A 49,099-nucleotide genomic window follows, 5' to 3' on the forward strand; every position below is an offset into this window, starting at 1 on the left:
AGTGAGCGTGCAGGGGCTCGAACCCTGAACCAATGGCTTAAAAGACTGCCTCTTCCTTTTACTGGAAGAGGCAGATTGCTGAAATCAGTTAGTTCATGATCTTATCGTAGATTTCCTGAAGTTCATCGTGAGAAAAACGTCCGTAGAAGTCAATCGTAACCTGAACATTAGAATGTCCCATGAGATGACTCACTATACCGATACTGACACCCTCTGCAAGTAATTTGCGGGCATAGGCATGGCGAAAGGAATGTGGGTTCCATTTTCCGGTTATTTCTGATTTGCGAGCCAATCGTTTGAACAACTGGTAAATTCCGTTTGGCTTCAACAAGAAGACACGTTGATCTTCCGTTTCCCCTCTCTTTTCTAACCAGTTCTCCAGGGCAATCGCAGTGCGAGAAGAAAAGAAAACCACACGCTCTTTTTGCCCTCCCCTCCCTTTTTCTAACACGATAGCACGCCGCTTATTTATATCCAAGCGATCTACGGTGAGACCGGCTACACCGCCTAATCTTACACCCGTGTCTGCTACAAATAAAACCAGCGCCAAGTCTCTTTCTGGCGTTCCTGTTTTTGATGCCGCATCTAACATTTTTGATAAATCCTCTGCTTGAATTCCTGCCGGGGATTTCTGGGGAAGAGGCGGACGCCTCAATTTTTTTGCTGGATTCATAGCAATGTATCCCTCATCAACTGCCCAGCGAAACAGCCTTTTCCATCCTCTAATAAAATTAAAAAGGGTATAAGGCTCACGATCATCTGTTCTCATCAAATGAAACAGATTGATAAGGTCGCTTGTAGTTATAGAATTTGTTTCTCTGTCTCCAAGATGAGCCACAAGGGGACGCAGATAGAAGACATACCATCTCAGCGTAGAATCTGAAATAAAACCCTTTTGTGACTCCAAAAATACGTCAACCAATTCTTTGACAGTGGGGGTTTTGTTTGTAATCATATTTACCTCCTCGACGATGTAAGTTTTGGTATCGAGGAGCGATTCTCCCACCTCAAAACGGCTCTGAAAGTTAAAAAATTTGCTATACTAATACCCAAAGACAAATCAGCCCCGCCGGTCTCCGCGGCGAGGCTGAGAAGGCAACGCGGTGAAGGCGCGTTGCGGCAAAACCTAGCATAGCAAATTTTTGCCGCCCGCGCAAGTGAACCGCAACTGCGCGGGCGATCATACTTAACAGGTAAGGACTTAATCAAATTTTTTTGATTTTGGAGTAACCGATGAGCGAGCCGTTGCAAAAATTTCAAAGCCTGCTCCGTGAATTGTTTGAGTTCGACAGCGCCGACCTGGATTTCGGCATCTACCGCATTATGAACCGCAAGCGGCAGGTCATTGAGCGCTTTATCACCGAAGACCTGCCAAAAGCCGTTGCCGAAGAATTGCGCAGCGGCGCGCTGGCCGAACAAGAGCAGGCGCGCAAGGCTCTGGAGGAGGCCCGCCGAAAAGTGCTGGACGCCTTGGGTGAAGATGCGCTGGACGCAAACGGTAACCTAGCCGAAAAGTATCGTGAGACCAAAACCGGCAAGGAGTACCTGGAAGCCCAAACAAAAGCTGCGGATACTCATCCCATCGAGGCGCTGGAAGCCGCCATTTACAATCACCTCTACACCTTCTTTAGTCGCTACTGGCAGGACGGCGACTTTATCTCCAAACGCCGCTACTCCAAGAAAGAACGCTACGCCATCCCCTACAACGGCGAGGAGGTGTATCTCTACTGGGCCAATCACGACCAGTACTACGTCAAAACCGGCGAGTACTTCACCGATTACACCTACAAAGCCCCCAACGGCGTGACCATACACTTCAAACTCCGGCAGGCCGATGTGGAGCAGAACAACGTCAAGGGTGATAAACGCTTCTTCCAGCCCGTACTTGCGGGCGGCTTCGGAAAGTGGTATAAATACAGGTAAGGTAGCCATGATCAATCCTCAGGTATTACAGGCACGGCAAGGGTATGAACGAGATTACCGTTGAAATAAAACTCGAACTGGTAATTTCCTGCGGTAGGGACATCAATGTCAAAGTGAAAAGTATTGGGGGCGGTGTGAGAAAAAGGGTCGAAAATGGCGCTAACGCGGTTGGTCTCAGCCACAATGCGCCGGTCTCCTTCGCTTCCAGTGACGGCAGTTACCTTTACAGAGAAATCCCCCTCGCTCTCTCCCTCGTCAGCCTCCCAGCCGCAGACAATATCGAACCGAATTCTGGCGGGGAAATTTCCGGCGCTGAAGTAATCGAAAATTCCAATAGCTGAATGCCGCTTACGCCAGTGGTCGTATATCCCATAATCGCAAACAATGACGTATTTCGGTCGAATCATCCTGAACCTTGACAATTCCTCATGAGGTATTCCCGACACGGGGCGCAACGACCCTTCCTGCAGGCCAGGGTCACCGGTCGGCGGGTTAGCCACCGGTCTATCTGCGCGCTCGCTCGCCGGGTAGGCGAGCGTGGATCCTGGACAGGTCACGCCCCGTGTCGGGGGTATCTCCCCGTCTGAGTCGGAGACTGGAGAGGGAAAGGCAAGAAGCAAGAATGTTTATGACATTCTCACTCCCCTGTGACAGGGCTTGTGCGAAGAAGGGATCGTGTCCACCTCTTGCACTCGCTCACCCATCCCTTTCCATCTCCGACTGCATTTTTGTCTGGTAAAGTACACAAAACGCACCCAGGGATCCATCGGGTGCGTTGTGGGGACAGACAGGGATGGCATCCCTGTGAAAGTCGCGGGGAGTGGATTCGAACCACTGACCTCCGGGTTATGAGGATTAAAGCCCCCAGACTTTTACAGGTGAGGCACGCTGATGTACACCATTTATATCTGTTTGAGCAATTGCCAGGTATCTACGAACCATATCCAAGGTTTCATGCCCTAAAATTGCTTGCAGTGTAAAAACGTCTCCACCGTTTCTCAAGAAATTTATTGCGAAAGTATGTCGGAATCGGTGAGGATGAGCATCGTTTACACCAGCCCGGTCGCCAATTCGCCGAATAATCAATCTGAGTGCGTCTCGGCTAAGAACATTCCCTTGCTCTGTTTTGAATACATATATATAATAAATTATAGTGCATCAAAAAATCCTAGGTATTCATTGCAAAACATGAAAGCAGCAAATAATTGTGCGGTGGTAGATCTGTTTGCGGGAGCAGGTGGGCTTACTCACGGATTCATCCTTGAGGGTTTCAATGTTGTTGCTGGCATAGAAGCCGATGAAACTTATCGCTATGCCTATGAACATAACAATCCCGGAGCAAGGTTTGTTCATTCTAGGGTCGAACACGTAACATCGGAATATCTTTGTTCTCTATATCCAAAAGGCAGCATCAAAATACTGGCCGGATGTGCACCATGTCAACCTTTCTCTTCTTACACGCGTACCCATCAGAAACATACTAGTTGGCAGTTGTTATACGAGTTCATTCGCCTAATAAAGGGAGTTCAACCAGAAATAGTTACGATGGAAAACGTCCCAAGGCTCAAAACCTACGAAAATGGTAAGGTCTTCGGGGATTTTTTGTCCGTCCTGCGAGAAAACGGCTACTTCGTCACATGGAACGACAGAATTTATGCTCCCGATTATGGAGTTCCTCAAAGTCGCTATCGTCTGATCCTTATTGCTTCCAAGTTTGGGGAAATTACATTCCTGCCTCCCACGCACACTCCGTCAAATTATCCAACGGTACGGGATGCTATCGGAAATTTAGAGCCCATTCCAGCTGGCGGGGTGAGTCCAAACGACCCACTTCATCGTTCGATGAATTTGTCCCTTTTGAACCTTGAAAGGATTAGATTTTCCAAACCTGAAGGAACTTGGCGAGATTGGCCCGAGGAACTGAGAGCGAATTGTCACAGGAAACTTAGTGGAAAGTCCTATCACAATGTGTACGGCAGGATGTCTTGGGACAAGCCTGCACCAACCATCACTACTCAATGTTATGGTTTCGGAAATGGACGTTTCGGGCACCCGGAACAAGACAGGGCAATTTCCATGAGAGAGGCTGCTCTTTTGCAAACCTTTCCCCCAAATTATCAATTCTTCGATCCTACGATCCAGAAAGTATCCATCAGTCGTTTGGCTATGATGATCGGAAACGCGGTACCTGTTGCCTTGGCACGGATGATTGCTCAGAGCATTAGCAATCACCTCTCTGAACATTTCGTAGGAAGTTGAACGATGCCATCCAAGATCAATTTCAGTGTGGATGCCCGTCTCCTTCAAGAATTGGGAGAAGGACTGGTTGGAAAACCTTCCACTGCACTAGCGGAATTGATAAAGAACGCCTATGATGCTGACGCAACATTGGTAAAGGTAAATGGTTTGAAGCAAAAAATATTAGAACTCCTTCAATCCCAGTCGGATATACTAACTATTCACTATGAACTACTGAATCAAAATCCTGATTTATTTGGAACTTTTCGTAGAAAACACCTTACAAAAGCTCTAAGTGAGTTACAAGAGGAAGGTTGCATTGAACTCGATGGTGCACCAAGCAAAGAGATTACAAAAGTCTATCGCCTAAAATAGAATATTAGTGCTATGATTTTATATGTAATAAGATTCTTAGGGAAAATATGTCTGCTAAGTCTTTGATTGAATGGACCGAATCCACTTGGAATCCTCTCACAGGTTGCAATAAGGTTAGTCCGGGTTGCAAACACTGTTATGCTGAACGGATGGCAAAACGCTTGAAAGCAATGGGTCAGGAAAAGTACAGGGATGGATTTCGATTAACATTGCATCCAGAAGTTCTCGAAGAACCCCTATCCTGGCATAAACCTCAGATAATCTTCGTCAACTCGATGAGCGATTTATTCCACGAGAACGTTCCTGTTGAGTTCATTCAAAGCGTTTTTGATGTCATGCGCCGCGCTTACTGGCACACTTTCCAGGTTCTTACTAAACGCGCCGAACGATTGCTTGAACTTGATCCAATTCTTGAATGGTCTGCAAATGTCTGGATGGGGGTTAGCGTTGAAAATCAGAATTACACCATCCGTATTGACCGTTTGAGGAACACTCATGCAAAAGTAAAGTTTCTATCGCTAGAACCTCTCTTAGGTCCAATTTCAAATTTGAATCTAGAAGGGATAAACTGGGTTATTGTCGGCGGCGAATCTGGACCGCATGCCCGTCCCATCAAGCCTGAATGGGTGCGTGAAATTCGTGATCAATGCCTTGCGAATCATGTTCCCTTCTTTTTCAAGCAATGGGGCGGAACGAATAAGAAAAAATCGGGGCGGTTGTTGGATGGTGAGAGATGGGATCAAATGCCGATACTTGTCCCTTCGGGGGACTAAACTAAAACAATCACCCAATCAATTTTGAAATAACATAAAAACGCAAGAGAGGGCTTTTCTGCCCTCTCTTGTGTTCCGTAGTTCGCGGATGCTCTGTCGAAGCGCTTTTATCATAGCAGTTATCTCGGAAAAATTCAAGTTTTGCAACAAAAAAGAGGGCTGGGTAAGCCCTCTTTTTCGGCAAGTGGGTGCCCCCGGCGGGATTCGAACCCGCATCTTACGCTTCGACAGAGCGCTATTCTATCCCTTGAACTACGGAGGCACGACCATTTGCCAAGGTCACCCTGGGCGGAGTTGCGCCGCCCCAAGACACTACGCAGGGTGAGGAAAAAGCCGGACGGGGTCGTCCGGCTCAGTTCCCGCAGGGGGGTTAGCCCGCATAGGCGGCTTGCAGACTGAGAAACGCCCGCGCCATGCGCTGCAAGCGGATGTTTTCGGGCTTGCCCTGGGGGTCAAATCCCTTGCCATCCGTGTTCGCAGCCCAGCGGATCCAGCCTTTTCCCGCCGCGCCGCTTGCCCACACCTCGGCAAGCGTTTTGTCTTTCATCTTGCCGAAGTGGATCACGGTCTGACCGGGGTCAGCCAATTCACCTTCCGCAGCCGGTTCAGCGGCAGGCGCAGGCTGTGGCGCATTCACTTTGCCGTTGCCGTTCGGGACGTTCTGGAAGTCCTTGTGAGACCGCAGCCCGAGGTACACGCTTTCCTGGAAGCCAATGTTGGATACGGCGTTCCCCAAAGCGTTGGTGATCGCTCCCTTCATGGCGTAGGCAATGTTGGCGTTTTCGCTGGCCCCGGTGGCATGGACGGAGCAGTTGTACTGGGTGTTCCCGTCAACAAGCTTGTACCAGAAGCGCAGGTGGGTGAGAACGGCCACATAAACGCCGTATTCATTGCCCCTCGCATTGGTGCGGGACTCGTAGCGGTGTTCCAGATCGCCGGGGGAAAATTCGTACCCCCAGCCGTAACCGCACAACCCGAAAATGTGATTCAGGACTTTCCGCATCCAGTTCGGGTCAATGTCGGTCAGGTCAACCGCTCCCGGTACCGCCTTGTACGCTCCGGCGGGCAACTCTTGGTCTAATTGCTGAACGGCTTGCTCCAGCGTCAGACCGGTCAAAGTGAAGATGGAAGAAAGAGTGGACATGGTAAAAACCTCCTTTTGCGCCCCCGTCCGCAGCCGGGAGCAATAACTAGTGTATTGCCCTGCTGCGTCAGGGGAGAGCCTCACGGCCTCGCTCCACCGCCTACCTTGGGTAAGCGGCAGAGGGAGACCGTGAGACCGGGAGATTTACCCGTCCCTTCCGCCTATGCGGTTGTTAAAGTTCTGCCCCTTGCGGGAAATCACCCCGGCGGACTTGCACCGCCTTATGCACTGTGCGGGGTGGAATTTTCATTGGGGCAGGGCTGGGTAGCCCTGCCGGTGTTACTCGCTCGCCTAAAATGGGATTTTGGTAGGTGATCCCATGACCCATCCACGTTGGGTTTCTATGAAAACCGCAAGGTGGATTTTTTGTCCTTTAGGACGGGTCAGGTAAACAATGACCCTGCCGTTGTCCTGGATGCGGATGATCTTTTGGATGATCCATTTCGTCCGTCTAGAGACCACCAGGCTGCCGGGCCGCCACTCGCCCCGGTCTGGTGTGGGAAGGGATTGGATTTCCACGACTGCCGAGGACGCCGAGGACATTGTTAACCTCCCTGCTGCACGAACAGAATATGCTTGCAGGGGAACCACTGCCCGTTAGATTCAAAGTCCGGGCAGGTGCAGCCAAAAGCAATACGCCCCTGCGCTTCTACCCGTGAAACCACATACAGCCGGGGATACCGCCGGTGGGTATGGCTCGACCATACCTCCCAGAGGGTGATGGTTTTGCCCTCACCGCGATAAAACTGCCGAGACTGAATTTGAAAGCAGTCTTTTTTGACAGCATCAAGCATTCGCTCTCGGCGTTTTGCAGCTTCGCTGCCGATAAAACCTCTTACGTTCATGGTCATCCTCCTTTGGGTCAGTGCCGCACCACTGACCCGGTGAAATGAATGGGTCAGTGGGCTGGAGCGGCAGCCCAAATTCGGACTAGATCGGACTAGAACGGGACTTCTTCGGCTTTGGCAGGTGGCACGTTGTAGTAGCGCATGACGCGGTACTTCCAACTCCACCACCCGCGCTCGATCACCTTGAAGCAGTCGAGACAAATCACGTACTCTTTGATGTCGTCCCAAACCCCAGCGGAGTAAGAGTAGTGATACCCGCCGGTACTAGCCACAATTGTGCGCCGATGAGGGCAGCGTTTCATAGCAATCCTCCTTCGGGTCGGCTCCGCGCCGCCGACCCAGGGGTATGAGTCGGCGGGTTGGCGCGGCAACCCGAAAGAGAGACAGGCGAGCGATATAACCTTGTTAAGGTGCGGGGGTTGACATTTGCAGCCATCTGTTATAACATCGTTATAACAAATGACCGCTCGGAGACATCTTGATGAAGATCAAAGGCTTTCGGCTTTCTGACGAAACTCAGACCCAGATTGCCTGGCTGGCTAAACGAAAGGGGGTGACAGCCACCGACATCGTCCGCATGGCCGTTGCTGAAATGTTCCAGCAGGAGATTGCACGCCTGCCCCGCTTCCGGTTGCGTGAACAGGTCTTGTATCTCAACGACCAACCTGTGGTGTTCTGCACCGACCGCTTGCTGACCGAACTCCCCGAAACGTTTCTGCTCCAGCTGGAGCACGGTACGGCTGACCCGATGGAGACGATGATCTATCTCATCTTCACTATCGCCCGCATCGGGGAGCCTGTCCAGATTGATGAACAGGCTCTGAATGACTTGATCGGCTGGTCACTCCCGTCCCTAAAAGGCGATCAGGATGAGGGGCGCGGGTAGCGCCCCTCAGGGGGCAAGAGTCACATCTTGGGGCGCATCATCGCGATGGACACCAGGATAAGGCGGAGGGTCTCCAGGGCTTCAGGCGAAATCTCGACCTGCCGACCTGCAAGAAACTCTTCCACTTCCTTCCTGACTTTCGGGTCTCGAATGCGCTTGCGAATCTCACACACGAGTTCCTGCGCTTCTTTCTCCGAAAGAACACGCCCACCGATGCGCACCCCACGCTCTTGCCAGTCACGGTTTCTTGGCATACCGCACCTCCAGAAGGAATTGGGGCGGCAACCGTCCTGGCGGGTGACCTTCCCCCGTCTTTTCGAAATAAGACGGCGGAACATCACGCTTCCGAAAACCTTTGTGGGTTGTTAAGGTGCAGTCCGGGTTTATCCGCCCGGTCGGGAATTTGGCATGGCGGGCAGGATGGGTATCCTGCCCGGCGGGGGATTGGACGCCGCAACCCGTTCCCGGCTGTGCCGGAGTTTGCGCCCGCTCCCCCAATCAAATTTGGGTATTGCAGGCTCTCACCTCCTTTCGGGTGGATTTTGGCGTCCGGCGGGCAGAGCCGGAATTGTGGAATGTGCGGCTTCCGTTTTGCCGCACACATCTCCCGGTCTTGAAGGGAATGTTTGTGACATTCCCTATCTTGCAGGAGACGCCTGTTTATTCCGCCCCGCCAAAACCGCCCTGCCGGAGTTGCACCGGCGGAACTACGAGGGCGGATGGCAGACTTGTTGCGTTTGTAAGGTTCTGCGCCCCTTGCGGGCAGGTCACTCCTGCGGGACTTGCACCCACACACAGCACTCTGCGGAGTGAAGAGAGAGATGAGCGGGTAGCCCATCTCGTGGAACAAACTATCTGCGCTTCAGCGCCCCGGTCAACACGCTCACCAGCGCCGCTCTGCGCTCTTCGTTATCCCGGCTCAGTGCCAGGATGAGCAGCACCTTGAGCGCCAGCAAGCCGCCCAGGAACAGTATCGGCGTGACGACCAGCAACAGCGCCGCAAGCGCAAACGCCATTTGGGGATTCACGGTTCACCTCCTGTCTTTGGGATCCCCGTCCGCCGTCCCCCCTCACCGCAGGCGGGGATCCCAAAGCGGAGCGCCCGCGTCACCCGTTGTTAACGTTCCACGTCCTCACAGGGCTTGTGGCCACCGGGAGAAGTTGACCCGTGCGGACTTGCACCGCATTCCGGCACTGTGCCGGGTCATAACAAAAAAGCCAGAACCTGCCGCATCTGCGGGAAAGGCTCTGGCGGGTAGCCATCGCATCGGGGAGGCTTGTGGCCGTCCCTGAATTGTTGTTGTTCTGGTTGTATTATAACAATTTTTTGGTCGTGTGCAAGTAAAAAAAATACGCAGGCGGGTAGCCTGCGTATTGGCGTCAGCGCCGGACATACCGTTGCAATCTCTCTTCGATTGGGTAGTCGCGCTTCAGGTAGATCAACATCCAAATCCACCAGCCAACCATGCCACCGATGAGAAAAACAGCCAGAATGGTTTCCATCTCTGCCTCCCTGTGTAGTCTGAAATTGGTGTTTCAGACCGCCCGCGGCGGTCTCCACCCGGCGGGGAACACAACTCTCCTCACCCGGCGGAGAAACCGCCGGGACGGGGAGACAGAGATTGTGAAGATTCTGCTTTTTGGCGCTTCCGCCAGTCGCACCGTAGGGACTTGCACCCTGCTCCGCACTATGCCGGTGCGCTCACCATTCCTCCGCCCACAGCGGATCTTCCTCGTTCACCTCCGCAAACTTGCCCGCAATCAGCGTCTCCACGTCCGTGGCACAGCCGTGCGCCGCTACGTGACGGCAGTCCGCCGCCAGCACCCCGCGCTCCTCCACGTTGCGCGCTACAAGCATCACCCGTCCGCCGTTGAGTTCTGCATTCATGCGCCACTTGGCATTCCCCTCATGCAGGCGCGTGCCGGTTTCCACTTCGACGTACCCTCTCTGCCCGTCCTTTGAGATGCACAGATCCGGGCGCGCGTTGCCCTGCACCTCGGGCAGAATCTCCACCGTCCATCCCCGCAGTCTTGCAGCGGTGGCAAACAGCAATACTGCCAGGGTATGCCCTTCCTGCTTCTCGCCTTCGTGGTCCTTCAGCAGGCGCTCCCACTCGCCCTCCACCACCTGCCAGCCCAATGCACGGCAGAACTGCCTGCCTTCCTCGCTCAGCCGCGCCACCGCCAGCCGGGTGGGCATATTCCCGGTGACGCTCATCGAAAGCGTCTGCCGCACAATCAGCCCGCTCTCTTCCAGCGCCTCGAACACCCGCCGGATGGCGCCGCTGCGGTACTGCGCACCGGTGGCATCTCCCACGTACCGCCCAATCTCGACCTGCACGTTCAAGCCCTCCGCCAGGCACTTCAGCACCATCCCCCGCCGCTTCAGGTGCAGTTCCTCATCCGCCCTGCTCATCTGCCCGCGCACCTGCCAGCGGTATTCATACGCTCTGGGGATTTTCGGCATCACAAACCCCGCCAGCCGCCCCTCCGACGCAACCGGGACCGGAGGGGGTGCAGCGGGCAGCAGCGGATTGTCCACATCCACCCTGCGCTGGTAGGGTGACGCCTTTGCCAGCGCCAGTTCCCGCTCCAGCGCGGCAATCTTCGCCTGTAAGGCGGCGATTTCCGCCGCATGACCGTTGCCGTTCCCGTTACCGTTGGACTTGCCCCAGCCTGCCTGCGGTGTCAGCGAGACTGCCAGAAAGAAACTGCGCCAGTCCTCCGGCTTCCACGTCCCCGGCGCGCCCGGGTCCAGTTGCCGCATCCGCTCCAGACGCTCCCCGTCCAGCCGGTACGCCAGTTCGGTCAGCACCCCCACCAGCGCGCGCACCTTGCGCTCCGCCATGTCGCGGAAGCCGCGCTCCGCCGTCAGCAGGTCATCCAGCATCTTCAACCGCAGATCATCCGCCGCCATCCAGCGCCTCCAGCGCCGCCTGTACCGCCGCCACTGCGGCGTTGTACTCCCCGATTCCGCTCGCCCATTCCAGCACCGCCTGCGCCGCCGCATCCACCTCTGCCCGTGCCGCAGCCAGGCTCTCCACCTTCTGCGTGGACAACCGCCGCCGCACAGCGCCCACCTCAACCTGCACCCGTGCCGGGTCGGGACGCTCCCCCGCCAGCAGTTCTGCCAGCCGGTTGGTATCCTCCAGCAGCTGCAGGCGCTCCGCCCGATACGCCTGCTGGAGCTTGCGCACCTGCCACTCCTGCCAGGTGAGCAGCCGCCCGCCTTCCGGGGTAAACACCCGTCCCAGCGCCATCAGCCCCAGCAGCGCCAGAAGTGTCATCACCGCGTACCATCCGCTCTCTTTCTTCACACCGCTCAAATCAATCTCCACCTGCACCTCCTCTTGAGAAAACGGCTGTGGTCGAGGGGTGCGCCCCCAGTGAGCGCCTGCCCTCCCTTGCCGGTCACTGCATCAGGCGCAGCAGGGTGCGGGTCAGCCCCGCGTAGTATCCCGCCAGCGCCTCGGTCAATAACCGTCCCACAAATGCCGTAAGAGCCACTCGAATCAGCATCGCCCACATGGCGCCTGCCAGACTTCTGGTCATCGCTCACCTCCAGTATGGGATGATGAGCGTCCACGCCCCAGTGACGTCGGACTGCCCCGGGGGTTCCTTCCGACGTCACTGCAATCCGGCAAAGCGCATTCGGGCGTTTACAGCCGTCCGAATGGTCACCTCCTGTCCGAATGTAACCATGAGAGGCACACGGGCCTGTGCCCGGCACTCCGCCTGTCCGTTCTCCCAGTCCAGCCGCAGGGAAAGGCTGGGGGAATACTTCACCGCGCTCTTCTCCTCCAGCATCTGGTAGAACGTGTTCTGCGCCCGTCCTACCAGATACCAGTTCTGAAGGTAGCGGTCGTCCCTGATCCGCTGCCACGTTGTCCGGTCGGAAATGCTCCAGGACACATCCTCACAGGCGGCATCCGTCGCCTGCGCCAGCCGTCCGCGCACGTACAGCAGTCGTGCGCCGTCTCCAACCAGCATCAGCAGCGGAATGAGCACCAGTCCCAGAAACGCCGCCGTCCATGCCAGGCTGGAGCCGCGCTCCCGTTCTCGCCGGGTTTTGGGAATCATCTCACCAGCCCTCCTGCCGGAATATAGCGTTCGCCCGTCCCTGAAACTCTGCCGGGGTGGATACCCCGAACAGCCTGCCCAGCCCGCCGAAGTAGTTCGGCACCCGGTAGGTCACCGATACGGTGATCGGGCTGCCGGGCTGTCCGCCGCCCGTCACGGATACGGTGTAGTTGCCCACCCGCACCGCTGAGAGTTTGTTCTGCGCCGCAGCGTAGGCGGCGCTGACCGGCGCAGTCTGCGCCATGCTTCCCATGCGCGCTCCGTACTCGGCGGCGTTCGCGGCGTTGATCGCCGCAAAGCCCAGCAATGCCAGGTTCACCAGTCCCAGCGAGACCAGCAGCAGGACGGGCAGGGCGAAGGCGGCTTCGTCCAGTTCCGCGCGGCGCGATCCCAACCGTTGTATCCACCGTCTCATCCCTGCCCTCCTTGCGCCTAACTGCCCAGCGTGGTTGCTAGCTGCTGGAACTTGGCAGCAATCGCCTGACCCAGCGGGGACAGACCCACAATTGCCGCGATGACGAACAGGGCGATGAGCAGGGCTTTTTCGTCCAGCTCAGCCCGCGCAGATTGAAGACGAACGTACAGTTTAGCAAACATACAACAACCTCCTTGAAATGAAATGGATTTAAAGCAAAACGAGCACCACCCCGGGGCAGGGGCTTTTGGTGCACGTCTGCCTGTATCATACCGAAAACGAACCGTTCGCGCAAGTTGCGCAGTTGTACTGCGTGTTTTTTACATCCCTCGTATAATAAAGATATGAATCCGTCAGGCAGAATTTCATCTTCTCCTCGTTTAAAAATCACCCCATCCCTGTTGAAATGGGCCCGAGAACGCTCGCTGCTGGATTTCAATACCCTTGCTCGAAAAACAGGGGTAAAACCAGAAGTGCTCCAGTCGTGGGAACAGGGTGAGACAGCGCCTACCTACCGTCAGGCTGAGAAACTGGCGCATGCTCTTCACATTCCTTTTGGATATCTTTTCCTCTCCCAACCCCCCTTTGCGCCTTCTGCCGTCCCTGACTTCCGCAGATTACCCGAATCCCAGATTGGACGTTTCAGCCCCGAACTGGAATCCGTGCTGAATGATGCAAAGCGTAAACAAGCCTGGCTGCATGAATGGCGGGTTGAGGAAGGCTTTTCGCCTTTGCCTTTTATCGGAAAATTTTCTCCGGAAGATAGCCCTCAAACGGTTGCAGAACAGATTCGTTCCGTCCTGGATCTGCCTTCCCCAACCGCTAAAGGGTTATATTCCTGGAACGAGCATTTACAAAAGCTGGTGAAACATGCCGAAAAAGCCGGTATAGCGGTAATTCGCAACGGCGTTGTCCTTTCCGATAACCGCCGTCCGTTGAGTGTGGAAGAGTTTCGCGGTTTTAATTTACCTGACAATTATGCGCCGGTCATTTTCATCAACGCTCAGGATAGTATTGCAGGGCAGATCTTTACTCTTGCCCATGAACTGGCCCATCTTTGGATTGGGGCAGGGGGCATCTCCAACCCTTTGACCGCCGATAACCCACTGGATACTTCCGAAACCGAACGGTTTTGTAATCGCGTTGCCGCAGAACTTCTGCTCCCTCAGAACCCTTTTCTAGAACACTGGCCATCTGGAACAACAACGCTCCCTGAAATCCTGAATGCGGCTCAACAGCTTGCCAGAGAGTTCAAAGTCAGCGCACCCGCTGTTTTGCTCCGGGCCTGTGAATTGAACAGACTGGATGCCCCTCTTTTTCGTGCTGCATACGAAGAAATATACCGGCAGGTAATTCCACTTAGAAAGAAAACAGGCGGTGGAAGTTTCTATGCTACCTGGCAGGCCCGCAACAGCCAGACCGTTGTCACCGAAGTTCTTCAGGCGTTGAGACAGGGAAAGGTCCTTTATCGTGACGCGGCTCGCCTGCTCAATACCAACCTCGCTACCCTTGAGAAAGCCCTGAACAGGATGAAAACAGGTCGACTATGAAGTATTGCCTGGATGCCAATGTATTCATTGAGCCCAGCAAAGGGTGGTATGCTTTTGACATCGCTCCTGCATTCTGGGATGCCTTACTGGAATGGAGGCAAAAGCAAATCCTGTGCAGTATTTTGCCCATTTATGATGAGATTGTGGAGCACAAAGAGCAAAACGCCCTGGTGAGGTGGGTAAAAGAACATGGGAAGGATTTCTTTCTCCCCCTTGACGAAGATGCCTGGATTGAATTCGGAAACATCGCCGATTTGGTAAGGCGCCGCTATGAAGATCACATCGCAGAGGATTTTCTCGACTGTTCAGATCCCATGGTGATCGCATATGCCAGAGCGCACGGCCTGATCGTTGTGACTGAAGAGAAGTGGAAGAACGAGGACCAAAAATCTAATGGTAAGGTGGGCGGAAAGAAAATTCATATTCCCAACGTTTGCCAGCTTGTTGAGGTGCAGTGGATCAGCACCGTGGAAATGCTCAGAGATTTGAAGTTCCAGTTAGGTGAAATTTTAGCCGGTCAGAAAGTATTGCGCAGTTGTACTGCGTGTTTTTTGCCCCTTACGGGGGCAAAAACGGGCAGTTTTACCGCGTTTTCGGGCGTTTTACGCAGTACAACTGTAGTTGTACGGAATGTTTTGCGTTATAATCTCAACTGGAAAGTTCATCTGAGCCCATGCCTACCGTTCTGGTTATTGGCCCTTATCGCTTCTTTTTCGTTTCTCTGGATTACGGTGAACCGCCTCATATCCATGTGCAACGGGAAAAGTTTGTCGCTAAATTCTGGCTGGATCCGGTCCAACTGGAAAAATCCGGTGGGTTCAAAGCACAGGAACTTAACCAGATTGGTAAACTGGTTCAGGAAAACCAGACGTATCTCTTGGAGCGTTGGTATGAGCACTTTGGTCAATGAAATCCAGCAGGCACGTGCCCAGTCCGTTCGGATTACTGAAGATATGCTCGTCGTGGAACTGACCGACGGACGTGTTATCAGCGTCCCGCTCGCCTGGTACCCCAGACTGTGGTATGGTAGCGAGAGCGAGCGCGCTCATTTCGAGATTATCGGCGAAGGGGAGTACATCCATTGGCCAGAACTGGACGAGGATTTGAGTGTAAGCGGAATTCTTAAGGGACGCCGTTCCCTTGAAAACCCAGAATCCCTCAAGAAATGGCTGGCAAAACGCCAGAAATAATCATCCACCCCACCACCCCCACCAGAAAGCCCACATAGCCCGGCATGCTGCGTTCGCGGCGCACCAGCCACCACAGCAGGTACACTCCAACCGTCCCCAGCCACGCCGCCAGGTACAGGCGCGGGTCAACCAGCGCCAGCGCCGCCAGCCCCTTCATGTCCCCGCCCGGCAGGACGCCCAGCAGGGTCAGCGCCACCGTCACCCCAGCCAGCGCCCACGCAAGCCACCCGTCCGGATGGAGCACCCGCCATACCAGCCCTGCCGCCACCGCGGGCAGGGTCAGCCAGTCGGGTACTTCCCGCCGCCGCAGGTCAAAGACGGCGCAAACCAGCAGCCAGAGGAATATGAAAACATCTCTTCCTTCGATTGTCACCTGCATGCTCCTTGACGGTTGTACGCCAATGACGTACAATCACTTTGCAGCAAAACCAGACTGAAACAGCCGCCGCCTCCGCCTTATGCACTTCATCGAGACTTCCGTCTTCACCCGCCGCATTATCGAACTGCTCAGTGATGAGGAATACCGTCAACTTCAGCTCTACCTCGCTGAAAGACCCGATGCGGGTAAGATCATCCCGGGAAGCGGCGGACTGCGTAAACTTCGCTGGGGTGTGGATCAGACAGGGAAGCGCGGCGGCATCCGTCTAATTTATTACTGGGTCATTCGTCAGGACACCATCCTGTTATTGTTCGCTTTCCGAAAGAACGAGCGTTCCGACCTGACACCGGAACAACTCCACATCCTGCGCCGGATTGTCGAGGAGGAGTACCATGAATAACGAAACCTTTACCGAACTATTGAGCAGCATCCAGGAAGGGGCAGAAATTCTTCAAGGGCGGAAGCCCCCTTCCCGTGCTTTCGAGATCAATGCTGGAGATGTGAAAGCCATTCGTGAACGGCTGGGGCTTTCCCAGCGCCAGTTTGCCGCCCTGATGGGTGTCAGCGTTGACACCCTGCAGAACTGGGAGCAAAACCGCCGTAAACCGCGCGGCGCAGCCAGAACCCTTCTGCTCATTGCCGCCAGACATCCCGAAGTGATACTGGATGTCCTGCACTCCTCTTGATGATTGGTCGAATCTTTGAGATGCCACGAGACCTTTCTCCTGTCCATCCCGGTGAAATTCTCCTCGAGGAATTCCTCAAGCCTTTGGGGATCAGCCAGAATGCCCTGGCTCGCGCTCTGCGCGTTCCGCCCGACCGCATCAACGCCATCGTGCAGGGCAAGCGCAGCATTACCGCCGATACTGCCCTGCGCCTGGCACGCGCTTTCGGCACTACTCCCCAGTTCTGGCTCAACCTTCAGACCCGCTACGACCTGGAAATCGCCCGTGAAGGTCTGGAAGGTCAGATCGAACGTGAAGTCCTGCCCCTGGTCTAACGTCCCCATATCGCCCTTCCCCGCGGATTGCCGTTGCGCTCCCAGAAGAGATTGAGCGCCGGACCCGGGTCGCGCTTGCCCTGCACGCGGTAGTGTCCCAACACATGGTCAGGGTCAACCGCAATGCCCCAGCGCACGGCAATATCCTCCACCAGCCGTTTCAGCGCATCCCGCTGCGCCTGCGGGTACTCCTCCCACCAGCGCCAGCCGAACGCCATCCCGTAGTCCTCGTACACCGCTCCCCGCCAGTCCTGCGGCACTTTGCCGCGGTTCACCAGTTCAATCCCGATACTGCGGCTCTCCGGTCTACCGTCCCCGCACAGAAACGCCGGGCAGGACGATACACAGCCTTCCACCCCGCAGGCGACATGGTACGCCACCGCCCGCTCCGGGACTAACTGATACACCGTCCCGTCCCGATCTACCACGTAATGCGCGCTCACCCGGCTCTGCGGGTCGCGCAGGTGCGCCAGGGCTGCGGGCAATTCGCCCTCCGTGGCATGCACCACCACCGCCTGCGGACGGTTCTCCCCGCCGTGATTGCAGGACGCCGCCACCACCGCCCCGGCGTAGTCCGGCGTGAAAGCCGCCGCCCCACCCTTTCGACATCCCTCCAGATAGGTCTGGAGGTTGTCCGGCACAGCAGTGGGTGTGGGCATGGGTGTCGCCGTTGGCACAGCCATCGGGGTGGCGGTCGGTTCAAACACCGCCGCCGTCAGCAGGGGTGTGGGGGTCGGAGAGGGCAGGGCTTGCGCCGCTGCCACTCTCGCCCTGGGGACGTGCACCAGTGCCCCCCACACCCCGCCCACCACCAGTCCGATCATCATCAGACCGGTGAGCAACTTTCTCGGCGAGACAATCTCAATCTCCATGCGGTAACAGCACCCGCAACGGCAGAATATCCAGCGGTTCGGTCGCCGTGGTGAACGTCCAGCGCACCTCCTGACTGCCCGCCCAGGTCACCCTCATCGTGTAGGTCTTTCCTGCCTGCAGCGGCAGACGGGGTATGATCATCAGTGCGCCTCGCTCCGCCAGCGCGCTGCGTCCCTGCAGTTCCAGATCGCGGTTCGGATTGTGGTACGACCAGCCGTGAATCACGCAGTGCTCCAGCAGGGTACTGCCCTGCTGCAGGGTGGTGGACGCAATCGTCCCCGGCGGGTAGGGCAGGTACATTGCCAGCAGCGCTGCACCCGTCGGCGCCGTGTAGCCCGGGCAGGCCGTCAGCGGGTCGGGCTGCGCCAGCCCGTTGTACGAGAGCACCGGCAGCGTCCCGTTGTCCTTCGGGAAGGTGGTCGGCGCGGGAACCAGGCTCCAGTCCTGCCCGTGGAACACATCCAGCGCCGCGGCGCTGTAAGAACCGCTCCACACCGTTTCCAGCCGCGCGCTGCCAAAGCCCACTTCCACCAGCCGCCCGTCCAGCGCGTTCAGCGCATGGAACGGCGACGCCATCATCGCATCCACCGCCTGCTCATCGCCCGGGAACACATCCACCCCAAATGCAAGATTTGCCGCCTGCCCGCACGCATCGCCTTCAATCGTGTACCCCGGCAGTTCAGGGTCTTCCGTGTGCGCCGCAATCCCGTTGTTCACCATCCAGCGGGCATGCGCCCGGCAGGCGGAATGCAGTTCCAGATTGCCGCTCACCGCAGGCAGTCCCGCCAGCGAACGCCACCAGTTCAACCGTCCCACCGCCGCGACCGGGTCGTACACCGGTGGCGGTAACGGCGTGCCGCTACTCATAATCAGCGGCAGGTACACCCGGAAGGTCGCGCCTGCCTGCGCCGGGAACAGGCGCACGTCCCACGTCGTCACCGCATCCACCGCCGTGCCGCTGCGCACTTGCGTCTCGTATCCGTCCTTCGATACCACCACCTCATACGGCTCCAGACGCGGGATTTTCAGGATGAACGCCTGCCGTTCGGCGTTCCACACCCCGTAACGGGTGCAGGCGTCCGCAGGCAGACCCTCACAGAGCGGGTTCTCCACCTGCGCATCTGCCAGCACCACTCCCGTCACGCCGTCCCGCACCGTGACCCACATCTCCACCCACGGCAGGCTCTGCGCCTGCACGGGGAGAACCAGAAAAGCCATCTGCAAGACAACCAGAAGCGCCCGCTTCATGCTACCTACCCTCCCAGGAAGATTTGCAGCACCGGACGCAGGGAGGCAAACAAAAGCAGTCCCACGAACGGCACAAAGAAGAACAGCGCCACCACCAGCACCAGGCGGGAGTCCAGTTTCTCCACCTCGCTTTGCAGTTTGGCGCGGTACTCCTGTCCCAGGGCGCGGGCAATTTCGCTCATCAGCGCCGCCCCTGCCACGCCCTTGCTGGCGACCAGGTCTAACTGACTGCCAAAGGCGTGCAGGGCGGGAATGCCGCTGGCGCCCATCGCCTCGACCAGCGTCCCGGAGATAGGCTTGCGCGAGAACAACGGCCTGCCCGTCCCGCGGCTCATCTCCACCGCTTCCCGCAGGAGCGTTGAGAGCGGTCCCGGAATCGCCGCCGCCCGCGCTACCGCCACGTCCGGAGCGGTGCCTGCCGCCAGTTCTGCGGCAATCAGCGCCGCCGTCTCCGGCAGGGTGCGGAACACCCGCTTGCGTACCGTGTTCGCCTTTGACCGCAGCCGCACCAGCGGGTAGGCGAACGCCATCACCGGCACCAGCAGACTCAGCGGCGCCGGGTTGACCATCACCACCAGCAAGCCTGCTCCAGCAAACAGCAAACTCTGGAACACCACCCCGCCGAGCGACTGCCCGACGTACTGCCCGCCGCGCTGCGCCCAGCGCAGGTGATCTTCCCACGTTTTCACCGAAAGCAGTTTGCCCGCCACCGCTTCGCCGATTGTTTCCTGCTTCGTCTTCTTCTCCGTGCGTTCGGCGTAGTATTCGCTCAAAGCTTTGGCGGCTCTGCCTCCGCCCACCTTCACGTTCTGCGCCACGCCCCACACCAGCAGGGCCAGGGACAGTGGGATGAGAATCTGCGCCGCTTCCATCCCTCACCTCCGCTCCATGAAGAAGTCCCGCAGCACCTCAAAGGTGTAGCCCAGGGCAAAGCCAATCGAAAGCCCCAGCACCAGGAATCTCACCGCTTCGCTCATTCCATCACCTCCCGAATCATGTCGCCGATCACGTTCCACCCCAAGGCCGCCCACGCCAGGGCAAGCAGCAGTCCCAACTGCACCGCCGGGGTGTTGAACAGCCCTCCGCCCGCGCCGCTTGACATGGCCACCACCAGCGAGCCGCCCAGGGCCAGCAAAATCACCCGCACCGTCCCCCAGGCGCCGTCCGCCTTCGCGGCTGCCATGGCGCGCCCTTCCAGGATGGATGCCAGGTTGTCGCTGGCCAACCGGAAGGCTTCCACGTACCCGCTCCCGCCGGTCTCCCACAGGCGTTCCAGTTCCATCACCGCCAGCATGAGGGACGGGGAGATGGCTGCGGCTTCTTCGCGCATCTCCTCCAGCCCTTTGCGCCCGCCGGTCTGCATGGCGGTAAGCAGGCGTTTCATCCACGCCTGCAGCGGTCCCGCCGGATCCAGCGAGGCGGTGACGTCCGCTACCGCCTCCGGGACGTTGGGCGTGGCTTGGATGGTCGCGCTCATGCGCAGCAGAAACGTGGGCAGTTCCTTCTCCAGCGCCATGCGCATTTTGCTCCACGCGCCGTTCACCTGCCCGCTCACCACCACCCAGCCCAGCACCGGCGCCAGCAGGTACAGCGGCAGGGGCACGCCCAGGAACATGAGCGCCAGCAGCGCCGCCAGCGCGACGACCACCATCCCGCCGTAGTAGTACGCCTTCTCTTTGCCCACCACGTTCAGCCGGTACTGCACCCCCGCCAGGCGCACTTTGTGTTCCAGCGACCCCGTGCGGATGGGCTTTTCTTCCTGCGGGGTGAGCGGCTGGTAGTAGTCCGCCAGGGTCTTCGCTGCCCGTCCGCGGTTTTTCGCCACCGCTTCCAGGGCATAGTACGCCAGCGCCGCAAGCGACACGGCCATGAGAAGTTGCGCCAGTGTGTGGGTCATTTTTCCTCCACGTACATTCTCTCGTTGTGTCTCTCGTCCTTGATGAAAATCGTCGTCAGGGATACCTGCGAGGGGATGATCTCCGTCACAATCTCATCCACCAACCGGTATTCCCTGGCCTGTTCGGGCAGCAGCGTCAGGGCGTGGAACAGGTCCCGCTCCACTTTTTCCAGCGCTTGCCCGGTTGACTCGGCCAGCACGCGGCAGATATTGCGCTGGTCGGTCTCCATCTCGCCGACGATTTCCCGTAACTGTTCAGTGGTGTAAACGCCCCTCTCCAACGGCGTTCGAATGCCGTGCAGCAAAAACCGCGTCTGCGGCGCTGCCAGACGCCGCTTTCCGGCGCAGTACACCACGACCCCAATCGAATCCACCTGCCCGACGTTGTACGTCCACACCTCGATGGGCAGTCCGCGCAGCAGGGCGTAGAGCGTCAGACCGTAGGATACCGTGCCTCCGGGCGTGGAAAGCAGCAGGTGCACCCGCTCCGTCCCGTCCAGTACAGCGTTCTGCAAGAGGTTCACCAAAAGCCCAAAACTCTCGCCGTTCACCGGCGCAAAGAACTGCACCCAGCGCTCCCGCTTCATCCTGCACCTCCTCTCCGGCGGCTAATCTCCGCCATCTGCGACTCTCCCGCCTGGTAAAGTTTACGGAAGGTGACGTTGCCCGCTTTCAACTCCGGGTTCACCTCCCACACCCCCAGCACCTGCCGCCGCCCGTCCTTCCAGCCCACCTGCACCACCAGGTCTACCGCCATGGCAAACATCTCCTTGGCGGCTTCAATGCGCACCTGCGCGTCCGCCCACATCAACACCCCCAGGCGGTGGATGGCGGCTTCCGGCCCTTCGGCGTGCAGGGTGGACAACCCCGGATGATCGCTCATCTGCGCCCGGAACAGCGACAGCGCCGCCGTCCCCGTGCGCACTTCGCCCACCATCAGCCAGTTCGGCGCCATGCGCATGGCGTCATCTACCCCATCGGAGAGTGAATAGCCAGGCACGTCGCTCCCCACCACCTGCGGTCGGGCTTCCAGCGTCACCACGTTGGGGTGCGGCAGCCAGATTTCCTCCGGGTCTTCAATCTTCACAATGCGCGCCTCTTTCGGTATTCCATGCGCCAATGCCGAAAGGAAGGTCGTTTTACCGGTCGCCGTCCCGCCGATCACCAGCACGCGCAAACCGCCCGCCACCGCTTCCAGCAGAACGTCCATCACCGCCTGCGGGCAGGCGTTCCAGGCTACTATCTGCTCCGGCGGCACGGGGCGCGGCTCAAACAGGCGGATGTTCACCGCCGGATACCCCAACCCCGGCGCCAGCACCGGATGGACGATTTTCACCCGCGCCCCGCCCATGCCTTCCATGCGCGGCAGTTTAGCGTCCACCGAGGGCTGGGCTTCCGAGATCGCCCGTCCAATCGGCGCAAGCAAGGCTTCCACGCTGCGCCAGACCTCATCCAGTCCAGGTTGGCGGTTGTACTTCTCGAAGAAGCGCTCCCCCTTGCGCAGAATCCAGAGCGTCCCATCTGGGTTGAGGGTGATTTCGCTCAAATCCGTGCGCGCCGGCGGGAGCAGTTCGTCAAACGCCCCCAGCCCCCCGATGCGCGCCGCCACTGTCTTAGCCAGCGCCGCCTGCAACTGCGGGGTGAGCGATACCCCTAGACGGGTGGCCGCGCTCGCTACCGCCGCCTGCGACCGCGCCTGCAACTGCTGGCGGTCGCGCAAGACCGAGAGCGGCAGGCTTTTCAGTTCCCCAGAGGCCATTTCCACGATTCTGGCTTCCTGCTCCGGGGTGGTTTGCGCCATCAGTTCCAGCCAACTCATACCTTCACCCTCACTCCAAAAATTTCAAAGGCTTTTTTCCCGTTACTGTTCTGCGGCGCTTGCGCCCCCTGCGGAGAGAACAGCGCATCCGCCAGCGGCTTCAAGCCCCTGGCAAAAGCATCGCTCACGTTCACCGGCAATCTGCGGCTATCCTGTGCCTCTCCGACCCGCGGCTCGTCTGGAATCTGCGCCACCACCGGCGGGAAGGGTCTTCCGAGCAGGGCGGAGGCGGCTTTGTGCCATTCGTCCAGCGCCATGCGCCCGCCTGCACGGTTCAGCACCACATACACCCCGCTGGCAGGAATGTGGTGTTCGCCCGCCAGACGCTCAACCACCGTCCTATACGCCTCCACGGTGCGCATCACCCCCTCCAGCGAGGGACGTGCCACCAGCACCAGTGTATTTGCTGCCGCCAGCGCCGCACTGGCCAGTGCGGTTGGCGGGGCATCCAGCACGATCACCGCATACCCCATATACGCCGCCGTCAGTACCAACTTGGGAAGGCTCTCCGGCGCATCGAGGGGCGTGGTGATCGCCCGCGCCTCGGATAAGACATCTGGGAAGCCTGCCAGCACATCCAGCGTGTCCACCTTCTGGAGCGCCAGTTTCAAGCCTTCGGCGGTCGGGTTTGCGCGCCAATGGTTGAGGTTGGGTTCGGGCTTCAAACCCAGAATTAGCGGTAAGTCGTCCGGCGCGCCCATCCCCACCAGCAGAGCGGGCAATCCCCGCCGTGCGGCTTCATAGGCGAGGTTCGAGGCGATGGTGGTCTTGCCCACCCCGCCCGCCTGATTCCACACCGCTACCACCCGCAAGCCCAGCGGCTGCCCGCCGCCCATACTTTGCGGACGGTTCCACAGCGCCTCCATGCCCGCGTTCAGGCGGCTTGTGCGCTGTGCGGTTGCGGCGGCATACATCTCCCCGGCAATTGCCACCAGGTTGATCTCCCCCTTGTACACCCCCTTCACACAGGGGATTTGGGCCACGCTGTCCATGGCTTCGCGGGACGCCTCCATGGGGAGAAGCACATACGCCGCGCCGTGATAACGGGTCAAGTCGTCTAGCAACGGCTGCGGACCGGGATAAATCCCCGCGTCCAGCACCAAAACATCCGGGTTTGTTACTAGTTTGCTCCGCAAATCCTGCGGGTCGCTGGCTTGCATTGCAACCCGAAAGCGGGCATCCGCCGCAAGCGCTGTGTACCAGGCCTGCAAGCGCGGGATAGACCCCGCCAGCAAGACCGTGACCGCCTCCGCAGACTGCACCAGGTTATTTGCGTTCCACATCGTTCACCTCCTAGGGCTTCTTAGTCGGTTCGGGGGTTGACTCTGTCTGGGCAGAGGGCTGGCCTGTGGAAGTAGGCGTAGGCGTGTAGGTCGCATTGGGCGTCACCGCCAGTGCAGGCAGAGCAATGCCGCTGGTACGCACGTCCTGGGCCTGCTCCGGCTCCAGCACCAAACCAAACTGTGCTCCCTGCGTAGTGAGCGCCGGAAGCACATCCACCAGGTACACCGGCTTGCTCTCGCTTACAGCACCTTGGAGGGAGAAGTCGTACACCAGCGTCTGGGCATCCACCGGAATTGCCAGCACGACCAGCCCCTTAGCCGCGCCGCCGCTATCCGTCTCCGGCGCGGAAGACCCGCCGCCGAACAGCCCGCCCGGCTGCGGCGTGCCCTGCGGGGCAACCGCTTGCTCCCGCCGGAAGGCCGGGTCCACCCACAAAACCCGCAACCCGCCCGCTAGGTACTTGGCGTAGGGCTGCTGATTCGCCGTGACGATGACCGTCAGCCCGACGCGGTCCCCGGGCTTGAGCAGTCCTGCCAGCCCTTGCGAAGCGCTCACCGAAAGCGCCACCGCCCGCTCGTTGGGCTGGAGTTCCAGCACCTCCCCGCCCAGGTGCGCGGGCAAGATCGGATCGCCCGCGCTGCGCGCTACCCGCAACCGTTGCCCTATCAGGCGCTGCACGTCACCCGCGGCTCCCTCAGGCGCCAGGCTCTTAGGCATTTCTTTGACGGTCAAATCCGCTTCGGACAGCACCTTGCCTTCGGGCAGGTCTGCCGCCGCCACCACCACCGCTGCCTGTGGTTCGGGCTGGTTCAGCGCCAGCGCCACCGCAAACACGACAATCGCCAGTACAAGAGGTATAAACTTCTTCATGCTTTCTCCTTTTCGCTTGTGTATTTTTGTTTCTGTACGGCCAGCCATGCGGCTACGTCGGAGATTTCTCTCATGCCGTAGTCCAGCAGTTTCCAGTCTCCCTGCGGTTCGCGCTCCAGAATGAGCACGAACACCTCATCGAACAGCCGCCGTTCCCGCAGTCGCTCCAGCAGGTGCGTCAGTTCTTCTTCGCCCATTTCACGGTCTCCTCGTCCATGTGGGTTGTGGGGTCGGCATCTCCACCGTGCGCACCGGCGGGATGTCCAGCTGCGGCGTGGGCGTAGACCGTCCCTCCACCGTCTCCGTGACCTCCCGGGTTGGGTCAGCGGTCGGGCTGGGCGTCCAGGTCGCCACCCCGTTCCACCATCCGGGGGTGCGCGTTGCCGTGGCGGGCTGCGTCTTCAGGCTCACCGGCTGCGGATCCACCGGTCTGTCTGCACCGGACAGTTCTCCCGCCAGCAGTCCCACCAGCAGGACTCCCGCCAGCAAAAGAAAGACCACGATCGGTTTGTTCATTTCCAGCCTCCGGCATTGAAGACAACCCAGACGACATACGCCACGGACAGCAGCAGAGTGAGAACAACCCAGATGAAACACGCCGTGGAGAGCGTCAGGGTCTCGAATGTTGTTTGTTTATCGGTTCTCCAATCGCTCATAACGTAATCCTCCCCAGTTTTGCGGCAATCTCTTCATCCGTCGGTTCGGGAGCCACCACCGCCAGCGGTCGGAACAGGAACGGCTGCTGCATTTCCCGCTCAAAGGCATACGGGAAGCGCCCCAGGAACATGCCGATCTGCAAGTCCGCCAGAAACCGCCGCCAGGGCTCATCCACGAAGCCCTTCTCACTGCGCGCAATCCCGCTCAGGACAATGTCCTTGTCTTTGGGGTTCTTCAGGAAACCCACCACCAGGTTGTTGCAGGAAGAGATAATGTCCTGCGGGATCAGGCTCGGCGCCTGCGTGATGACGTGCAGGCGTGCTTTGTACTTGCGCGCATCCCGGAACATGTCCCCGAAGCGCTGGCTCAAACTCACTCCGCCGCTCTCGTCGTCTCCGCCTCCGGCGTCCACCCCGGCAAAAATCTTGTTGGCTTCTTCGAAGAAAATCTGCAAAATCGGCTCGTCTGTGTTCACCTCATGCACCCGCCGCGCCACCATGTCCGTGTACAGGTGCCAGCCTGCCCAGCCCAGCAGGAACGCCTTGCCGAAGTCGTCCAGAAACATGCCCCCCTCGATGATCGCCACTCCCCACGGCTTGGCCAGGTCTTCCATCGGCACGCAGTCGGGACCGGCGGAAAACTGCGCCGCCGCCGCTCCCTGCACCAGCGCATTCATGCGGTACAGGATGCCTTCCAGTACGCCCGTCAGCATGGTGTCCCGCGGGTTGACCCGCGAGAGTTTCTCCTCCACCTGCCGGTACAGCGTGCTCAAATCCACCCGGCTCGAACGGTACACCGCCAGCCGCTGCCGCTGCGTCAGGCTCAATTCCCCCAGCGGCGTCCCGACAGGCGCTTCTGCCACCTCTACCTCGTCCGTCTGGACAAAGCCCCACTGCGCATCTCCGCGCACCTCGCGGTCGTCCACCAGCACCCCGGCTTGCAGGTACACCGCCCGCAGGGCGTCCAGCAGTTCCTGCTTCTGCCGCTTCACCCCCAGCCGTGCCACGCTCCCGAAGATGTCCGCAAACGCCCGCCACTGCGTCTCCGGGTTGATGTTCCTCCCGATTTGCAGCGGGTTCCAGCGCAAGGGTCTGGCTGCCGTCGGCCACAACTGCCGGATGTCCACGTGCCCCTCCAGTCCCGGGGCGTTCAGCAGACTGCGCCAGCCTGCGCCGAAGTCCAGCACCACCGTGCGCAAATGCCACTTCAGGGTGGTCTCATAGGCAAGGCGCATCGCCGCCACGCTCTTCCCGTAGCCGGTATCCGCGGCAAACATGGTGTGGAACAGGCGCTCCGCGTCCAGCCGTACCTGCGCCCGGGTCAGGTCGCGCGTCAGCGGGCTGTACTGGTGTCCCAGCACCACGTCCCCGGGCATGTTCGGGTAGAAGGTCAGCCCTTTCGGCGTCGGCGCAATCGTCACCACCGCCGTACTCTCCTCCACCAGTCCAGGCGCGGTGTAGGCGGCCAGCTGCCCTGCCGTGAGCAGCGTGCCGTACTTCGTCCACAGCACCCCGCCGAACGGGTCGTTCGGGTCGGCTTCCGCATACGGCAGGAACGCCAGGGCGTGCTCCCGCACGCGCGGGTCGTCCGCCCGCACCGTCAGGACGGGGGTGGGTACGGTCGTGCCGTGAAATGCCTGACTGGCCAGCGTCTCCCCGGCACGCGCGCCTTCCTCCGTGTCCACCAGCAGCAGCGCGTCCGTCATGAAGCCGCCCTCTGCCGCTGCCTGGTTGACCAGCCCCTCGAACTGCCGCAGGATTTCGGTCAGCCGGTCTGCCACGTCGTCCTCCAGCTGCCACGAACGTCCCACGTTCACCCCCGGCACCAGCCCGGTGGAGAAGCCGCCGGTAAACGCCTGCCCGGTCATGCGGGATACCCCCTGCGCCGCGCTCTCGCCTTCGGCGTAACTGCGCCCGTACTGCTCGCTGGTGGTGTCGGTCGTGCCCCATGATTCGCTCCTGCCCGTTGTGTGCGCCCACATGCGCGACTGAGACCACGATTCGCTGCCGCCCACCGTGGTGGTTTCGACATGCGATCCACCCACGCTGTCGGCAGTGCCGTGCGTTTCGGCGTGTCCGCTCATCGTGGTGGTGCTGGAGAAACTGCTCCCCCCGCTCATCCACGACTGGCTGGCTCCCGCGCTCCATCCGCTCGAGTCGGCCGTCCCCTGCGTACTGCTCACCGCCACCCCTTCAGAGGTCCCGCTGGAGACGCTCTGGCTGCTCGACTGCGTTCCCGAATAGCCCTCGCTGACCCCGGAACTCCACCCGCCGCCCACGCCCAGAATTTTGGCGTCTGCCGAGTAATTCGTGCTCATGCTTGCCGAATGGGACAGACTTTCTCCCGTCGAGGTGCTCACCCCGGAAGAGGTGCCGTGCGAGAGGGTCGTCCCGCTCCCGGCGCTTTCCGTGTGGCTTCCCGAGACCCCGCTGGAAATGCTCCCCCCGCTTGACCAGGAACTGCCGCTGCCTACCGAGGTCGAGGTGGCGCTGGAATCGGTGGTGGCGTGACTCTCGGTGTGCGACCAGGACTGTCCCTCCGAGACCGATTTCGCCCACGACGTGCCCACGCTGTGCGTCTCCGAACCGCCGTTCGTCCAGGCTTCGCTCTTGCCCACGCTGTGGCTGTCCGAGTGCGCCTGCCCCCAGCCGTGCGACGTCCCCTGTGCGGTTGAGTGCGCCACCGCGCTCGAACCGCCCTGTCCGCCCGATACCGCCTGCCCCAGCGCCGCCATGAGGGGAATGCCCAGCGAGAAGCCGATGTTCACACTTCCCCGCCGCCGACTGGCAAACTGGCTCGCTACCCGCGCCACTTCCACCAGCGCCCGCGAGAGGCGCTTGCGGTCTACGTGCTCTGCCGCCACCTGGAAGACGAAATCCTGCCGCAGTTTTGCCAGCCCGCGAAACAGAATTTCGTTCTGTTCCTCCGCCAGGTCGTCTTCGGCGTAGTCCGGCAGGTTGCCGTCCGCTCCCAGTCCGCGCTTGCTGGCGCGCGGGTCGGGATGTCCCAGCAGTGCCAGCACGTTGCGTGCCCGCCGCGTGACGAACTCCAGATACCACTCGATCCAGCGCAGATCGGGCGGTCGGGTCTGCGACTGCGGGAAGTTTGCCAGGGCTGCCTGCACTGCCGCCGCGCCTTCCAGCGCCAGTGACGCCGCTGTCTCCCGGCTTTCCCCTTCTCCCGCCGCCCCGTACAGCTGCACGATCCCCACATGCTCCGGGTGAAATATTCCCAGCGCCGTGTACAGGTAATCCACCCCCGCGTTGTACACGCCCCGCAGCGCCGCCCACTGTCTGCCCAGCGTGTCGGTGTCCCGCGCCACGTCATACGGCACGCTGGCTAACTCACGGAAGGCGACGCAGCGGTAGCGTTCCCCTTCCGGCGTCTCCAGCCGGAACCAGGCGTACCGCAGTACGCCCTCTTCGATATGCAGTCCGTTGTCCAGCACTCTGATCATGGCTTCCCCCGTGAACGAAAGTGGTAGATGATCTCATCTGCGTCCTGCTGCACCGGCGGGTGTACCAGCAGTCCCTGCGCCAGCAGTGCCAGATACCCCAGCGGCAGCAGGTACAGCGCAATCGAGGCGATGGCGTTGAGATAGGCCTGCCCCTGAAGCAGTGCCGGGGCGCTCAGGGCGGGCAGAAGCCACTCGCGGTAGGCGGCAAAGCCCAGACCTGTCAGGGCGTACAGCCCCAGCCCCCGCACCAGCATCCAGTGCGTGTTTTGCGGGTTGAACCGCTCCAGCCGCACGGCGAGCAGCCCGGCGAGGGTCATCACCAGCAGGAACAGCGCCACCGGGAAGGGCGCCAGCAGCCCTGCCAGCAGCGCCAGCACTGCCACCCCCAGCGTCCAGCGCTGCTGACTCACCGGTGCACGCAGGACGGCATACCCCAGCGCGCCTGCCAGCCCCACCTGCCACAGGTGCTCCACCAGCAGCCACACCAGCGCCAGCAATCCGTTTGCAATCCAAACGAACGGCGTGTACCACTCCATGCCCCACCTCACGGCTCCGGCGCCAGCAGTCGGCTTTCCAGCAGATAGACCTTGATCGGGTTGGGCAGCACCTTCGTGGTGCATTTGCCATCTGACTGGCAGGCGGTCACGTGCACGGTGTAGTCGCCCGGATCCCACGGGCGGAAAAAGCGGCAGTCCAGTTCGGCGTTCGGGGTGTTGATGCCGCTTGTCCCATACGTCCAGGCACAGTGAGCATACGGGTGAAGAGGATCGTCCGGGCGCTCCGGGTACTGCGGGTACTCACCCAGCACGTGCGCACCCGGATAGCGCTGTCCCAGCGTGTACACGATCCAGTCCCGCGATTCTTCCGTGAGTTCCACCCACACGGTCAGGCTGGTGATATTCGCCTGTCCGCTCCCGCAGGCGGTATCTGCCCCACCGTGGGCTTTGATGTCGTTGATGGTCATCCCCAACGCCTCACCGTAGGGCGGCTGCTCCTGCCGCCACGGCACCGGGTACGGCGGATCCACCGTGTAGGTGTCGTCTATCGTCGGGGGGGCGTATGAGGGCGTGCAGCCTCCACCACCAGTGGAACCGTAGCAGCAATCTACATACGCCCAAACTTGATTTTCCTTCCACACTCCATTCACGCAGTCTGGCAAATGAGCCTGCGTCCGCCCGTTGTAAATCCGCGTTTCATACGGCCACCCCATCCAATCAGTTACGTTGCAGTTTCCGGATGACGGGTTACACCGATAAGGCTGAGTAGCATACGTGGGTCCATTGCAACGTGTAACGTACTTAATCCCACCCGTAAAGTCGCAGCATTTGCCTGTGCCACACCATTTATCGGATGGACGATCACACGTCTGTGCCACGGCGCACTGTGCCTGCGGGAACAGGGCAATACCGACGGCTATCAGCAGCCCCATGAGGGTAATCTGCCAGAATTTACTGAACACGAAACGCCAGTTGATGGTCATCATTCACCTCCAGGTAAATCCACTTTATCAAAGCCCGGCATTGTGTTTTTCTCGGTTGACGGGATCCAGTACCAGGCTAAAGCCCAACCCTCTGGAATGGGGTAATTAACTCCAACTATTCCCAGTTCAACAACGCGATCCAGGTTGTAAGTTTCCTGCATGAAACGCCCAACCTGACAGAATGTACTCTCTCCACACTTTTGCCAATCAATTCCAGTCCGACTAACGAAATCTCCCTGAACTCGTGGAAAAATCAAACGTCCTCTTTCGAGAATGCGATTGTCGTCCAGATAGCGGAAGTACGATTCCCGGTCTGTCGGAAACTCATCGTAGGCTGGAAAGAGATAGGGCGTGTAGGTATTCCCGTCCCATACTCCGAGGACGAGAGGATAAAAAACAACACTAGCGTTTCGTTCATAAACCCAGAGAACATCCAATGTCCACTTTCCGGCAGTCATTTGACCGGTTTCTCCCGTAGATACCGTCATTGCGACAAAGTAATTCCCTTCAGGCGGTTCGTAATAACGGCTTGGAAAAGTATCTGATGGTAATTGATTGACTAAACTGGTTCGGATATCAGGTGAAACTGTTGGGTAATACCGCACCTCTTCGGTCGGCGTAGGCGTTGGGCGGGGTGCGGCAGTCGGCGTTGGTGTGGCGCGCAGCGAACACCCTGCCAGAAGCACCAGCGCAAGCATGAACACAATCGTTTTTCGCATCTTCACCTCCGTTTATCACTGGCGTTAACGAAAAGAACCCACACCCGAAAGGTGTGGGCGCTTTTTCAAAGCGGAGACCACCCGTACAACCGGGCTATGGGTTCACGTCTACCCAAAAGCATACCAAAAAATTACGCCGGGCGCAAATGAACCCGGCGTAAGATCACCCCGAAAAAGACCTTACAATCACCTTACAGGCGCATCTTCCGGAACCACTGCCCAGATACGGATGAAGCCGTCTGCCTGGGTGGCAAAGAACCGCCCGTTTGGAGAAAACATGAAACTCGAGAAGGGATACCCGCCATCCAGTAAAGGCAACACATACACAGGATCGCTTTTTCCTGCATTCAGGAAATTGTTCAGGTCTAAAAAACGAATACCCGGGATTCTCCACCAATACAGATTGTCCACAATTAGATTGGCACGTTCCGAAACAATGGCTTGACTACCCCTGCCATACCCACCTAATGGCAACTCGACTCGACTGGTTGTGTTATCTGATAAATTAACCACCAAACCCTTGAACATTCCAAACAGGAACAACCTCTGTCCTTCTCTGTCAAGGGTGTGAAAGTAGTAATCAGAATAAGAGAGTTTTTTGAATGCGCCTTTGTTCCCCAGCAGAACATGGTAAAGATTATCCTGCACATACCCAACGCTGACAAATTCATGACTTACCGAAAACCTGGCAATTGTGCCTGGTGAAGAAAACACCTGCTTGCCGTTTTTCAAGTCAAAAACAGCAAAACCGCGAGGAGGATACTCGCTTTTAACTTGCATAAACCAAGAGATAACCGCAAAGTCGTTGAGAATTGTCACGCCGTTATCCAACCAACTGCCAATAGCATATCCTGCGGGTACTCTAAATTCAACCGCAACTTCTTTGTTCTTTAGCAATTGCCACCCGTTTTCGGATTGGAGCAAGGTATAGCAATTCAGATGTTCATCAACGGCAACACATTCTTTGGGACGATACCTCACAGTCCCATCGTCTTCGACGCTGAATAATTCCCCAATCTCTCCTTCAATCTCTCCTTCCGTCTTCCACGAGAACTCCCGCATCTTCTCGTCATCGAACCAGAGAAAGCCGTCCGGGGCGTCCTCATCCATCAGCCACTTCCCGCTGGCAATATCCACAAGGATCGCCTTCGCCTTGACAACAATCAGCACCTGTTCACCAGCGGGTGCGAATTGCACCTGCGGCAGGGTGTACCGATCCAGCACCTCCCACCCGCTGACCTGCCGCACCAGTTTACGGGTTTCCACCTGGTACACATCCACCCGCCCGGCGCGCACCACTGCCGCCAGTGTGCCGTCCGGCGAGAAGACCAGCCCGCAGGTGTCCTCACCGCACCACGGCAGGGTCTCTCTGGGCAGGCGCTTCTCCCAGCCCTGTCCCAACTCCGCTACCGGATACAGCCGCACGGAAGCATCGAACACCGTCGCCAGGTACTTCCCGTCCGGGGAAAACTGCGCTCCCATACCGCGCACCGTATCCACCAGACTGCCGTCTTCTACCCGGTACACGTCCACCCTGTCCGGCTCCACCACCTGCCCTCTCGGACGCTGCACCGCCAGCAGGGAACCGTCGGGAGAGAGCGCCACCGCATTCAGCGCCCAGGCATCTCCCGCTTCCAGCGCAAACTCCCGCACCTTCTGCCCGTCCTGACGCCACACCGTCAGGGTGTCCCCGGCCCGGGTGAGGATAAAGCGTCCATCCGGGCTCATGTCGAACGCCCGCAGGAACTCCACCTCGAACCCGCCGTTTTTTGCCTGGGTGCGGGCATCGTAGAACTCGATCCCGGCGGTCGTTCCCACCACGATCGTCTTCCCGTCTGCGGTCAGGCGGTAAGGGTTCTCGTCCAGCAGACGCGGGTAGCCGTAGCGGGCAATCTCGCGCAGACGGTGGACGTTCTCCGCCGTGATGACCTCATAGGGCAGATCGGGAACCGGCGTCCCGTTGGTCACCGGCAGGGAAATCAGCATTGGGGTTGGTGTAGCGGTCGGCGTGGGAGACCCCGTTGCGGTTGCCGTTGGCAAGAATGTTGCGGTTGGGGTTGGCGTAGCAGACGCCGCTGCGGTCGCTGTGAGGGTCACGGTTGACGTTAGCCCAGCGTTATCAACCACCTGCGGAGCGCAAGCAGTCAGCAGAGTGAGAAAAAGAGCAAAGAGAATCGCGTTTTTCATGCCTCAACTACCAGTTGAATACTTTGAACAATTTTCTCCATGTCTTCGGGAGACAGTCTCCCAATTTTTCGCACAAGGCGCATGGTCGAAACCGAACGCACCTGAAAACAATCCGCTGCCGAGTCTTTGTCCAGCCCGTTGCTGGATGCGGCTTTTATCTGCACCATCCACGGCGCCACACTGTAACGCTCTTTCCAGTCGGTCAGCGGAACGATCACCCGCAAGGGCAGAACACCCACCAGGTCACTGGAAACGATCACCGCCGGACGAGATTTGCGCATCTCCGCTCCCAGGGTTGGGTCGAGATTGACCAGCCAGACTTCACCGCGTTTCATCCCAATCCTCTCCATCCAGCGCCGTGAAAGCGGTCAATTCAGGGTCGTTCTGGTAATCCTCCTGCAGGATTTGGGCAGCCATCTCCATCTGACGGCGCTGACGCTCCCGCAGAGCAAGGCGGATCAATTCTCGCGCCACCTCGGAAATGGATTTGCCCTCTTCGTGGGCGATTTGACTCAACTGTTCGTGCTGTTGTTTTTCGAGAATAATTTGCGCTCTATACAGGTTCATGACACACCTCACCGCGTTTATTTTATACATATCTTTTTAGTGTGTCAAGTAGGTGTGTGTTAATCACCACTTCTCCAGCCAGAACCGGCTCAAATCGCCCGCCTTTGCCTGCTGTGCCAGCGTGCGCAAATCGGTGGCGCGTCCGGGAATGCCCATGTCCTTCAACCTCCGCACCATCCAGTGCCGTGTGGTCGGTGTGGGTACGATCAGATTTGCCTGCCGCATTCTCGCCCATTTATCGGGGTTATCACGTGAGCGGGTTTCCACCTCGCAGTAGTAGAACCACCCCTCAGGGTCGGTCACTTTCAGGTCGGGCTGAAACCAGGGCGTTTCCTGCGGGTCGAACGGCATAACCTCTGCCTTCCACCCCCGCAGTCGTGCCTGGTAGGCAGCAAATAGCACCGCTCCCCCGTGTACCACCTGTTCCTCGCCGCGGTGCAGGCGAATGATTTTCTCCCAGTCGCTTTCCACCGGCTCAACCCCCAGCGCCCGGCACAGGTCTTTGCCGTAGTCGGTTAATTGCAAAACATTCATCGTAAAAAAACCACCCAGACCGGAAAGCCGAACCGAAAATTGATCCACCATCTTGTGGGACACCTGCTCATCCGCCAGCGCGCCATAAACGACATTGCGCAGGGAATTTGCGCGCATTTCAACCCCGGTTTTTTGAGATAGCAACAGCAGCAAATCCAGCGCAGTGGAAACGCCCGTTTCTCCCAGCGTCTTCACCGCCATGATGACGCGCGGCCAGAACTGACTGTTCCACCGCCATGCAATCCACTGATGTCCTCGTGGCAAAGTGCTTGCTTTTTTGGCTCTGCTAATTCTGTTCATCCCTTCCAGCATACGAATATTTACTCTTGCCCGCAAGGAAACTTACAAATCTGCAAAGTGGGGCTACTGTCCCACTCGTAAAAACTGGTGATTCAGGCCAGCCCCCCTATCCTTTTCCCCCCTCTCTCCCCGCCTTTCCGGCGGTTTGCGCGCCATCGGGCAGTGCTGACCCTGCCGCCTCTACCCCGCCTTTCACGGCTCGTACCTGCGGATCTCCTCGTCCTCCAGCAGGTACAGCAGGATGTCCAGCGCAAGGTGCAGCAGTACGGCGTCCCTGTCGTTGTCTGCGTCCTCTCGCGTTGTTCCCCGCTTCCACGGCGGTCGAATCATCGCCATCACCGCCTCGCGCAGGGGCGTCTCTCCCCGCGTGTGGTACAGGTCGGACACCCACCAGCCTACAAAACGATCCGTCACCGCCGCAGTGTTTCCGCCACCCAGAAACGGCAGCAGGTACGGCGGAACCCGCCGCTTTTTCTGCGCCAGCGGATACGCCCGTACCACCGGGAGCATGAAGCCGTTATCGAGAATCAGTGCAGGCAGGTCGTACTCCCCCTCGTCCTTCGGGAGGATGTCCCGTACCGTCCGCTCCCCGGCTTTCAACGCCAGCCATTCCATCAGGCACACCGGCTGTGCCTGTGCCGTGACCTGCATCAGCGGACAGCCGTGTTTCTCACAGCGGTCGAATTCGTTCAGGTTGTAGTCGTGTCTGCGAAACGCGAAACTCATCACCCCTCCAGTCTGCTCAGTGCCCGCTCCAGATCACGCTCTCCGGGTGTCACGTACACCCGGGTGGCGTTCAAACTGCTGTGTCCCAGCAGCGCCGCCACCTCCTGCAATCCCACCCCGGCATCCACCAGGTTCTTTGCCAGCGTGTGCCTGAGCGTGTGCGGGTGTACTTCCACCCCCGCCCGCCGTCCCATCTCCGCCAGACGCCGCTGCACCCCCGATACGGTCATCTCAAACATCCGTCCCGGCTGTCCTCCGCGCTCTTCCAGCCACGCCTTCAGCGCCCGCCGCGCTTCGGCATTCAACGGCACTTTGCGCGCCTTCGCCCCCTTGCCGCTGCGCACCTGCACCCACCCTGACCGTTCACCCATCTGCACATCCGAGACCTCCACCGCACAGGCTTCGCTCACCCGCAGCCCGGTGTGCAGCAGAAACACCACCAGCGCCCAGTCCCGCACCGCCAGCCGACGCCGGGCAGGTGTATCTGCCGCCTGTATCCCCCGTTCCGCTTCCCGCACCAGCCGCCACTGCTCGCTCCGCTCCAGCCAGCCCGGTGAGAGTTTCTCCTCCCGCGGCATCTTCAGCCGCGCCGTCGGGTTGCGCTCGATTTTTCCAGCCGCCATCCCCCACCGGCAGTACGCCCGTAAGGCCATCAGCCGCCGCCGGATCGTGGCGGCGCTTGCCTTCTGCACCGTTTGCAGCCATGCACGGTACTCCCGCACATCCGCCGGGGTGACGTCCTCAACCCGCAATCCTCGCCCATTGGTCTGCTCAAACCAGCGTTCAAACTGGCTCATGTCCGCCAGGTATCCCCGCACCGTCACATCACTGCGGTCTTGCTCCCGCAGCCAGGTTTCAAAGTCTTGCAAATCTGTCACGGTTCACCTCCATGGAGTCTCAAACCTTCCCCGACCCTCCTTGTCACCTGCCCCTTCATGCCCGCCAGCCGTATCCAGTCCGCCAGATCATCCGCACTGCCCAGCAGCCACACCAGCGCCGTCAGCAGTCCCTGACGCTCATCGAAAATCGCCACCAGCCCGCCAAACACCACCGGTAACAGCAGCGGCGCTGCCATCACCCGCCGGTAACCCCGCACGTCCATCGGCTTCTCCACCCGGAACCGCATCCAGCCCGCTTTCACCCCGTCCCACGATGTCCCCTGACGCAGCGCTTCCCGCAGGTGCAATCCCTCATGCAGCACTCCTCCCAGCAGTACCGCCACGCCAAAAGTCGCCAGCAACCTCACGACATACTCTCTCTCCCACAACCACGGCTCGATCAGCCTCCAGATCCCCAGTCCGGTCAGCCCTACCACCAGCCCGTACACCCCGTACCAGCGCCAGTCCTGCATTCTCATCCCCGCACCTTTCACACCGGATAGATCACGCTCCCCGTATTCAATATCACAGCCCCCTGAACCTCACCGCCGAAAGAACTCCATCCGTCTCGCATTTCTACCCACCGCTGCAATGTTTCCAGAGCAAAACGCCCCCGCTTCACCACCTCATGCAGGTCTTTTGCCCCTTCCGCAAGGCGTCCCTGGGTCACCATGGACTGAAAGGTTTCGTCTCCTGCGGCAATCGTCCGTATCAACCTCTCGCCTCTCATGGTCATCCCTTCAATCACGCTCCCTTCTCGCCTTACTTCAACCCGAAAGCAGCGTTTGAATCCCTCCACAACGTCACAGGCAAAGAACAGCACCGGCTGCTTCCCCGGCAGGCTCTCTTTCCACCTCCGCTCTGCCGCTTCTGCCAGTCCCCACGCCAGTCCTTCCGCCTCCCAGTCCTTCTTCTCGCCCTGCCGCTCAAACATGAATGTCTCCAGTTCCTCATCCCTGCCAGCATATCCAAGATGCAGCACAACGACACGACCAATCACCCACACTTTCCGCGAACGGTCTGTAACCACTTCCCGCCCGCGGGTTTTTCGTCCATCCGCCAGTACCACCAGCCCCTGTGGATGCAGTACCACCAGTCCGGCGCTCATCAACCCGCTCCTCTCAGTTCACTTCTGGCTCCGGCCCCTCAACTTCACCCACCGTTACGCTCCACCGCTCGATTTCCGCTTCCCCTTCCCGCCGGTGCACCACCAGATGCACCTCGAACCTCGTCACCAGACGCGCCAGTACCTGTACCACCGCTTCAGGGTCCGCTTTCACCCACGCACGTAAAACCTCCAGCACTTCCGTCTCGCTCATCCCCGCACCTCCACGCTACAATCCGTTTCTCCCATCGGCGGCACACTCAAGTTTGCCGCGATCACGCCGACTCAGCCCTTCCGCACAATCTCGTAGTCATACCCCGCCCCGCCTTCCGCCCAGGCAATGCCCTCGCCGGACGGCTTCGGCTGTTCCTCCCGGATGACCACCTCGAACCGCCCGCCCTGCGCCAGCCCCAGCAGCAGCGCCGCCACCACTTCCGGCTCTTCCCGCACCAGGCGGGTCAATCGTTCCCGCAAACGATACGCTTCAACCTCGTTCATCTCCGCACCTCCACCCGCAAAATCTCCAAATCTTCCACGTCCGCCTCGACCTCGCTCCCCCGCGGCGCCGTCCCCGGTTTCAAGCGCACCACCAGGTACACGTCCCCAACCTCCGGGCTGTAAAATCCACCATTCGGCTCTTTACCCAGCAATTTCGCCGTTCCCGTATGACGCACGTAGTGCGGCGTCCCTGCCTCAACCGCCGCGGTTACATCCGCCCACGTCGCCCGTTCAATCCACAACCCCGCCGGTAATTCCACCGGCGGCACCAGCGCATTCACGATCGCCGCAATCATGTCAACCTCCTGAAGAGTGAATCTGGCAAAAAATTTTTTGCATAATTCCATGCGCCTGCCCGCTCCCTCACGGCGGACTCACCGTCCCGCCCCCTAACCCTCTGGCGCTGCGCGCCGAGGGGCGGGGGGCGTGGACGTCAGGCCGCCCCATGCGCCAGCAGGCGCTCCATGCCCCAAAGCCGTCAGGCTGAGGGGCTCCCGCGCTTCCCGTGCCTCCCGCACGATGCGGTACATCAGCACCCGATCCGCTTCCCGAATCTCCTCCCAGCCGTACACAATCTCCCGCAGCCGGTGATCCACCAGCAGCCGCAGCAGTCCCGCTTCGGGTGTCGAGAGCACGGTCACGTGCTTCACGTTCACCACCCCATCTACCAGACGCCCTTCCACCGCCACGAAAGGTTTGCCATCCAGGTGCACCACCTCGAATCGGCTGCCGTTGATGCTCACCAAGGCGCTGCCCCCCTCGGTCGGGTTGAACTTGCGCAGCATCTCCAGCAGCCCCAGCGCGGGTTTGTCCGCCAGCACCACCCGGTGGCGCTCTAGCCCCGCCGCGTCCGTCCACAGCCAGCCGTGCAGCACCGGCGCGGACAGTTCGCTTGTTTCGTCCAGCGCAATTTGCTCCGCCCGCTCAATCTCCAGATACCCCTGCAAGACCACCCGGTTTGCAAATCTCACGTTTCCTCCCGCTTCTCCAGCCACACCCGCCGGAATTCTAACCGCTCTCCGCCAAAACCCAACAGCAGCCCAACCGCATCGCCCTCGTAGGCTCGCAAGTACCGCCGCAACTGGTCAAAGTCCGCCTGCTCAAACTCCTGGCTAGCCAACTTGCACTCGATGAGCACTGTTGAATTGCCCTTGCGCACCAGGAGATCCGGCACCACCTCACCCACCGCCTGCCCGTTGTAGCGCACTTTCAAGCGCGGCTGGTACAAAACCGTCTCGCCTGCACTCCGCAGTTCGTGCAGCAGCGCCCGGTGGTACACCATCTCGGCATGACCCGGTCCTAACTCCCGCAGCACCCGCCGCGCATGGCGGATGATCTTGCCCACCACCGGCAGATATTTAGCGTTCATCCGCCCTCCGTTCCCGCAGGACGCTCTCTAACGCCATGACCGCAATTTGCCGCGACAAGTTCCGCCCGGCGTCCACCGCAACGCTCACCGCCGTTTGCAGGTCTTTCGCCAGCGGGTGGCTCTCGTCCAGCAGCGCGGCTTCCAACTCGGCAGTCTCCGCTTCCCGCACAAGTTCGGCAACCAACTCCCCGCCAAACCGCTCTTGCAGCGCCCTAATGCTCGATGAGGTCGGCATACGGCCCCTCCAGGTAACGGCGGCGGTCATCGGTTTGCTTTTTCGGCGGCAGCAGCCCGGAACGCAGACCGTTCAAAAAGCGGGCGGGCGCATATTCTTTGGGCTGCGTCAAAGCCCATTCTAACCACGCCTTGAACGCTTTGCGGTCGGCGCGGTAATGCTCCGCCAACTCCGCTGTGTTCCCGTTCCAGCCGATTTCTTGCAAACCCGCCGCCATGCTTTTGGGCAACCGCGGCTTGACCGGTTTTGGGCGTCCGTTCGATTGGCTTGGTTCTGCCATTTGCGCTTCTGCCCGCTCTTGCAAGTCCTCCCGCTCGATGTCTAAATCCCAGTTCGGATCGCTCACCGCTTTGACCAGCCAGCCGGGACCATCCGCCCGCCCCACCTTGACCGCCAATGGGTATAACGCCAAGCACTTCTCGATCCGTTCCAGCGGAAAATGATCCAGTAAAAATCTTGCCGTTTTCGCGTAAATTCCAATTTTGTGCAATTGCGAAAAAAGGGCATTTTTTGCGTCATTTTCGGGCGTTTTTTGCGAAAAATTTGCGCTCGCGCTTAAGTTAAGCAAAGTTAAGTTTGTTGTTGATTCTTCTGAATCATTAACAACATCTTTGCTTTGCTTTGCTTTAATAGGCGTAATCGGTGGAAAATTTCCACCGATAAATCGAGGCCTGAGTTCGTACACGTACATGGTGTGACCGCGATAGCCGGTCATCTCGAAGCGCATCAGCAGCCCCCGTTTCATCGCCCGCTCAATGCCAACCAGTACGGATTTGCGATCCAGACCGGTCATCGTCTCAAACTCCGACAGCGTGATCGGCTCTGCCCCGCCCACCTGCATCAGCCGGGCAACCGCCGCAATTACGACTTTCAACTCCGCCAGGCTCATCCACGGCAAGAGCATCACCACTTCCGGCGGCAAGACCACCGTGTCCGGTATGCTGATACCGTCCAAAACGGGACCAAAAGCCTTGCTGTCATCGCTAGTTTCACCCATTTCTGACCTCCTCCTTCCAATCGTTTCTGCAAAAACTGAAATTAGCCATTTTTAGGGGGTATTTTCAATCTACCCATATAGACATAGCCACCCCACCCAGAAAGGCGGCTTGTAGGGCTTCTAGGAGGACGAACGTGAGCGTCAACGTGAGCGTCAATGTGAGCGGAGCGTGAGCGGGACGTGAGCGGAGCGTGAGCAAAACCGCTCACGTTGATTTTTAGGCCCTCAAAAAACATTACGATTTTCTCGACCATGGTTTACTGCCCTTCCTTCCACTGCGCGCTTGCGTCTTGTTTTGGGTGGGAAATCAAGCGCAGAACGCCCTGTTCATAACGGTTGGCGCTGTGTTTGAGCAGCAGACCAACCAGTTCCCCGATGGGCACACTGTGGCGTTCTGCCCTCTCTTTGAGCCTTTTGACCAACTCATCAGGCAGCCGATAGGCCACCCAGCGAGACCACAACCGCGGCTCTTCTGCCCCTTTCTGCTTGCGCCTGCGCTTCTCGCTCAGCACTGCCTTCGGGGTTGGGTTCCATCCTTCCTCTACCCAGCCGTGCTGTTTCGTCCAGCCGCTGTCCAGCGGGTAAAGCGTCATGCGCGTCCCTTTGACTTTGGGTTGAATCGTCAGGGTTTCCCGCTCCATGCAAAAGAGGCCATACTCCAGAAATGCCCTTGCCACCTCATCCGCCGTCACGCCCACCTGATCGGCAATCGCTACCACTCTTGCGCTTACTTCCTCAGGCACACTCCGAAAGGTCTTAGCACGATGTGCCTTTTCCCAAGTGCGATTACGCGGCTTCTTGGGACCTTTCATCAGATCCACCACGCTGATCTGCGGCAATGCCAAAGGTACAGTCCCCCCTGTGTTAGTCTGTTCTTCTTCCTGGCTTTTGCCAGCCCAGAATGTCCTACGCTCTGCCATTCTTTTACTCACTTACCACTTCAACACTTGATCCACTAAACACGCATATTCCTGTGCGGCTCGGCTTGTTGGGGCTTTTTCAAAAACAGTTTGTCCTTCGGCAATACATTCCCGAAATACCGTTGCTCGGTGGATCGGCGGTAATACCGTTTCACTAAATCCTGCTTTCAGGTCTTCCTCAATTTTTTTCGTCTCCCGCGTTACATCATCGTAAAACGTGGGCAGTATTCCACCCAGTGACCCCCGCCAGCCTTTGTTCTCTTTCAAATTCCGCATGATACCTACGGTCTTGTTCAGTCCTTCCAGTGAGCCAAATTCCATCGCCACCGGTACAATCACAAAGTCGGATGCCCAAATTGCTCGCTCTTGCAACCCGCCCAATGACGGACTGGTGTCCATTACAATGTAATCCAAGCCATTTCGTATGAAAACCTGAATCGCATCCCGTATGTACGACACCGGCTTATCTAATGCAGATAGGGAGTTCTGAGCAACAGCAGTCTCCTGACTACCCGGTATGATCCACAAATTCGCTCGACCCGTCCCCCTCACTTGTTGACGGAGGAGAATTAACTCATTTTTCTCTAGTGGTTTAATCGACGACATCAATAAGAAAAAGATACCCGGTTCTTGCTTCAACCCTAGATAACTGGCACTTTGACCCTGTGGGTCAAAATCCAAAATTAATACTTCTTTTCGCCGCAGCGCCAAGCCGTGAGCCAGACTGAGGACAGTGGTGGTCTTTCCCGCCCCCCCTTTTTGATTCGCAATCGTGATGACTTTTGTCATCCATTCACCTCCTCGTTCAATCTCGTCAAGAAGCGTTGAATAGCCTTCCTATACTCAAAATTCGCTCGAATGCGTACTTTCCGCCCCGGAGATAACCCCTGCCAGCCCAGTCCAATCAAGTCCTGGTTTTCCATCGAAATCTCTCCAATAACCGCCTCTTTCATTTCGAATCGCTCGTAGTCCTCTGCCTCTAAATCATCATTCCTTACTTTGGTCAGCAAGATACTTACATTTTTTCGTTCGGAATCTTCACGAACACTTTCATACGCCGCCACGGTATGCCCAACTGTCTTGAACGCTAAAAAATCTTTCGTAGTCGGAATCAGTAAATGATCACAAATTGCCATGCTCACATAGGTCGTGTGCGTGGGAAATGGGTGAGTGTCTATAATTACCCACTCAAATCCACTTCGGCTTAATAATTCCTTAAGTTCATCAACTCGCTCTCTGAATAATTCCCCTACTTTGATTATTTTTTCTACACTCGAGTCAATTAGCCACAGTCTAGGGCTAACAGAAGACAAGTGGTGAGCAAAATCTAATCCTCCTTCAAGCAGCTTCTCATAATCAGCGAGGGGAGAGACATACTCAATTTCAAAAAATCTTTTATGTTGATTTGCCCGTCCAAAGTTCAGCAGTAGTACCCGCCCCTCAAGAGAAAGATTGTAGGCGAATTGGATTGCCGTGATTGTTTTGCCGGTATTCTCCCGCAAGTGAGTAACCGTAATCACTTTTCCCATCATCCCGCCTCCCCAAACAAACTCAACTGTGGCTGCGCTTTCTTCTCATGCGTCAGCCACACATCAAACGAAAGCAGGTTGCTTGCCCGCTCAATCTCCAACCCGTCCGCTTCTTCCAACAAAGCCAGCAGCCACGCCGGGGCTTTCTCACTCACCCGCGCATAGCGGGGTCTCACCCCCTTGCGTTTCTCGTACAACGCAATCGCCGCTGCCAGTTCGTCCCTGTCCTCGATGCGATAGACCCGCCATTCGGTCCTGTCCATGTCCATTACCTCCGTCCAGCCATTCGATATAACTTGCTCCGCCGTGTCCATGCACGGTCACTAAATCCTCGATTTTCAGGTACACATTCAACCCATGCGGCTCGCGCTTCCAGCGCAGTACCGCCAGCCCGTCCGAAAACTCCACTCCCTCGGCGACCACGCCCGTACCGCTCACTCCACTCGGGTCGCTCTCCCGCACCAGCACAAACCGCCGCATCGCTCATTTGCCCTCTAATAACACCCGTATCTTGCTCTTTCCCGCTTCGGTCAACCGCCATTCGCCTGCAATCATCTCCATCAACCCCCGCCGTTCCAAGCGTTCATACACCCCCGGAAAGGTCTGCTTCATGCGGGCGTGCAGGGGGGTATGCAGCCGCACGTAATTCAAGCAGCGCGCCTCAACCGGTGTCAGCCCCAAGGCCTTGCAACGATACGGATTGAATTTGACCAGTTCGTTGTCCAGTTCCATTGTTCTGCCCTGTTCTGCTCTGTTCTGTCCTGTTCGCCGTTCTGTTCGCCGAACAATTCCTCTACTCCACTGGGGCAGGGGAGAGGACTGCCCGCCGTTCTCCCACCGCATAGTACAACTCTTGCAGGGTGGCGTACTCCCCTGTTAGATACGTCCCCTTGCCCGGCTGGGTCTCGACATAGCGCGACAAGGACCGCACCGCCTGACTCCACACTTCGGCGCTCCAGCCCAATTCACGCCAGCCGGGAATTCGATTCGACTGCGCTCCAACCGCCTGGATGCTCTCCCGCAGCAAGCGCAGTGCCAGCCGCTTGTGCGGGTCTGCCCGGCGCTGAATGAAGCCAACCAGTTCCCCATCCACTGAATACGGAATAGGCTCGGTCTCGCTCTCATCCCCTTCATCCGGCAGCCCGGTAGGCAGGGCCGGTTGGATGACCTGCACCCGCACCGGCGGGGCGTTCCCGGCTAGAAGCAGCAAAGTACCCGCCCGGCTCTCCACCAACTGCCTGCGGCGGGACTGCCAGGCTATCCACTCGTTGCCCGCTCTCCACACCAGCACAACCACCACCCCGCCGAGTGCCAGCAGTGTCAAGAGCAGGATCAGCAGTGCCAGTAATTGCAATAAACCTTCCTGCCGCTGCGCTTGCGCTTCCCGCTCGGCCTGCCGCCGGACGGCTTCGGCGGTGGCCGTCATCTGATACGCCTGTTCAGCCAGAGCAAGGGCCTGCTTTGTGGCTTCCACGCTGACCGCCTGGCGGGTGGCTTCCAGCCTGACCGCTTCGGCGGTCTGGCGCAGGGATGTTTCCTGCGCCGATTGGGTGGCGCGTGCCTGCTCTTCCACCTGCCCGGCCAGCGCTTCGGCAGCCTGGGCGGTGGCGCGCAGGGCGGCCGGGTCGGGCGGGGCATATTGCACCGGAGGTGTACTTACACAGCCGGTCAGCAGCAGCAAGACGATAATCACTACTCGCTTCACCAGACCAGTACTCCAACCAGCAGGAAAATCAGGGCTAAAGCAAGCAGCGGCAGGCAGCCCGCCTCTTTGTGCCCCATTCGGGGTACTTTGGACCGCCATTCGGCCCGGCGGATACTGCCGTCTGCGCTGCGCTCCAGTTTGTCCCAGCGTACCCGCCGGTCTACCGCCGGTTCGCCCTCGTAGTGCAGTACCACATCCACCGCTCCGGCTTCTTCCTCCAGCCAGCGCAGGCTGCGCCGTAAGTCCGAATCGTGACGGGTCATCTCCGCCCGGCCCGGCAGGTGCAGGTGGACGACCTCATCGCCGTATCTGCCCCCCAGCCAGCGGCCCTGTACCTCATCCACCACCCCCATCACCGCCCGGTAGGTCACAGCCGGGTCAAGGCTGCGCCCCCCCACATGCCGCTCCGGCGGCGGGGTGGACTGTTCCGCTTTCGCCCGCAGCCCCAGCGTCAAGTACAGCACCACTGCCAGAAACAAGATCAATCCGAGGATACACCCGTCCATTGTCTCAACTCCACCGCCCGGCTGCCCTCGGCCTGCACGACCTTGCCCCGCTGAATCACCACCCGCTCGCCGGTCTTGACGTTCTCGAACACCGTCCCGCTCGGCCACGGGCAGGGTATCCGGCGGCTCTCCTCATCCCAACCCGGCAGGACGATGTCCGTCCAGCGGAAGTGTCCGCCGTAGAAGATACCCGGTTCGTCCCCGCTGCGGGTCGGGTCAACCACCACTTTCCAGTAGTAACCCGGCGGGGTCTGCCACAGCCGCCTGGTCATCGCTCACCTCACCCCCAGCCGCTCTCGGAGTTCCTCCCACAGCGGGTCATCCGCAGGCAGTCCTTCCAGCCGAAACAGGATTTCAAACTTGCGCTCTTCCCGCTCACGCACTTCGGCTTCGAAGGCAATTAACTCGTCCAGTTCGTCAGCCGTTAGTCCGCCAAACTCCGGGTTGGCACAGTCCTGACAAACCCGCAGCGGCGTCCCGTCCGGCTCTCTCAGCCACACCGCTTCGCCTTCAATCACATCCCCGCAGTTTTCACAGATGCGTTTGTCCATCTCCCACGCTCCGCCCTTTCGACATCCGGTCGAACATCGCCTTTCCCTTTCGATTGTGCAGCCGAGAATTTCAGTACGGCAGTTCTTCGCCGCCGTTGCCTTCCGCCTTGCCGCCACCCAGGAATTGCACCACCTGGGCGGTCACTTTCAGGCTGGCTCCTGCTTCACCGTTCTTGCGGGTGTAGGCTTCCACCGCAGGGACACCCCGCACGAACACCTGCCGCCCCTTCGCCAGATACTGGTGGCAGCGTTCGCCTAACTCCCGCCAGGCACTCACGTCCACCCACACGGTCTCGTCCTTGCGGGTCTTGACCGCCACCGGAAAACTGCACACCAGCACCCCTTCGGGGGTGTAGCGCGCTTCCGGGTCTTTGCCCAGATTGCCGATGAATTGAATTTCCAGCATGTTACAGCCTCTCTTGTGGTGAAATAAAATCCAGCCCAAGAAGAGCGAAAAAATCGCTCTCTTCGGGCGTGGGAACAACCTCGCCGGTGTCTTGCCGCCGCACCGCTCCATCTCGGATGATGTACAAAGACGGCAGATAGCCGCCGTACTTTTTTGAAGTTACCAGTTTCCGCGAAAACTCCGCCCCGCCCGTGCGCAGGGCAAAGATTACGCCCCATTGAGCAGGGGGCAGGACAATGAACAAGTCAAGGTTCAGTCCTTCGGGCAGAGCATACTGCTTGTAGCGCTGCCCGCTCTTGTTGACCAACACACCCGCTAGAATCGGGTCGTGATAACCGTTGGGATGACCAAACAGGTCAACGAACGGACGCGGTTTGACCACAATCTCGATGTCCCCCACTTCCGCTTTTCGCCGTCGGATACTCCCGGCTATCTCAATACGCTCGCAGTACGGTGTCAGTATGTCGGCGTACCGGCGGGCAATCCTCTCGGCTTCATCCAGCGGTATTCTGACCTTCATGGTTGTTTACCCCCATCCAACATCTGCCAGGCTTCCTCGTTTAGCCATTCAAAGCAGTACATACACACATAGCCACCCTCCCCTTTCAGCCAGACATGACGGCAGGTAGGACTCTGCCCCCAATAGCCATAGCCTTCCAGCACCGCCCCGCAGTCCAGGCAGGTCAAACCGTAATTGTCGCCAACTTTGTTTCGATGCTCACACATGGGAAACCTCATCCAGAAATTGTCCCTTGCACCACAGGGGGACAAAACGCTCGTTTTTCTGGCAAAACGTGGTCAAAAACCCGTCCCTTGCACCACCGGGGGACTTCCTCGTTTTTCGGCGGGGGAACGTGGTCAAACCCCTGTGCGTTATCTCGAATTCGCACCCCTCGCTCAACCTGGATAGTCGGTTGCCCATGCCGGTCTTTCCCGGCTGTCCCCCACCATTGCAGGCGGAGTAGTATTCCCGTCTCTCCGGGCCGTCACCCTGCCTGTTTCCCGGCGCTCATGTCTCTTGCCTTTCCGCTCACCACGTGTAGGGTGCGCCGGGCTGCACCTGCCTCGCTAGCAAGGTCAGGTTCGCCAGTCCAGCCGGGTGAGATTTGCACCCACCGCAGGATCGGGGAGCATCCCGCCCATCTTTGGCGGCTGGTTTGTTTGGAGGATCACCATGTCGCTTGTCAAGGTGCTGTTTCAGGCGGACGGGACTCGAACCCGTCATCACGCACCTGCCGCCTGAATGGAGGGAAAGAAGTGAGCCAACACCGCTAAACAAAAACCCTGCCGGGGTCGTTGCAGGGTTCTGTTCTCGTGCTATACTTTGCGCGAGGTGAGCAGTCGCGACCTGCTTGCCTCACCGTGAGCGTGCGACCACACGGCTCACGGAACGCCCCGGTCGGGCGCACAACGCCCTCACGCCGGGGCGTTGTGTTTGAGGCATTCGGTTGGATTTTGGTTTGGGAAGGTGCTATGGGGAGTATAGCATACTTATCTATGTTTGTCAACAAAAACATAGATAATATCTATAAAAAAAAAGAGGTGGTAGCCCACCTCAAATTTAATGGGTTAATTGTTACTAGTGTATTAACTGCCACCAAATACCCAGAGCAAATATAAGTAAAGCCAATATTGCTACAATTGGTCCCAAAATTCTTTCAATTTTGCCTTGCTTTTCTAGCTGTTCCCAGCACAAGTCACAATAATTTCCTACGCCACTGTGTGAAACCCCAAGTGCGAATTTAGGATTGCCATATCGAATATGAAGATCGCAATAAACTTTGCCACACTTAGTACATTTTTTTCGTGCTTGGTTTGAACAAGTTTCATGTTGACATACACCATTGCCTTCTTTCATAAGGCACTCCTCTGTACTGGAATCCCATTAGCTGCAAATATTTTTTTGCCTTGCTTTTTCTGTGGACGGTATATTAATTCACAGAAAGCCACATCCTGTTCACTAATCAGTACTTTCTGACCTGCTTTCCCCTTTACAGAAATAAAACCTCTCCTTATCCATTGATAAAGGGTAGTGTACGGTATGCGATATTTTTTAGATGCCTCGTTAATACCAAGATATGAATTACTAAGAGATGAAAATTGTTGGTACTCCGGCAAATCCTCTTTTCGCGCACCAGAGCCCCTTTCCTGCTCCGCCCGTTTTTTGACTTCATCTTCGCTCACAACCATTTCTCCCGCGATCACTCCCGCCCTGATTTTACCTTTCTCAACCAGGGCGCGCAAGCGAGCCTCGTCCAACCCGTACTTGCGGGCGGCTTCGGAAAGAGGTATAAAGGTGGGTAGGGTAAGCATGTCAATCCTTTCGTCTTGAACCTTAGTAATCCGAGTTACCTCCAGGGCAGGGCGCAACGACCCTCTCCGCGGGCGAGGATCACCGGTCGGCGGGCAGCCACCGGCCTATCAGCGCACAGCCCCAACGGGTGGTCGGGGCGGATCCTCGACAGGTCATCCCCCGGTCCCGGGTTGCCTCAAAACAATCTGCCGCGCGGGCCTGACGTCCCCAAGCAGCATCAGCCGGGGTAGGCTGAGGGAGGACACGGACGGCAGACGGGTAGTCTGCACGATCAGGCTTTGGCAACCGGAGACCGGGTGGGTCTCCGGGTTGCTTTTTAATGTGCTACGATTTGCTTTTCAGCAAAAAAGACAGGACAACGCCTAAAACGGCTGAAACTCCAATCCCAATCGCCAAAGCAATCAACGGCGACTGGGAAAGAACCGGAAAACGATCCAAAAAAGCTTGACCAATTACTGCACCTGCTATTACAATTACAACTGTTGCAAGATTTTCGATTTTCATAATTTCCTTTCTTCAGTCCCGGTAACCGCCCGGGACTGAATCTTTAATCCAGATACACGCAAAGCGCCCAGGGAATCCATCAGGCGCTTTGCGGGGGACAGGGATGGAATCCCTGCGGGAGTGAGCGTGCAGGGGCTCGAACCCTGAACCAATGGCTTAAAAG

71 protein-coding genes and 1 tRNA gene are annotated in these 49,099 nt (G+C 58.5%); 10 read left to right on the top strand and 62 right to left on the bottom strand.

Translation table 11 applies throughout. From position 1 onward, the window contains the following. Positions 1-88: 88 nt before the first annotated feature. Entirely contained in the window at positions 89-955 is an 867-nt protein-coding gene (locus tag ATHL_RS11440) for a site-specific integrase (protein ID WP_013560772.1), read from the bottom strand. A gap of 278 nt (positions 956-1,233) precedes the next feature. Here ATHL_RS11440 and ATHL_RS11445 point away from each other — a divergent pair, with 278 nt between their 5' ends. After that, positions 1,234-1,923, top strand: coding sequence for a hypothetical protein (locus ATHL_RS11445; RefSeq protein ID WP_062193771.1), 690 nt, complete (start codon positions 1,234-1,236; stop codon positions 1,921-1,923). Positions 1,924-1,934: 11 nt separating this feature from the next. Here ATHL_RS11445 and ATHL_RS11450 read toward each other — a convergent pair whose 3' ends face one another. Together ATHL_RS11450 and ATHL_RS19730 are read right to left on the bottom strand one after the other, a co-directional pair. Next, positions 1,935-2,330, bottom strand: coding sequence for a DUF6941 family protein (locus tag ATHL_RS11450; protein ID WP_013560587.1), 396 nt, complete (start codon positions 2,328-2,330; stop codon positions 1,935-1,937). Positions 2,331-2,778: 448 nt separating this feature from the next. Further along, positions 2,779-3,009, bottom strand: coding sequence for a tyrosine-type recombinase/integrase (locus tag ATHL_RS19730; RefSeq protein WP_420807567.1), 231 nt, complete (start codon positions 3,007-3,009; stop codon positions 2,779-2,781). Here ATHL_RS19730 and ATHL_RS11460 point away from each other — a divergent pair. From ATHL_RS11460 to ATHL_RS11470, 3 genes are read left to right on the top strand one after another with little or no spacing between them, the layout of a single operon-like run. Continuing rightward, positions 2,962-4,182, top strand: coding sequence for a DNA cytosine methyltransferase (locus ATHL_RS11460; protein WP_201797967.1), 1,221 nt, complete (start codon positions 2,962-2,964; stop codon positions 4,180-4,182). The genes ATHL_RS19730 and ATHL_RS11460 overlap by 48 nt on opposite strands. 3 nt (positions 4,183-4,185) lie before the next feature. Then, positions 4,186-4,536 carry a hypothetical protein gene (locus ATHL_RS11465; RefSeq protein ID WP_062193774.1) on the top strand — a complete coding sequence of 117 codons (351 nt, stop codon included), beginning with the start codon at positions 4,186-4,188 and terminating at the stop codon, positions 4,534-4,536. A gap of 47 nt (positions 4,537-4,583) precedes the next feature. Continuing rightward, entirely contained in the window at positions 4,584-5,309 is a 726-nt protein-coding gene (locus ATHL_RS11470) for a DUF5131 family protein (protein ID WP_062193777.1), read from the top strand. A gap of 189 nt (positions 5,310-5,498) precedes the next feature. On the opposite strand, the gene ATHL_RS11475 is transcribed toward ATHL_RS11470, so the two are convergent. The 5 genes from ATHL_RS11475 to ATHL_RS11495 all read right to left on the bottom strand — a co-directional run bounded on the left by ATHL_RS11475 (position 5,499) and on the right by ATHL_RS11495 (position 7,603). Next, positions 5,499-5,571 (bottom strand) — tRNA-Asp (locus ATHL_RS11475). 108 nt (positions 5,572-5,679) lie between these two features. Further along, positions 5,680-6,453: a hypothetical protein gene (locus ATHL_RS11480; protein ID WP_013560777.1), complete on the bottom strand. Its 774-nt coding sequence runs from the start codon at positions 6,451-6,453 to the stop codon at positions 5,680-5,682. A gap of 291 nt (positions 6,454-6,744) precedes the next feature. Continuing rightward, the gene (locus tag ATHL_RS11485) at positions 6,745-6,996 is read right to left on the bottom strand and encodes a hypothetical protein (RefSeq protein ID WP_013560779.1); all 252 of its coding nucleotides are present in this window, start codon (positions 6,994-6,996) and stop codon (positions 6,745-6,747) included. A 2-nt stretch (positions 6,997-6,998) separates the two neighbouring features. Continuing rightward, positions 6,999-7,298, bottom strand: coding sequence for an SWIM zinc finger family protein (locus ATHL_RS11490; RefSeq protein WP_041455020.1), 300 nt, complete (start codon positions 7,296-7,298; stop codon positions 6,999-7,001). Positions 7,299-7,393: 95 nt separating this feature from the next. Then, positions 7,394-7,603 (bottom strand): hypothetical protein, encoded by a 210-nt coding sequence (locus ATHL_RS11495; RefSeq protein WP_013560781.1) that lies wholly within the window; start codon positions 7,601-7,603, stop codon positions 7,394-7,396. A 176-nt stretch (positions 7,604-7,779) separates the two neighbouring features. Between ATHL_RS11495 and ATHL_RS11500 the strand changes: the two genes are divergently transcribed. After that, entirely contained in the window at positions 7,780-8,187 is a 408-nt protein-coding gene (locus tag ATHL_RS11500) for a ribbon-helix-helix domain-containing protein (RefSeq protein ID WP_162787684.1), read from the top strand. 20 nt (positions 8,188-8,207) lie between these two features. Here ATHL_RS11500 and ATHL_RS11505 read toward each other — a convergent pair whose 3' ends face one another. From ATHL_RS11505 to ATHL_RS18920, 9 genes are all read right to left on the bottom strand, one after another. Next, positions 8,208-8,441 carry a hypothetical protein gene (locus tag ATHL_RS11505; protein WP_013560783.1) on the bottom strand — a complete coding sequence of 78 codons (234 nt, stop codon included), beginning with the start codon at positions 8,439-8,441 and terminating at the stop codon, positions 8,208-8,210. Positions 8,442-9,038: 597 nt separating this feature from the next. After that, entirely contained in the window at positions 9,039-9,215 is a 177-nt protein-coding gene (locus ATHL_RS18915) for a hypothetical protein (RefSeq protein ID WP_162787685.1), read from the bottom strand. Between the two features lie 352 nt (positions 9,216-9,567). Then, positions 9,568-9,690, bottom strand: a complete 123-nt coding sequence (locus tag ATHL_RS19515; protein ID WP_013560785.1) for a hypothetical protein — start codon at positions 9,688-9,690, stop codon at positions 9,568-9,570. 199 nt (positions 9,691-9,889) lie between these two features. Next, on the bottom strand, positions 9,890-11,104 hold the full coding sequence (locus ATHL_RS11510; RefSeq protein WP_013560525.1) for a hypothetical protein: 1,215 nt from the start codon (positions 11,102-11,104) through the stop codon (positions 9,890-9,892). Continuing rightward, positions 11,091-11,525, bottom strand: a complete 435-nt coding sequence (locus ATHL_RS11515) for a hypothetical protein (RefSeq protein ID WP_041454944.1) — start codon at positions 11,523-11,525, stop codon at positions 11,091-11,093. Before ATHL_RS11515 ends, ATHL_RS11510 begins: the two co-directional genes overlap by 14 nt. Before the next feature lie 73 nt (positions 11,526-11,598). Beyond that, positions 11,599-11,739 carry a hypothetical protein gene (locus tag ATHL_RS19080; RefSeq protein WP_174233926.1) on the bottom strand — a complete coding sequence of 47 codons (141 nt, stop codon included), beginning with the start codon at positions 11,737-11,739 and terminating at the stop codon, positions 11,599-11,601. A 75-nt stretch (positions 11,740-11,814) separates the two neighbouring features. Beyond that, positions 11,815-12,267 carry a hypothetical protein gene (locus ATHL_RS11520; protein WP_013560528.1) on the bottom strand — a complete coding sequence of 151 codons (453 nt, stop codon included), beginning with the start codon at positions 12,265-12,267 and terminating at the stop codon, positions 11,815-11,817. A 1-nt stretch (position 12,268) separates the two neighbouring features. Beyond that, the gene (locus ATHL_RS11525) at positions 12,269-12,682 is read right to left on the bottom strand and encodes a hypothetical protein (protein WP_013560529.1); all 414 of its coding nucleotides are present in this window, start codon (positions 12,680-12,682) and stop codon (positions 12,269-12,271) included. Between the two features lie 17 nt (positions 12,683-12,699). Then, on the bottom strand, positions 12,700-12,864 hold the full coding sequence (locus ATHL_RS18920) for a hypothetical protein (protein ID WP_013560530.1): 165 nt from the start codon (positions 12,862-12,864) through the stop codon (positions 12,700-12,702). Positions 12,865-13,026: 162 nt separating this feature from the next. Here ATHL_RS18920 and ATHL_RS11530 point away from each other — a divergent pair, with 162 nt between their 5' ends. Both ATHL_RS11530 and ATHL_RS19820 read left to right on the top strand, forming a co-directional pair. Next, on the top strand, positions 13,027-14,232 hold the full coding sequence (locus tag ATHL_RS11530; protein WP_013560531.1) for an XRE family transcriptional regulator: 1,206 nt from the start codon (positions 13,027-13,029) through the stop codon (positions 14,230-14,232). Then, positions 14,229-15,422 carry a DUF4411 family protein gene (locus ATHL_RS19820; protein ID WP_236822373.1) on the top strand — a complete coding sequence of 398 codons (1,194 nt, stop codon included), beginning with the start codon at positions 14,229-14,231 and terminating at the stop codon, positions 15,420-15,422. The genes ATHL_RS11530 and ATHL_RS19820 overlap by 4 nt, the downstream gene beginning before the upstream one ends. Here ATHL_RS19820 and ATHL_RS11550 read toward each other — a convergent pair. Beyond that, on the bottom strand, positions 15,391-15,795 hold the full coding sequence (locus ATHL_RS11550; protein WP_162787686.1) for a prepilin peptidase: 405 nt from the start codon (positions 15,793-15,795) through the stop codon (positions 15,391-15,393). The genes ATHL_RS19820 and ATHL_RS11550 overlap by 32 nt on opposite strands. Positions 15,796-15,880: 85 nt before the next feature. Between ATHL_RS11550 and ATHL_RS11555 the strand changes: the two genes are divergently transcribed. Genes ATHL_RS11555 through ATHL_RS11565 form a run of 3 tightly spaced genes read left to right on the top strand, consistent with a single transcriptional unit; the run spans position 15,881 to position 16,801 of the window. Further along, entirely contained in the window at positions 15,881-16,201 is a 321-nt protein-coding gene (locus tag ATHL_RS11555; protein ID WP_062193779.1) for a hypothetical protein, read from the top strand. Further along, on the top strand, positions 16,194-16,487 hold the full coding sequence (nadS, locus tag ATHL_RS11560) for a NadS family protein (protein WP_062193782.1): 294 nt from the start codon (positions 16,194-16,196) through the stop codon (positions 16,485-16,487). The genes ATHL_RS11555 and nadS overlap by 8 nt, the downstream gene beginning before the upstream one ends. Positions 16,488-16,507: 20 nt before the next feature. Next, a complete protein-coding gene (locus ATHL_RS11565; RefSeq protein WP_062193864.1) occupies positions 16,508-16,801 on the top strand; it encodes a HigA family addiction module antitoxin in 294 nt (97 codons plus the stop codon). Here ATHL_RS11565 and ATHL_RS11570 read toward each other — a convergent pair. The 44 genes from ATHL_RS11570 to ATHL_RS11785 form a co-directional block, all read right to left on the bottom strand. After that, positions 16,798-17,673 (bottom strand): N-acetylmuramoyl-L-alanine amidase, encoded by an 876-nt coding sequence (locus ATHL_RS11570; RefSeq protein ID WP_062193784.1) that lies wholly within the window; start codon positions 17,671-17,673, stop codon positions 16,798-16,800. The two genes, ATHL_RS11565 and ATHL_RS11570, sit on opposite strands and share 4 nt — an antisense overlap. Further along, positions 17,663-18,922 carry a CAP domain-containing protein gene (locus ATHL_RS11575; RefSeq protein WP_013560539.1) on the bottom strand — a complete coding sequence of 420 codons (1,260 nt, stop codon included), beginning with the start codon at positions 18,920-18,922 and terminating at the stop codon, positions 17,663-17,665. The genes ATHL_RS11570 and ATHL_RS11575 overlap by 11 nt, the downstream gene beginning before the upstream one ends. Positions 18,923-18,927: 5 nt before the next feature. Beyond that, positions 18,928-19,794, bottom strand: coding sequence for a hypothetical protein (locus ATHL_RS11580; RefSeq protein ID WP_062193787.1), 867 nt, complete (start codon positions 19,792-19,794; stop codon positions 18,928-18,930). Between the two features lie 101 nt (positions 19,795-19,895). After that, entirely contained in the window at positions 19,896-20,819 is a 924-nt protein-coding gene (locus tag ATHL_RS11585) for a hypothetical protein (protein ID WP_013560791.1), read from the bottom strand. Further along, entirely contained in the window at positions 20,816-21,406 is a 591-nt protein-coding gene (locus tag ATHL_RS11590) for a ClpP family protease (RefSeq protein ID WP_013560792.1), read from the bottom strand. The genes ATHL_RS11585 and ATHL_RS11590 overlap by 4 nt, the downstream gene beginning before the upstream one ends. After that, entirely contained in the window at positions 21,403-22,638 is a 1,236-nt protein-coding gene (locus ATHL_RS11595; protein WP_062193790.1) for a TadA family conjugal transfer-associated ATPase, read from the bottom strand. The genes ATHL_RS11590 and ATHL_RS11595 overlap by 4 nt, the downstream gene beginning before the upstream one ends. Then, positions 22,635-23,921, bottom strand: a complete 1,287-nt coding sequence (locus ATHL_RS11600) for a CpaE/TadZ family protein (RefSeq protein ID WP_062193792.1) — start codon at positions 23,919-23,921, stop codon at positions 22,635-22,637. The genes ATHL_RS11595 and ATHL_RS11600 overlap by 4 nt, the downstream gene beginning before the upstream one ends. A 10-nt stretch (positions 23,922-23,931) precedes the next feature. After that, complete coding sequence (gene cpaB / locus ATHL_RS11605; protein WP_062193795.1) at positions 23,932-24,792, bottom strand: Flp pilus assembly protein CpaB; 861 nt, start codon at positions 24,790-24,792, stop codon at positions 23,932-23,934. After that, positions 24,789-24,989 carry a hypothetical protein gene (locus ATHL_RS11610; protein WP_013560795.1) on the bottom strand — a complete coding sequence of 67 codons (201 nt, stop codon included), beginning with the start codon at positions 24,987-24,989 and terminating at the stop codon, positions 24,789-24,791. Before ATHL_RS11610 ends, cpaB begins: the two co-directional genes overlap by 4 nt. Before the next feature lies 1 nt (position 24,990). Further along, positions 24,991-25,308: a hypothetical protein gene (locus tag ATHL_RS11615; protein WP_013560796.1), complete on the bottom strand. Its 318-nt coding sequence runs from the start codon at positions 25,306-25,308 to the stop codon at positions 24,991-24,993. Continuing rightward, on the bottom strand, positions 25,305-25,448 hold the full coding sequence (locus ATHL_RS19085; RefSeq protein WP_013560797.1) for a hypothetical protein: 144 nt from the start codon (positions 25,446-25,448) through the stop codon (positions 25,305-25,307). Before ATHL_RS19085 ends, ATHL_RS11615 begins: the two co-directional genes overlap by 4 nt. Then, positions 25,445-28,906 (bottom strand): serine-rich protein, encoded by a 3,462-nt coding sequence (locus ATHL_RS11620; protein ID WP_013560548.1) that lies wholly within the window; start codon positions 28,904-28,906, stop codon positions 25,445-25,447. Before ATHL_RS11620 ends, ATHL_RS19085 begins: the two co-directional genes overlap by 4 nt. Continuing rightward, on the bottom strand, positions 28,903-29,442 hold the full coding sequence (locus tag ATHL_RS11625; protein WP_013560799.1) for a hypothetical protein: 540 nt from the start codon (positions 29,440-29,442) through the stop codon (positions 28,903-28,905). Before ATHL_RS11625 ends, ATHL_RS11620 begins: the two co-directional genes overlap by 4 nt. Before the next feature lie 8 nt (positions 29,443-29,450). After that, positions 29,451-30,389 carry a hypothetical protein gene (locus ATHL_RS11630; protein ID WP_013560800.1) on the bottom strand — a complete coding sequence of 313 codons (939 nt, stop codon included), beginning with the start codon at positions 30,387-30,389 and terminating at the stop codon, positions 29,451-29,453. Beyond that, on the bottom strand, positions 30,386-31,105 hold the full coding sequence (locus ATHL_RS11635; RefSeq protein ID WP_041455022.1) for a YdgH/BhsA/McbA family protein: 720 nt from the start codon (positions 31,103-31,105) through the stop codon (positions 30,386-30,388). Before ATHL_RS11635 ends, ATHL_RS11630 begins: the two co-directional genes overlap by 4 nt. Before the next feature lie 186 nt (positions 31,106-31,291). Then, positions 31,292-33,292 (bottom strand): WD40 repeat domain-containing protein, encoded by a 2,001-nt coding sequence (locus ATHL_RS11640; protein ID WP_013560802.1) that lies wholly within the window; start codon positions 33,290-33,292, stop codon positions 31,292-31,294. Beyond that, the gene (locus ATHL_RS11645; protein ID WP_013560803.1) at positions 33,289-33,627 is read right to left on the bottom strand and encodes a type II toxin-antitoxin system PemK/MazF family toxin; all 339 of its coding nucleotides are present in this window, start codon (positions 33,625-33,627) and stop codon (positions 33,289-33,291) included. Before ATHL_RS11645 ends, ATHL_RS11640 begins: the two co-directional genes overlap by 4 nt. Continuing rightward, the gene (locus ATHL_RS11650) at positions 33,614-33,859 is read right to left on the bottom strand and encodes a hypothetical protein (RefSeq protein ID WP_013560804.1); all 246 of its coding nucleotides are present in this window, start codon (positions 33,857-33,859) and stop codon (positions 33,614-33,616) included. Before ATHL_RS11650 ends, ATHL_RS11645 begins: the two co-directional genes overlap by 14 nt. A 63-nt stretch (positions 33,860-33,922) precedes the next feature. Further along, a complete protein-coding gene (locus ATHL_RS11655; protein WP_197534062.1) occupies positions 33,923-34,693 on the bottom strand; it encodes a hypothetical protein in 771 nt (256 codons plus the stop codon). Positions 34,694-34,885: 192 nt separating this feature from the next. Continuing rightward, positions 34,886-35,419 carry a hypothetical protein gene (locus ATHL_RS11660; RefSeq protein WP_013560561.1) on the bottom strand — a complete coding sequence of 178 codons (534 nt, stop codon included), beginning with the start codon at positions 35,417-35,419 and terminating at the stop codon, positions 34,886-34,888. Continuing rightward, positions 35,419-36,297, bottom strand: a complete 879-nt coding sequence (locus tag ATHL_RS11665; protein WP_062193798.1) for a tyrosine-type recombinase/integrase — start codon at positions 36,295-36,297, stop codon at positions 35,419-35,421. Before ATHL_RS11665 ends, ATHL_RS11660 begins: the two co-directional genes overlap by 1 nt. Next, a complete protein-coding gene (locus tag ATHL_RS11670; protein WP_084001392.1) occupies positions 36,294-36,776 on the bottom strand; it encodes a hypothetical protein in 483 nt (160 codons plus the stop codon). The genes ATHL_RS11665 and ATHL_RS11670 overlap by 4 nt, the downstream gene beginning before the upstream one ends. Before the next feature lie 11 nt (positions 36,777-36,787). Next, positions 36,788-37,405: a hypothetical protein gene (locus ATHL_RS11675; RefSeq protein WP_062193803.1), complete on the bottom strand. Its 618-nt coding sequence runs from the start codon at positions 37,403-37,405 to the stop codon at positions 36,788-36,790. 13 nt (positions 37,406-37,418) lie between these two features. Next, complete coding sequence (locus tag ATHL_RS11680; RefSeq protein WP_062193807.1) at positions 37,419-37,616, bottom strand: hypothetical protein; 198 nt, start codon at positions 37,614-37,616, stop codon at positions 37,419-37,421. Positions 37,617-37,687: 71 nt separating this feature from the next. Continuing rightward, the gene (locus ATHL_RS11685) at positions 37,688-37,900 is read right to left on the bottom strand and encodes a hypothetical protein (RefSeq protein ID WP_062193810.1); all 213 of its coding nucleotides are present in this window, start codon (positions 37,898-37,900) and stop codon (positions 37,688-37,690) included. Beyond that, a complete protein-coding gene (locus ATHL_RS11690) occupies positions 37,897-38,196 on the bottom strand; it encodes a hypothetical protein (RefSeq protein WP_162787687.1) in 300 nt (99 codons plus the stop codon). Before ATHL_RS11690 ends, ATHL_RS11685 begins: the two co-directional genes overlap by 4 nt. A 93-nt stretch (positions 38,197-38,289) precedes the next feature. Beyond that, a complete protein-coding gene (locus tag ATHL_RS11695; protein ID WP_062193815.1) occupies positions 38,290-38,871 on the bottom strand; it encodes a hypothetical protein in 582 nt (193 codons plus the stop codon). Continuing rightward, on the bottom strand, positions 38,868-39,269 hold the full coding sequence (locus ATHL_RS11700; RefSeq protein ID WP_013560812.1) for a GxxExxY protein: 402 nt from the start codon (positions 39,267-39,269) through the stop codon (positions 38,868-38,870). The genes ATHL_RS11695 and ATHL_RS11700 overlap by 4 nt, the downstream gene beginning before the upstream one ends. Then, positions 39,259-39,504: a hypothetical protein gene (locus tag ATHL_RS11705; protein ID WP_062193818.1), complete on the bottom strand. Its 246-nt coding sequence runs from the start codon at positions 39,502-39,504 to the stop codon at positions 39,259-39,261. Before ATHL_RS11705 ends, ATHL_RS11700 begins: the two co-directional genes overlap by 11 nt. Continuing rightward, on the bottom strand, positions 39,482-40,501 hold the full coding sequence (locus ATHL_RS11710; RefSeq protein ID WP_062193821.1) for a hypothetical protein: 1,020 nt from the start codon (positions 40,499-40,501) through the stop codon (positions 39,482-39,484). The genes ATHL_RS11705 and ATHL_RS11710 overlap by 23 nt, the downstream gene beginning before the upstream one ends. 257 nt (positions 40,502-40,758) lie before the next feature. Next, entirely contained in the window at positions 40,759-41,421 is a 663-nt protein-coding gene (locus tag ATHL_RS11715) for a hypothetical protein (protein WP_062193823.1), read from the bottom strand. Positions 41,422-41,433: 12 nt separating this feature from the next. Beyond that, positions 41,434-42,210, bottom strand: coding sequence for a ParA family protein (locus ATHL_RS11720; RefSeq protein ID WP_062193826.1), 777 nt, complete (start codon positions 42,208-42,210; stop codon positions 41,434-41,436). Further along, the gene (locus ATHL_RS11725; protein WP_062193829.1) at positions 42,207-42,953 is read right to left on the bottom strand and encodes a ParA family protein; all 747 of its coding nucleotides are present in this window, start codon (positions 42,951-42,953) and stop codon (positions 42,207-42,209) included. The genes ATHL_RS11720 and ATHL_RS11725 overlap by 4 nt, the downstream gene beginning before the upstream one ends. After that, entirely contained in the window at positions 42,950-43,213 is a 264-nt protein-coding gene (locus ATHL_RS11730) for a hypothetical protein (protein WP_162787688.1), read from the bottom strand. The genes ATHL_RS11725 and ATHL_RS11730 overlap by 4 nt, the downstream gene beginning before the upstream one ends. A 220-nt stretch (positions 43,214-43,433) precedes the next feature. Further along, complete coding sequence (locus ATHL_RS11735) at positions 43,434-43,682, bottom strand: hypothetical protein (protein WP_062193834.1); 249 nt, start codon at positions 43,680-43,682, stop codon at positions 43,434-43,436. Between the two features lie 61 nt (positions 43,683-43,743). Then, positions 43,744-44,655, bottom strand: coding sequence for a hypothetical protein (locus ATHL_RS11740; protein WP_062193837.1), 912 nt, complete (start codon positions 44,653-44,655; stop codon positions 43,744-43,746). Continuing rightward, positions 44,652-45,161 carry a hypothetical protein gene (locus ATHL_RS11745; protein WP_062193839.1) on the bottom strand — a complete coding sequence of 170 codons (510 nt, stop codon included), beginning with the start codon at positions 45,159-45,161 and terminating at the stop codon, positions 44,652-44,654. The genes ATHL_RS11740 and ATHL_RS11745 overlap by 4 nt, the downstream gene beginning before the upstream one ends. Next, entirely contained in the window at positions 45,137-45,433 is a 297-nt protein-coding gene (locus ATHL_RS11750; RefSeq protein ID WP_062193842.1) for a hypothetical protein, read from the bottom strand. The genes ATHL_RS11745 and ATHL_RS11750 overlap by 25 nt, the downstream gene beginning before the upstream one ends. Before the next feature lie 3 nt (positions 45,434-45,436). Next, positions 45,437-45,712, bottom strand: coding sequence for a hypothetical protein (locus ATHL_RS11755; protein ID WP_062193845.1), 276 nt, complete (start codon positions 45,710-45,712; stop codon positions 45,437-45,439). Between the two features lie 70 nt (positions 45,713-45,782). Beyond that, on the bottom strand, positions 45,783-46,118 hold the full coding sequence (locus tag ATHL_RS11760; RefSeq protein WP_062193848.1) for a single-stranded DNA-binding protein: 336 nt from the start codon (positions 46,116-46,118) through the stop codon (positions 45,783-45,785). 1 nt (position 46,119) lies between these two features. Further along, complete coding sequence (locus ATHL_RS11765; RefSeq protein ID WP_062193850.1) at positions 46,120-46,638, bottom strand: nucleotidyltransferase family protein; 519 nt, start codon at positions 46,636-46,638, stop codon at positions 46,120-46,122. Between the two features lie 1,059 nt (positions 46,639-47,697). Then, a complete protein-coding gene (locus ATHL_RS18925; RefSeq protein ID WP_162787689.1) occupies positions 47,698-47,976 on the bottom strand; it encodes a hypothetical protein in 279 nt (92 codons plus the stop codon). After that, positions 47,973-48,431, bottom strand: a complete 459-nt coding sequence (locus tag ATHL_RS11780; RefSeq protein WP_174233927.1) for a helix-turn-helix domain-containing protein — start codon at positions 48,429-48,431, stop codon at positions 47,973-47,975. Before ATHL_RS11780 ends, ATHL_RS18925 begins: the two co-directional genes overlap by 4 nt. Before the next feature lie 325 nt (positions 48,432-48,756). Beyond that, positions 48,757-48,936 (bottom strand): hypothetical protein, encoded by a 180-nt coding sequence (locus tag ATHL_RS11785; protein ID WP_013560826.1) that lies wholly within the window; start codon positions 48,934-48,936, stop codon positions 48,757-48,759. Positions 48,937-49,099: the final 163 nt, after the last annotated feature.

Origin of the sequence: Anaerolinea thermolimosa (assembly GCF_001050195.2) — a bacterium.
Lineage (GTDB): Bacteria > Chloroflexota > Anaerolineae > Anaerolineales > Anaerolineaceae > Anaerolinea > Anaerolinea thermolimosa.

Coding starts and splice junctions, on each gene's coding strand:
- ATHL_RS11440 (WP_013560772.1), bottom strand. CDS start 955: ATGATTACAAACAAAACCCCCACTGTCAAAGAATTGGTTGACGTATTT.
- ATHL_RS11445 (WP_062193771.1), top strand. CDS start 1,234: ATGAGCGAGCCGTTGCAAAAATTTCAAAGCCTGCTCCGTGAATTGTTT.
- ATHL_RS11450 (WP_013560587.1), bottom strand. CDS start 2,330: ATGATTCGACCGAAATACGTCATTGTTTGCGATTATGGGATATACGAC.
- ATHL_RS11460 (WP_201797967.1), top strand. CDS start 2,962: ATGAGCATCGTTTACACCAGCCCGGTCGCCAATTCGCCGAATAATCAA.
- ATHL_RS11465 (WP_062193774.1), top strand. CDS start 4,186: ATGCCATCCAAGATCAATTTCAGTGTGGATGCCCGTCTCCTTCAAGAA.
- ATHL_RS11470 (WP_062193777.1), top strand. CDS start 4,584: ATGTCTGCTAAGTCTTTGATTGAATGGACCGAATCCACTTGGAATCCT.
- ATHL_RS11480 (WP_013560777.1), bottom strand. CDS start 6,453: ATGTCCACTCTTTCTTCCATCTTCACTTTGACCGGTCTGACGCTGGAG.
- ATHL_RS11485 (WP_013560779.1), bottom strand. CDS start 6,996: ATGTCCTCGGCGTCCTCGGCAGTCGTGGAAATCCAATCCCTTCCCACA.
- ATHL_RS11490 (WP_041455020.1), bottom strand. CDS start 7,298: ATGAACGTAAGAGGTTTTATCGGCAGCGAAGCTGCAAAACGCCGAGAG.
- ATHL_RS11495 (WP_013560781.1), bottom strand. CDS start 7,603: ATGAAACGCTGCCCTCATCGGCGCACAATTGTGGCTAGTACCGGCGGG.
- ATHL_RS11505 (WP_013560783.1), bottom strand. CDS start 8,441: ATGCCAAGAAACCGTGACTGGCAAGAGCGTGGGGTGCGCATCGGTGGG.
- ATHL_RS19515 (WP_013560785.1), bottom strand. CDS start 9,690: ATGGAAACCATTCTGGCTGTTTTTCTCATCGGTGGCATGGTTGGCTGG.
- ATHL_RS11510 (WP_013560525.1), bottom strand. CDS start 11,104: ATGGCGGCGGATGATCTGCGGTTGAAGATGCTGGATGACCTGCTGACG.
- ATHL_RS19080 (WP_174233926.1), bottom strand. CDS start 11,739: ATGACCAGAAGTCTGGCAGGCGCCATGTGGGCGATGCTGATTCGAGTG.
- ATHL_RS11520 (WP_013560528.1), bottom strand. CDS start 12,267: ATGATTCCCAAAACCCGGCGAGAACGGGAGCGCGGCTCCAGCCTGGCA.
- ATHL_RS11525 (WP_013560529.1), bottom strand. CDS start 12,682: ATGAGACGGTGGATACAACGGTTGGGATCGCGCCGCGCGGAACTGGAC.
- ATHL_RS18920 (WP_013560530.1), bottom strand. CDS start 12,864: ATGTTTGCTAAACTGTACGTTCGTCTTCAATCTGCGCGGGCTGAGCTG.
- ATHL_RS11530 (WP_013560531.1), top strand. CDS start 13,027: ATGAATCCGTCAGGCAGAATTTCATCTTCTCCTCGTTTAAAAATCACC.
- ATHL_RS19820 (WP_236822373.1), top strand. CDS start 14,229: ATGAAGTATTGCCTGGATGCCAATGTATTCATTGAGCCCAGCAAAGGG.
- ATHL_RS11555 (WP_062193779.1), top strand. CDS start 15,881: ATGCACTTCATCGAGACTTCCGTCTTCACCCGCCGCATTATCGAACTG.
- nadS (WP_062193782.1), top strand. CDS start 16,194: ATGAATAACGAAACCTTTACCGAACTATTGAGCAGCATCCAGGAAGGG.
- ATHL_RS11565 (WP_062193864.1), top strand. CDS start 16,508: ATGCCACGAGACCTTTCTCCTGTCCATCCCGGTGAAATTCTCCTCGAG.
- ATHL_RS11570 (WP_062193784.1), bottom strand. CDS start 17,673: ATGGAGATTGAGATTGTCTCGCCGAGAAAGTTGCTCACCGGTCTGATG.
- ATHL_RS11575 (WP_013560539.1), bottom strand. CDS start 18,922: ATGAAGCGGGCGCTTCTGGTTGTCTTGCAGATGGCTTTTCTGGTTCTC.
- ATHL_RS11580 (WP_062193787.1), bottom strand. CDS start 19,794: ATGGAAGCGGCGCAGATTCTCATCCCACTGTCCCTGGCCCTGCTGGTG.
- ATHL_RS11585 (WP_013560791.1), bottom strand. CDS start 20,819: ATGACCCACACACTGGCGCAACTTCTCATGGCCGTGTCGCTTGCGGCG.
- ATHL_RS11590 (WP_013560792.1), bottom strand. CDS start 21,406: ATGAAGCGGGAGCGCTGGGTGCAGTTCTTTGCGCCGGTGAACGGCGAG.
- ATHL_RS11595 (WP_062193790.1), bottom strand. CDS start 22,638: ATGAGTTGGCTGGAACTGATGGCGCAAACCACCCCGGAGCAGGAAGCC.
- ATHL_RS11600 (WP_062193792.1), bottom strand. CDS start 23,921: ATGTGGAACGCAAATAACCTGGTGCAGTCTGCGGAGGCGGTCACGGTC.
- cpaB (WP_062193795.1), bottom strand. CDS start 24,792: ATGAAGAAGTTTATACCTCTTGTACTGGCGATTGTCGTGTTTGCGGTG.
- ATHL_RS11610 (WP_013560795.1), bottom strand. CDS start 24,989: ATGGGCGAAGAAGAACTGACGCACCTGCTGGAGCGACTGCGGGAACGG.
- ATHL_RS11615 (WP_013560796.1), bottom strand. CDS start 25,308: ATGAACAAACCGATCGTGGTCTTTCTTTTGCTGGCGGGAGTCCTGCTG.
- ATHL_RS19085 (WP_013560797.1), bottom strand. CDS start 25,448: ATGAGCGATTGGAGAACCGATAAACAAACAACATTCGAGACCCTGACG.
- ATHL_RS11620 (WP_013560548.1), bottom strand. CDS start 28,906: ATGATCAGAGTGCTGGACAACGGACTGCATATCGAAGAGGGCGTACTG.
- ATHL_RS11625 (WP_013560799.1), bottom strand. CDS start 29,442: ATGGAGTGGTACACGCCGTTCGTTTGGATTGCAAACGGATTGCTGGCG.
- ATHL_RS11630 (WP_013560800.1), bottom strand. CDS start 30,389: ATGATGACCATCAACTGGCGTTTCGTGTTCAGTAAATTCTGGCAGATT.
- ATHL_RS11635 (WP_041455022.1), bottom strand. CDS start 31,105: ATGCGAAAAACGATTGTGTTCATGCTTGCGCTGGTGCTTCTGGCAGGG.
- ATHL_RS11640 (WP_013560802.1), bottom strand. CDS start 33,292: ATGAAAAACGCGATTCTCTTTGCTCTTTTTCTCACTCTGCTGACTGCT.
- ATHL_RS11645 (WP_013560803.1), bottom strand. CDS start 33,627: ATGAAACGCGGTGAAGTCTGGCTGGTCAATCTCGACCCAACCCTGGGA.
- ATHL_RS11650 (WP_013560804.1), bottom strand. CDS start 33,859: ATGAACCTGTATAGAGCGCAAATTATTCTCGAAAAACAACAGCACGAA.
- ATHL_RS11655 (WP_197534062.1), bottom strand. CDS start 34,693: ATGAACAGAATTAGCAGAGCCAAAAAAGCAAGCACTTTGCCACGAGGA.
- ATHL_RS11660 (WP_013560561.1), bottom strand. CDS start 35,419: ATGAGTTTCGCGTTTCGCAGACACGACTACAACCTGAACGAATTCGAC.
- ATHL_RS11670 (WP_084001392.1), bottom strand. CDS start 36,776: ATGAGAATGCAGGACTGGCGCTGGTACGGGGTGTACGGGCTGGTGGTA.
- ATHL_RS11675 (WP_062193803.1), bottom strand. CDS start 37,405: ATGAGCGCCGGACTGGTGGTACTGCATCCACAGGGGCTGGTGGTACTG.
- ATHL_RS11680 (WP_062193807.1), bottom strand. CDS start 37,616: ATGAGCGAGACGGAAGTGCTGGAGGTTTTACGTGCGTGGGTGAAAGCG.
- ATHL_RS11685 (WP_062193810.1), bottom strand. CDS start 37,900: ATGAACGAGGTTGAAGCGTATCGTTTGCGGGAACGATTGACCCGCCTG.
- ATHL_RS11690 (WP_162787687.1), bottom strand. CDS start 38,196: ATGATTGCGGCGATCGTGAATGCGCTGGTGCCGCCGGTGGAATTACCG.
- ATHL_RS11700 (WP_013560812.1), bottom strand. CDS start 39,269: ATGAACGCTAAATATCTGCCGGTGGTGGGCAAGATCATCCGCCATGCG.
- ATHL_RS11705 (WP_062193818.1), bottom strand. CDS start 39,504: ATGCCGACCTCATCGAGCATTAGGGCGCTGCAAGAGCGGTTTGGCGGG.
- ATHL_RS11710 (WP_062193821.1), bottom strand. CDS start 40,501: ATGGGTGAAACTAGCGATGACAGCAAGGCTTTTGGTCCCGTTTTGGAC.
- ATHL_RS11715 (WP_062193823.1), bottom strand. CDS start 41,421: ATGGCAGAGCGTAGGACATTCTGGGCTGGCAAAAGCCAGGAAGAAGAA.
- ATHL_RS11720 (WP_062193826.1), bottom strand. CDS start 42,210: ATGACAAAAGTCATCACGATTGCGAATCAAAAAGGGGGGGCGGGAAAG.
- ATHL_RS11725 (WP_062193829.1), bottom strand. CDS start 42,953: ATGATGGGAAAAGTGATTACGGTTACTCACTTGCGGGAGAATACCGGC.
- ATHL_RS11730 (WP_162787688.1), bottom strand. CDS start 43,213: ATGGACAGGACCGAATGGCGGGTCTATCGCATCGAGGACAGGGACGAA.
- ATHL_RS11735 (WP_062193834.1), bottom strand. CDS start 43,682: ATGGAACTGGACAACGAACTGGTCAAATTCAATCCGTATCGTTGCAAG.
- ATHL_RS11745 (WP_062193839.1), bottom strand. CDS start 45,161: ATGGACGGGTGTATCCTCGGATTGATCTTGTTTCTGGCAGTGGTGCTG.
- ATHL_RS11750 (WP_062193842.1), bottom strand. CDS start 45,433: ATGACCAGGCGGCTGTGGCAGACCCCGCCGGGTTACTACTGGAAAGTG.
- ATHL_RS11755 (WP_062193845.1), bottom strand. CDS start 45,712: ATGGACAAACGCATCTGTGAAAACTGCGGGGATGTGATTGAAGGCGAA.
- ATHL_RS11760 (WP_062193848.1), bottom strand. CDS start 46,118: ATGCTGGAAATTCAATTCATCGGCAATCTGGGCAAAGACCCGGAAGCG.
- ATHL_RS11765 (WP_062193850.1), bottom strand. CDS start 46,638: ATGAAGGTCAGAATACCGCTGGATGAAGCCGAGAGGATTGCCCGCCGG.
- ATHL_RS18925 (WP_162787689.1), bottom strand. CDS start 47,976: ATGAAAGAAGGCAATGGTGTATGTCAACATGAAACTTGTTCAAACCAA.
- ATHL_RS11780 (WP_174233927.1), bottom strand. CDS start 48,431: ATGCTTACCCTACCCACCTTTATACCTCTTTCCGAAGCCGCCCGCAAG.
- ATHL_RS11785 (WP_013560826.1), bottom strand. CDS start 48,936: ATGAAAATCGAAAATCTTGCAACAGTTGTAATTGTAATAGCAGGTGCA.